Here is a 48,872-nt window from a genome sequence, read left to right on the forward strand (position 1 = left end):
GCGCTCGTGGTGGGGCGGCGTGCAGGATTTCGTGCTGTCGTTTATGTCGCCGGAGACTGCCGCCGGGCTGCGTATAGAGGACGCTAGCGCGCCGTATCAGGTCGGACACTCGCTAAATGCGATAAACAACGGCGAGTTTTTCGGGCAGGGACTTGGGCTGGGAAGCTTTAAGCTCGGCTATCTGAGCGAGGTGCATACCGACTTTGTGCTCGCAGGCATTGCCGAGGAGTGGGGATTTATCGGGATTTTGCTCATCGTGGCGCTATTTTATGCGATGCTCTTTCGCATCTTTCAGACCGCGAGTAAGTCGCCGAGTAACGTAAATTTCCTCTTTTGCCTGGGTATCGGCTTTATGTTTTTCTTTTCGTTCATTATCAACTCCTACGGCATCACGTCGATCTCGCCGGTTAAGGGTATCGCCGTGCCGTTTCTGAGCTACGGCGGCAGCCACCTGCTTGCGGCGTCGTTTGCGGTGGGGCTCGTTTTGATGGCGTCGAAAAGAGCTAAATTTTAAGGCTTTTGCGGGCTTTGGAGCGAGTGCGATTTAAATTTAGGCGTAAATTTAGAGCCGAATTTGCGCTTAAAATTCTACGCCGAAGCGCGCCGAGGCCCAAATTTAAGCGCGAAATTTTATAAATTTAAAGGAAAAGTATGGTTATAGCAATCAGCGGCGGCGGCACCGGCGGGCATCTGATAATCGCTAAAAATTTAGCCGCCCATCTTGCGAAGCAGGGCATCAGAGCGATCTTCATCGGCTCAAATCGCGGGCAGGATCGCGCGTGGTTTGAGGGCAACAAGCTTTTTGTGCGCACCTATTTTCTGCAAAGCTCGGGCGTCGTCGATAAAAAGGGCTTTGCCAAGCTAGCCTCGCTGCTAAATATCCTGCGCCTCTCGCTTGCGGCGCGTAAAATTTTAAAGCAAAACGGCGTGCGTGCGCTCATCAGCGTGGGCGGATACAGCTCTGCGCCCGCATCCATAGCGGCGATCCTTTCTCGCGTACCGTTTTTTATCCACGAGCAAAACGCCGTTTGCGGGAGGCTCAACCGCCTGCTAAGGCCCTTTGCGCGCGCGTTTTACAGCTCCTATGAAAAGCCCGCGTTTGCTTATCCGATCGCGGATATTTTTTTCGAGACGGCGCGGCCGCGCACGACGCTTAATACGGTCATCTTTTTGGGCGGCTCGCAGGGAGCAAGCTTTATCAACTCGCTTGCCGTGGAGCTTGCGCCTAAGCTTTTGGGCCTCGGCTACGGCGTTATCCATCAGTGCGGCGAGCGCGAGTTTGAGCGCATCTCGCAGATCTACGCACAGCAGGGTCTGGATGTACAGCTCGTGGGCTTTTGCAAAAATATGCACGAGCTCATCGCGAGCGCCGATCTTTGCGTCGGGCGCAGCGGCGCTAGTACGCTGTGGGAGCTCTGCGCAAATGGCCTGCCCACGATATTCGTACCGTTTCCATTCGCGGCGGCGGATCATCAGTTTTATAACGCGAAATTTCTTAAAGAGCGCGGACTTTGCGAAATCGTGCGTCAGCAGGACGCAAGCGGCGAGCGGATCTTGGGCTTGATTGAGAGCTTCGACGTGGCACGAGCGAGCAAAGGGCTGCTTGAACTTGCGGATCGAAACGGCGCGCAAGTGATAATCGACGACGTGATGAGTAAAATTTAAAAGGGCGCAGGCGCGCTTGCGTAAATTTGAGACGATCTCTTCGCGAGGTCGGTTTTAAATTTATTAAACTGATTAAATTTGACTTTTGCGTTTGCGTAAATTTTACGCGGCGCTTCGGTTTGAGTAAAAATTTTAAATTTGCATGCTTGCAGGTGACGGACGTTTTTTTTGATTTGCGCAAATTTAAGCGCGCAAACAAAGTGCGCAAAAGTGCATTGAGCCGTAAAATTATCTGCGCCTAAAGCTGATTATCGCATCGTCGTTTTCTTGTTGATATTTTTCAAATAGAGCCTGATATCTTTGCGATTTCGCCGGATCATTTGAATAAATTCCCACTAAAAAATAGCACGCCTCCGCAAATCGTAACTCACACGATCGCTCAAAGTATCGCGTACCCGCTTCTTTGTCATCGTCGTCAAAATACGCGACGTAACCGAACATAAAGCAGCCCTCGCCGTTACCGAGCTTGCATGCTTTTTTATACAGTTTTCTGCCCTCTTGCGAATCTCTATCCTCGTAGCCTGCGAGTCTCGTGCAGCTTTCGCCGCCGTTAAGCTCGTAGCAGCCTTTTTTAAGCAGATCTTTGGCGCCATCTTGCGAAATTTCGCCATTTAATAGCATCAGGCTCGAAAGTACGGCGCAGGCATCGCCGTCTCCGCCGTCGCAATCTTCGCGAAATCTTACGGGGTTTTTCATTTTTAAAGTGCCGTCTTTGGTGCGAATAGAAATTTCTTTAGGATTTTTGTCTGCGGCTTCGTTTGCTTGATTGATGGGAATTCGGGTTTCATTTAAAATTTCCGTGCGAGAAGATGCTTTTATCGCTATAAAGACCGCGACTATACATACGATGATGATCGGTCGGTTCTCGCTGTATAATCCGCAGTCGGGTTTAGATTTTATACACTTTGGACGTGCATAAATTTCCAAAACTTGATAGTATTCATATCAAGTTTATTTATTCTACTCTTGACAAGATTAGCACTCCATGATATAATCTGCCAAAATTTTCAAAAAGGACCGCATAATGGCAAAGAAAAAATTTAAGACCGAAGTGAATGATCTGCTAAATTTGATGATCCATTCGCTTTATTCGAACAAGGAGATTTTCCTGCGCGAGCTCATCTCAAACGCAAGCGACGCACTGGATAAATTAAACTATCTAAGCCTTACGAACGACGATTACAAGGCGCTTTCGTATGTGCCGCGCATCGATATAAAGATCGACAAAGAGGCCAAAACGCTAAGCATCGGCGACAACGGCATCGGCATGGACGAGGCCGAGCTCGAGAGCAATCTCGGCACTATCGCACGCAGCGGCACGAAGGGCTTTATGGCGAGCCTTAGCGGCGATGCGGCGAAGGACAGCAACCTCATCGGGCAGTTCGGCGTCGGGTTTTATTCGGCGTTTATGGTTGCAGATCGTATCGAGGTAATCAGCCGCAAGCCGCTCTCGCAGGACGCCTTTAAATGGAGCAGCGATGCCAGCAACTACATGGTCGAAAAGGCGGAGAAAGAGGACTTCGGCACGACGATAATCCTGCATATGAAAGATGAGGAGTTTTTGGACGAATATAGGCTCGAAGGCATCATCAAAAAATACTCCAACCACATTCCCTATCCGATCTTTATGGATAAAGAAGAATACGTACCCGCGCAAAAAGAGGGCGAGCAGGGGCATAGCGAGGTTAAAAACGTCCAGATCAACCGCGCGAGCGCGCTTTGGCAGCTGCCAAAAAGTAGCCTAAAGCCGAGCGATTATAATGAATTTTACAAGCAGATCAGCCACGATAGCGGCGATCCGCTGTTTTACATCCACACCAAGGCCGAGGGCACGCACGAATACACGACGCTTTTTTACGTGCCGAGCAGCGAGCCCTTCGATCTATACCGCGTCGATTATCAAAGCGGCGTGAAGCTCTACGTCAAGCGCGTTTTCATCACCGACGACGCCAAAGAGCTGCTGCCTAGCTACCTGCGTTTCGTGCGCGGCATAATGGACGTCGAGGATCTGCCGCTAAACGTAAGTCGCGAAATTTTGCAAGAAAATCGAATTCTAGCCTACGTCCGCGAACAGAGCGTCAAAAAAATTCTATCCGAGCTGCAGAAGCTTTTGCAAAGCGATCGCGAAAAATACATAAAATTTTACGAATTATTCGGCAAGGTTTTGAAAGAGGGACTTTACGGCTTCGGCGCAAACAAAGAGGAAATTTTAAAGCTCTGTCTTTTCAAATCAAACCTGCGAGACGGCCTTATCACACTTGGTGAGTATAAGGAAAAAATGGGCGCGGAGCAAAAAGAGATCTATTATATCGCGGGAAATAGCGCCGCGATGCTTAAAAGCTCGCCTCTGATAGAGAAATTTAACGCCGAGGGCACGGAGGTGCTGCTTTGCGACGATGAGATCGATACGATTGTGATGCCTGGCATTTTTGAGTTTGACAAAACGCCGGTTAAAAACGCGACTTCGATCAAGCAGGAGGCTTCGGAGGGCGATGCCGCGACGCCGCAAGCCAAAGAGATCGCTGCAAAGATCAAAGAAATTTTAGGCGAACGCGTCAAGGATGTTAAAATTTCATCGCGTCTAAGCGGCTCGCTTTCCTGCCTTATTTTTGACGAGAATGATCCCGATTTTGCGACGCAGCAGCTGCTTAAGCAGATGGGAGGCCGCAATCTGCCGCCGGTAAAGCCGATTTTGGAGATCAATGCGGATCACGAGATCATCAAAAAGCTGCAGGCCGATAGGCTGATGCTGCCGCAAGTAGCCGAGATAATCTACGATCTGGCGCGCCTTAGCGAGGGGCAGGAGCTGGAAAATCCGAGCGAGTTTATTAAAAACGTAAACGAGCTGATCGCAAAGGCTCTATAGATTATCTAAATTTAGAGCTTCGATCCGCTATCTAAATTCCGCGCGGCTACATAGGCTGTATAAATCTATGTAGCCGCGTTTTAAATTTAAAGAGAAATTTCAGCGGGCAAGCTTCGCCGCGCTTTCTAAATTTTAAAATTTAAAAGCGGCGGAATTTCACTCTTTGATTTCGGTAAAAATTTTATTTGGCGGCTCGGTTTGGCGTTTTGAAAATTTTGAGGTTTTGATCGCTTTTATTCGCGAGTCGAGGTTGGGGCGCAAGCCAAAAATATTCATAAAGGCGGGCGAGCCGTTCTTTGACATAATGCCCTCGAAAAACTCCTTCGCACCGCCCGCGTGCCCGTAAGCGCACTCTAAAATTTTAAGCGCCTCGGCGTCTGCTGCGGTCTCTTGCGAGCGCGAGAACTTGCTGTTTGCCGCAACCGAGACTTATAATGAAATTTTATCGTCGGAATATCAGCGAGACCGCGAGCGCGCTGCCTATGCTTTTGGCGCAGTCACGGTGCTTGAAGTGCGATAGCTCGTGCGGCGCGGTATGTATGAGGTCGGCAACAACCCCGACGGAGGCACCGCCTACAAGCTCATCCATACCGCAGTAGTGCCTCTAGCGGTCAAGACCGGTACCGCACAGGTCGTGGGCATCTCTCAGACCGCCAAAAAGCGAATGAAAGAGGTCGATATGGACTACTTCCACCGCTCGCACGCTTGGATGACTAGCTTCGGGCCGTACGACAAGCCGCAATACGCCGTAACCGTGCTCGTAGAACACGGCGGAGGAGGCGGAAGCGCGGCAGGTCCAGTGATAATGCAAATCTACGAAAAGCTCGCCCAGATGGGCTATATCGACGCCAACGCAACGACTAGCAAAGATACTGTAAAGAAAACGAAGTAGGGCGGAATTTAAAATTATAAAATTTTAGAATTATATCCGTCCTTCGCGGACTTGGAATTTTATCTAGTCTCCATGGTTTTGAAATTTTAAAATTTATCCCACCTCCGTGAGCCTGAAATTTTAAAATTTCGTGCAGGCTAGAGGTATAGAATTTATCTTGTATTTAGGATTTAGAATTTTAAAATTTCATACAACCCATGCTTTATCTGCTCTAAATTTTAAAATTTAACGCAGCTCGGTAACGTTAAATTTCAAAATTCTACCTAGCAATGGGCTTGAATTTTTGACGTGCTAATTTAAATGCACCATAAGAATAAGGCGGTAGAATACGCCAAAATATCTTTTTATAAAAATGGGGAAATTCTATGCGAGATTACGATAAAGAGCCGATAGTGATAAAAAATGACTATTTGTTAAAAAGCGAATTAGCTATAAGAATTTTCTTTTTAATATTGGCATCAATCTTCGCTATTAGATGTATTTTTCCTATAGAAAGCCTTTTTAATAATGCCCTTAGAAAGAGCGAGCTAGCGCTTTGCATATGTGTATTTTTTGGTTCAATTTTTAAAGATTTGGCAATGGTAAGAGGTATGCTGGCAAATAACTTACAAATTAGAATTTTTAATAAAAGAATTGAATGCGATTATGTAGACTTTGCCGGTAATTGTAAAATTTTAGAATTTGGAGTTGATGAAAAAACAAAAATTACATACTCATATATGCCTAGGTTTGGCGAAAAAATTGGTAATAAGCCTAATATGAAAATATCAGAAAAAATAGCTGATACTTTAGTCTATATACCGGCTATGCTAATAAATATGTCTTTTGTTTTAATATTTCAAATTCTAAAGCTTTTTAAAATAGAAAGATATTATATATTAGACAATGGCAGCATGACCATATCGATCAGACAAAATCAAGAGATTATTGATAAATTTGGAGATGTTGCTTTCGACAAAGAGAGTTTGACTTTGAGCCTGATAAACCATAGCTCTAAAATTTTTAATACGTAAGGAAAGAGATGCAAGAATATGGCTTAAAAATTTTTAATATAGATAAGGGATTATTTGTATTGACTATGTTGATGAGTATAAGGACCCTGCAGGCTTGTTCCGAGAAGCATTTAGAGCGGATATTTCTTTTCGGTGCTTTTAAGAGAGGCGCTTGCCGATAAGCCGAATATTAAGTAGCCTTACGAGGAATATAAAATCTCAAATAGGGCAAAAATAATATATCACTATGTCGAATGCATACTTTGGTTTGTAGTAAATGCTTCTATTTGGGTGAGTGTCATAATTACGATTATAGGCTTAGTAATGTCGAAATTTTAGATTAGAGGTATAAATATGATATAATTCATTTCGAAAATATTGATACAAGATTAAAATTTCGATTTAAATTCTATTTTAATGAAAGGAGATTTCGAATGAAACTCATCAAACTAAGTTTGGCTGCGGCGGTTTGCGCATGTGCGGTATCCTCGCTAAGCGCGGCGGATAGCGTAGCCGAGGCGATCACTAACGGTAAGTTTGGCGGAACGGTAAAGACCACTTACGCCAATAAAACCGTAGATAATAGAGGCGAAGCCGCTACGGGCGACAACGACTACGAGGCATTCGGCGTGGGTCTTGAGCTCGGATATGTCACCGATCCTCTTTACGGCTTTAGAATAGGGCTTACCGGGCAAGGCTGGTTGATGCCGTATCACGTAGGCTCAAGCAATAAGACCGCCTACGATAAGGAGTGGTATACTAAAGGTGCGGTATTATCTGAATTATACCTGGGATACGGCATAGGCAATACCGATATAAAGGCGGGTAGACAATATGTCGTAACTCCGCTCGTTGCGGGCAACTATACGAGGGCGTTTAAAGAGGCTTTCGAGGGCGTAGCGATATCCAATAAAGATATCCCCGATACTACATTGTGGGGCGGATGGTTTTATAAATTCCAAGGCAGGAGCAAAACCGCTATGGGCGCTCCGGCTGGCGAAGGAAAGGCTCCTTTATTTAAAGATAGGGTGATTCTGGGTAATATGACGGGTCCGGTCGCCGTAAAATTTGAAAATATCTTCTCCGCATACGTTCAAAATAAATCCTTGCCTTATACTACTTTGACCGGCGCTTACGCAGCGGTAACGGACGTAAAACCCGCTAACGCATTAAAAGACGGCGACGTTAGCCTGTATCTTGCCGAGGTGAACGTAAAAGTGCCGGTAGGTGAGGTTTTAAAGCTAGGATTTGATCTTAACTACAAAGGCTCGCGCGTGGACGGAGGGCTGGAGCCAAGAAGGCTTGACGGCGATATGTTTGGCGCAAGAGTCTCGGTTAGTGAGTTTTTCGGATTCGGTCTATCGTATGCCTATACGACCGTTAGCGACGACGATGCCGTTATTTTGGGCGTCGGTAACGGCCCTGGATCATACACCGCTCTGCCTATTAGAGGTCCGTTTGTCTTTACAGGATATGCGGGTATGGATACGCATAAGGTCGTGCTTGATTACAACTTCGGCGCTATTGGCCTAGATGGCTTCAAAACCGCACTACACTACGTAAAAGGTGATCAAGACAGAGTAGGCGGCACGAATAATATCAATGCTAGTGGGGCTGCGGGTCAAAGGATCGGCACCAGCATGGACGTAGAGGGCTGGGCGGTAACGGCAAACTACGCTCCTAAGGCCATTAAGGGGCTAAGCTTGGGCGTAACCTACACTGCGCTTGAAAGAAGCGACCACTACGCTAGCGGCGTAAATAGAAAGTTCGACGAGAACGAGATATGGTTGCAGGCTGCGTATAAATTTGATCTAAGCGGCAACTAAAGCTTTAAAGAGTGGAGTATTTCCGCTCTTTCTCATCCGTATTATTTTGCCTCGTATATGACGCAAAAAGAGCGTTAAACCCGAAAAATTTATTCTTTCCCATCATGCATTATCAAGCGGGCTCGCGCTTGATAAATGTTTCATCCTAGCTCCTTAAATTTAAACATGCTCTTAAATTTTAAATGAAACGGAGGTAAAATTTATCTCTAAAATTTCGCCGCAGAGCTTGACGTACCGAAATTTAAATAAAGCTTGGGCGTTGAAATTTTGACGAGGATTTTGTTCTGCGCGCTTTATAGGAATTTTAAATTTATAAAAATTTTAAAAATTTCCTTACAATTACAAGAAATATACCTTTCTAGCGTTTTAAATCTTTTGATACGAAAGTTACTTGAATATTTTCTTTCGGGACAAATTTATTTAAACTTGCACCGCCCCTATACTCTTCTAATGCGTCTTTTAAAATTTTAACTATCTCATCCCTTGATATACCATAAGTATGGGTTTTTATAGACTTTAATTCATATAAGATTTTAAAAGGGTTGTCCGTAATTTTTGTGCTAGTATTTTTATTGTTTATATCTCTTAAATCAAGCTCAATATCTTGATCATCATAGTGTAAAACCCAGATCCGTTCTCCGCTCCATCCGTCTCTATGATCTGGCAAATGTAAATTAACGACAGATATTAGCCAAACGTCTCTTTGCCTATCAATCACCCAGTAGAGTTGATCAATTAAATAATCCGAGTATTCTTCTTCATTATACTTGCGGCAGCATGTATTTATAATGTTTATAATATCATATTTCTCCAAGTCCTCTTTTGAAATATATTCCGCTACAAACGCCATCGCTTCCTCCTAAAATTTTAATTCGATTATACTCTCGATAATTTATGCTAGCCTTATGCTCTCATGAATGTATCGTGAGTATGAAATTTTTTAAGTTCGCACTATAGCAAGGCTCATATAGATGCAAATTGTAAGGGTTTTTGTGGATACTTTTCGTTTACGAGCTGGCGAGTAAGAGGCACATAAACTTAAGTTGCGAGCGGTTGGTTTAATATAGTCTGATAGATGAAATTTTAAATCGAGAATTCGGGTAAATTTTAAATCTAAAAACCGATAAATTTAATAAACACTTCACAAAAATTTCGTCAAAATTTCAAAAATCCCGTCAAGGTCTCAGCTAAACCTCGGCGGAATTTTAAAATTTAGAAATTCTAGGATTTCAAGCGGCGTTATTTCTTCGCGCTAGAAGCGTCCATAAAGGCCTGCTCTTCGGCGCTCGGTTTGTATTCGTCGCCGAAAAATTCCTTCTTTGCCTTGATCTTTTCCTGCATCATCTTCTTTTCGTAAATTTTATACGTCGGTCGCCAGTACTCCAGGTAGTTGCGAAGCCCGATGCCATGCCCTGCGCTTACGTGGCAGCTCGCGCATTTAAGCTCCTTATCTGTTCCCAAGAGCTTTTTATAGTGCGCGTGCATGCGCTGCGCCTGCTCGGAGGTGATCTTGCTGTCGATCACGGTGGCGTGGCAGCTTGTGCAGCCGTTGTCAAACACATAGTGCTCACGGTTTTCGCGCCTTTTATTCCAGTCGTATTTTTCAGGCTCGTCAAAGAAGTGCGAGTAGCCCTCTAACACGCCGTTTTTGGCCTTTTGATAGACGTATTTTACGATATTGTCGTGCGGCAGGTGGCAGTCGACGCATTTGGCTTTGACGCCCGTTTTGCCCTTGCCCGAGTGGACGTCGTCTTGATAGGCGATCACCATCGGATCCATCTCGTGGCAGACGTCGCAAAATTTATCGGTGCTTGTTTTCTCAAGCGCGTAATGCACCGGCACGACGACGAAAAACCCTATAATACCGCTTATTAAGATGATAAGCGCTAGTAATTTTTTAGAAATTCTCATGGTGTCACCCCCATCCATTGCGGCACTTCGTGCTCGTGGCATTCGGTACACATATTCGTAGATGCCTTGTGCTCGTTGTGGCATTCGTCGCAGTATAGCGTAGGACCGTCGTGGACGGAGTTATGCGGATTAGCCTTGAGCGCATCCATAAATTTAAGCCTCAAAGCAAGCTGCTTTTTGTCGCCGTGACAGCTGATACAGCCCTTGTCGCCGATGCTTTTAAATTTAGACGGATCGCTTCCTTGATTTACGTGGCAATCGACGCAGTCGAACGACAAATGCTCGTGATGAGGTTTGATTTTGTATTTTGCCCGAAGCTCATCTGAAACGACTATGTTCGTGGCGTTGGCGTCATTAGCGCTCGGCGCGCCGAACAAAGTCGCGATGATACAGCACAAAATTAATGCCGTAAAACTGAAATTTTTCATTTGCAACCTTTTAGAAAACTGCCTTGCGGGTCCGCTTTCGCTAACCCGGCAAGGCTTAAGAGAGCCTACGCTCCGACTAAATTAGGCGATCTGCTCGCCCGCGATCATTCCGAAAACTATGCAGTCTGTGATCGCTACGGTGCCTAAGCGGCTCGCGCCGTGAGTTCCGCCGGTGATCTCGCCTGCAGCCCAAAGGCCTGGGATCGGCTTATTGGTTTTAGATGATAAGACCTCGGCTTTGGTGTTGATCTTTAGACCGCCCATCGTGTGGTGAGGCTTCGGCGAGAGGCGGATGACGTAGAAAGGTCCTACTTCGTTGATCTCGCTAAGCGCGCTTTCTTGCTTGCCGAACTCATCTTTTTTAGCTTTAACGCCTTCGTTGTATTTTTTGACGCTCTCTTTTAAGGCATCTGCAGGTACGCCGTATTTTTTGGCGATATCGTCGAGCGTAGCGCATTCGCCTACTAGCTTGCCGCTTGCCATGCCCTTGGAAATAACCTCTTCACTTAGGTCTTTAAACGCCATTTTGGTATCGGCGAAGGTTATCGGATAGGCTTTCGGATCCTCGCGTAAAATTTTAAACTCCGCGTCCGCGCGGGTCTTGCGGTCTGCAAGCTCGTTCATAAAGCGCTTGCCGTTGCGAACGTCCACGGCGATACCGTATTTAAAGGTACCTTGCTGAGTTAGGATAGGAGCGGTACCGAAGCCCTTCTCATCTGGGCTCGCCCACGGACCGAACTGGATCCAATCGACCTGCACCGGATACGCGCCGATCTCAAAGGCTTTTAGTAGCACGCCCGCGGTAGCTCCCGCGTGATTTGTGCTATCGACGTCATCAGGGATGCGCGGGTCTTGAAGCTTGCGGAAAATTTTATCTCGGCAAAATCCGCCCGCTGCGAGCACTACGCCCTTGTTTGCCTTTAGCGTTTTTTTCGTGCCGCTCGTGTTTTCAAGATCGTCGCTATAAAGATTCGGATCAAATTTATACTCCTCGCGGATTACGACACCCGCTACGCGATCACCGTCCATTACGAAATCGTCAAATTTCGCGCGGCGGCGAAGCTCGCAGCCCTTATCTTTTAGCGCTTCAAATTTTTCAAGCATCGGCTGGATGTAGCCAGAGCCGCTATCGTTTGTAGTTAACATCGAGCGCGCGACGCTGTGTCCGCCGAAGTGCGCGCAGTGATCCATTTTAAACTGCACGCCGCTATCGACGAGGAATTTAAACGCGTCCAAGCCGCGGTCTGCTAGCGTGCTTAAAAGCTCAGGGTGGTTGATGCCAAGGCCCGCCTTTAGGCAGTCGTTCATAAATAGCTCTTTGCTGTCTTTAACGCCCGTTTTTTCCTGCACCGGGTTCATCGGTACGCTCATACCGCCGCCGTTGATGACGGAGTTTCCGCCGATACGACCCATCTTTTCTAGAATCAAGACTTTGTTGCCTTTCTCGGCTGCTTTTAAGCCCGCCGCAAGCCCCGCAAAGCCGCTACCGATGATGATTACATCCCACTCCTCGTCAAATTTGACGTCCTTTGCGTCCACAGCACTTGCTTGTGCATTTACCGCGCTAAGTGCGAGTGCACCGGCTCCTACCATACCCATTTTCAGTATGTCGCGTCTCTGCATATTTTCCCCTTTACTTAGAGATTTTTTAATCTTAAAGATTAATGTCGTAATTTTATATTAAATCTTTATGTAAGTCAAATGTTATTTAGTATATAATTTAATAGCTAAAGGCTATAAAATTTCAACCGAAGGGGCAAAAAATGAGCCTGCGACATATGGAATTTGCGGTAAAAATTTCGGAGCTTAAAAGCTTTACAAAAGCGGCGAACGAACTTGGAATAGCGCAGCCGTCGCTTTCAAAGAGCATTATGCTTTTAGAAAAGGAGCTCGGGATCGAAATTTTCGATAGAAAAAACGGCCTTGAGCTTACATACGCGGGCGAAATTTACATCGCCAGAGCGAAAAATATGCTTAGGCTCAATAAGGAGCTAAATAACGAAATCCGCGGGCTTTCGTCGATCAAGACGGGCAAGCTCGTAATCGGCGCAACCTCGACCAGCTTTAAATTTATCGAAAAGATCATCGCGATGTTTTACAGTAGGTTTTCCAAAGCCGACATCAGGGTCGTGCACGCTCACTCCGAACCCGCGCTCATCGAGATGCTAAAAAGCGGCGAGCTTGATATCGTCTATGCCGCGCACTTCGGCAAGCTTTCTGCGGAGGGGCTTGAGTGTGAGTTTATAAAAAAGCGCAGGCTGCTTCTAAGCGTCTGCTCCTCTCATCCGGCCGTTTCGCGAGCGAGTATAAATTCTACCGAGAAATACCCTAAAATCGCACTTAGCGAGTTCAAATCCGATAAATTTGCAATCAGCAGTAAAATTTTAAAAAGCGAATCGAACTTTAAAAAGATCTTTGAAAACGCGGGCTTTACGCCTCAAATTTTCTGCGACACCTCCTATCTGTACGTGGCTAACGCGATGGTCGCGGCGGGGCTTTGCGTGAGTTTCAGCTTCGCGCGGTATATTTTTGAGACGCAAAAGGACTACATCACGCTCTTTGACGTCGCGGATGAGTCGCTTTTGGACGTGTCGTTTTCGGTCGTGTATAAAAAACCCTCCAAGCTCGCAAAGGAATTTATAAAGATGATAAAAGCGGGCAAAAGCAGCGAGTAGGGCGCGCGGGTTCAAATTTAATAGCTTAATAGCGCGCCGCGAGGCGCTGCAGCCAAAAGGCTTTTAAAATTTCATCTTGCAATCTTGCTCTTTAAATTTAAGTTCTCAACCTACTCGGTCAAAATTTTATCTAAAATTTTATTTCGCGCTAGTCGGTTAAATTTTATCTTGCGCCACGCCAGGCTAAATTTTATCTCGCGGCGAGTTAGATTAAATTTCATCCGCTGCGGCTGCGTAAATTTACGGCGCGCTCTTTTATAAATTTTATCTGCAAGCGGGCAAAGAGCGCCTATTTAGTTTCTTCCGACCCTGGCTCCCTTGATTAGTTTTTCTTGCTCGCCGCCAAAACTTGCGCCAAGATCGCCGCTAGCGCGATATTTAGGCTGACGCAGAGCCCAAACAGCGCCACGGCTTTAGTGGAGCTAAAAGCGAGCGTAAAAAAAGAGATTATGCTGGTTAAAGACGCGAGCGTGATGCCAAAAATTTTATCGCTAAGCGCCATTTTATCATTGTTTGCAAAGATCATATAGTCTATCCCCACGGCTCCTGATAGGATCAGTGCAAAGATCGCAAAAATATTCACGCTCACGCCGAATGCGCTAAGTAGGGCAAGCACGGCTAAATTTGTCGCAAAAACGCAGATGACGATCAGCCACGCCGTCCGCGCGCCGAAAAACGCCCACAGCAGTGCGAGCGCGAGCGCGTATGCGGCGCATTTTAGATACAAGGCGTTGATTTTGATCTGCGAAAACGCCTCGCTTATGGCGCTTCGCATGTTTAGATGCAGCGCGCCCATCTGCGCGGCAAGCTCGCTTACGGCTGCTTTATCGCGCACGCCGCGCAAAAAAGCGATGTGCGGATCGATGCTCGGCATCGCGGCAAAAAGAACGGAGCTTCTCGCCTGCTCGTAGCTTAAAATAGGCGCATCTGCGATCTTAGCAAAGTTTGCGTCCACGAGCTCGCGGCTAAGCCCGAGACGCAAAAACGCGCTTCTATCGTAGTTTGCAAAGGCCTGCTTGATAAAGCTCTGCGTAGCGGGATCCAAAATCGGCGCGCCGGTGTATGAGTCCGCAAGACCGCGCGCCACGACCTCTTTGGCTACCGCGCTTGCATCGTTGCCCACGATCAGATCGAAGCTGGAGCCTCCGATGCTTGCGAGCTTTGCGCTCATCGCGATCAGGTTTTTATCCAGGCTCGCGTATTCGCTGACATCGTCCTTAAGCTCCATTTTAAAATACAAAAACGCAAGCAGTGCCGCGCAAACGATGGCGAGCGCTTTTAGGCTTAGGTTTATCTTGCAAAGAGCCTTCGCGTAGAGTTCAAGAGCTTTTGCAAAGAGCGGGGCGGGGCAAAATTCCGCTCCTTCAAGAAGCAGCGGCAGGGCGAAGTAGCTAAAGCAAAATGCCCCCGCAAGCGCGACTATGGCAAAGATCGCGATCTCTTTGAGCAGAAAAAACGGGCTGAATAAAAATACGAAGTAGCCTCCCGCGGTGATGAAAAACCCTAGAAGCAGGATGTTTCGCATGCTTTTTATCGAGCGAGCTTCGATACGGCGCGAGATGTTTGCGCCGAGCCAGTGCACCGCGTAATCCAGCATCAGCCCGATTAGGCTCGTCGAAACCACGGCGCTTAGGATGTGGATCGAGCCGCGGATCGCCATCGTAGCCGCTACGCCGCAGGCAAGCCCGAAAAATGCGGGCAGCAGCAAACAGAAGATCCGTGCGCGCGAAAATGCCGCCAGCAGCAGCGCCGCGCACAGGCTAAGCGATACGGCGCCCGCGACGGAGCTTTCACGCACGCCCGCACTTTTGCCCAAAGCGCTAAAAAGGGCGGTGCCGGAGATTAAAATTTCGCTTTTTTGCGCCTCGCGCACAAGAGCGCTAAGCGCGTCGTCGTTTGCTTTCAGAGTGAGTCTAGCCGTAGCGAGGTAGTGCGGCGCGCCGTCAATGATCGTAATAAAGCGGTTTTGTGCAGGATCGAGTCTGATCGCGCCGTGAGTGCCGAGGCGCGAGTGAAGGCTGAGCGAGAAAAAATCCTGCGAGAGGCTAAGCGGGCGAAATTTTGAGTAAAGCTCACGCGCGCTACGCTCAAAAAAGGCCTGCGGATCGCTTTTTAAAAGCTCCACGCTCGCATCATCGAGCATCGCGGGCGCAAAGCGCGCAAGCTCGCTCTGATACACGCTCGCGTCTTTGACCTCGTAAATTATGCTCTCAAAAAGCCCGCTTTTTTGCATATACGCAATGAATGCGTCAAAGCTCGCTTTCTCCGCGCTTGCGACGATGATTTGTCGCGCGATCTCGCGGTTGAAATCCTCGACGCTCTGTTTCTGCTCGCCCGAAATTTCGATGCCGCTTAGCTCGTAAAAATCGGAATTTACGCGGTTTAAATTTAACGCTATATAGGCGCAAAGCGCGATAAAAACCGCGCCGAATACCGTTAGGATCGCGCTCTTACTCATCTAAGCTCACGACGCCCGAAAATACGTTTTCGCTCACGTCGCCGTTAGCGCTGCTGATCCGCAGCACCCTGACGTAGGCGCCGCCCTCGATCACGATATTTTTAAAGATATTTTGCAGCATCCCCTTAGGGCTTAGTTCGGCGCGCCACGCATCTTTGCTGCCGCTTAGCGCGATCGAGAAATTTTTGCTAAGTCGCGCTATGTCCAGGCGCGAGATCGCCAAAAAGGTGTCCTTATCAAAAAGCGAGTCCGCGCTTTTGACCCACGCTTCGCCGCTACGCTCAAAAACGCCGTCCGCGCCGATTTTTAGCTCGCTTCGCACCGGCTCTAGCGTCGTCCAAAACAGCTCGCCGCCTTTGATTTTAAACTCGCCGCTGCTTCGCACGGGCTCGGCAAAGCCCTCGATACTGAGCGTTTCGCTAAATTTGCCGCCGATATTGTCGGTCTTAAGTGCCAGATCGCTCACTTCAAGCGCGCCCGCAAGCCCTAAAATCGCTAAAAATAAAGCTAAAATTTTCATCGTAGTCCTTTAAATTTTATGCTCGCTAAAATTTCACTGCTCGCTATCACTAGACAAAATTTCATTCGCCGCGGCGTTTTTATGGCGGTTTTGCTCGGGCACAGCTTTGCTTGCCGATGAAATTTTATCTGCCGCTGGAATTTTATCTGCCGCTGGAATTTTATCCGCCGCTGGAATTTTATCCGCGGGATTTTTCTTTGCTAAAATTTTATCCGCGCATGCCCTTAACTGAGGCGGTATCTCATACAGCGTCCTTTTGGAATCAAGCTCTACTGCGGCTTGCGACGTAGTAGCTTTGGCTAATAGCGCGCCTGATAGGCTTTTGATGCGGTAGGAAAATTTTATAATCGTGTCGCACTCGAGCAGCTCGATGCTCACCGTAACCTCGTCGTCAAAAAGTATCGGCGCGATAAATTTAAACTCCATTTTGATAATGGGATATATAAATCCATCATCTCTCATCTGCATATATGTGTAGCCCGCGTCGCGCCAAAACTCGCATCTAGCGTCCTCGCAGAGCTTTACGTAGTTGCCGTGCCACATCACGCCCATCGGATCGGCGTCGTAAAATCTGGCGCGAAATTTATACTCTCTCATTTTTCTCTCCGCTATGAAATTTTTCGTCTTGCGAGGCGGATTTTGCAGCGCTCAAATTTGAATTATCTAAATTTAGCGCGGTATCCGAGTCCGCCGTAATTTTTAAATTTGACGCAGCATTCGAACTTGCCGTGTCATTTAAATCCGCTGCGCCATTTAAATTTGACGCAGCGTTTGAACCCGTCTCGCCGAAATTTTGCGCGCCGTCGCGCTCCACATCGTTCGCGTCTTTTCCTTGTGCCCAAAAATCAAAGAAATTATACCATTGAGAAGGAAATTCTTTGACATAAAGCTCGAGCTGGTGTACGTAGCATTTAAGCGGCGGCGCGACCGATCGCGCCTTATCGCGGCTTTTTAGCGGCGCAGGTAGCGGCTGCAGCCGCAGCTCGTGGCCGCTGCGCCCCTCGTAGCACCATAGGCTAAATAGCGGCGCGTCCAAAATTTTGGCGAGCAGATAGCCGCCGATCGGGAAGTTCGCGCTGCGCCCTAAAAAATCCTCGCTTTGAAATTTATCCGAGCCCACCGGCATGCGATCGCCCATTACCGCGATGTGCTCGCCGTTTTGCAGCAGTTCTTTGATTTGCAGCATCTCGCCGATACCAAGCTCGCCGACATATAGAATTTTCACGCCGCCGCCCATTTTTTCGATAAATTTCATAAAATTTTCGCTGTGTTTGCGAAAGATCAGCACGTTGATTTTTATCCCCGCCGTGCTTGCCGAAAGGGCGCGCGCGATCTCGGTGTTGCCGAAGTGCGAAGTGATTAAAATTCTGCCCGTTCCGTCGCTCAAAAGCTCCTTCATACCGCTTTGCACGCGAATTTGATCCAGCGCGATCTTGGCGTTCCAAACCGCGATTTTTTCGCACAGGCTGAGGGAAAATTTATAAAAATTCGCGTAAATTTCGCGGGCCTTGGGCTCGCGATCAAGCGCGCGCCGCAAAAACTCCCTGATCGCGCGCCGTTCGTTTTTAAGCAGTGCAAAATAGATCGCCGAGATGCAAAGTGCGGTGCCTCGCATGCAAAAATCAGGCGTGTGAAGCGTGATGAAGCGGGCTAAATTTAAAAGCGCTGCGCTCGCCTTTTCGTTGTTTTCGCTCCAGTGTTTAGCCATCGCGCCCGTCCTTTGCGGCGGCATGTTGCGACGAGGCATTTACGAGCGAACTTTGCGCTGCGGCTTTGTCGCCGCATTTTTCGGTACCAGCTTTTTCGTTTGCGCCGCCGTCCATCTCCTCTTTCGCACCTTTGCAACTATCGCGCCGCGCGCCGCTGCAAAGGTTTTGCCCCGCTATCCCTTGCAAAATTTCGTCTGCGCTCTGCTCATCCCGCAAGCCGCACTTTTTAAATTTATCGCAAGCGCGCTTTAGCGCCCTTTTTGCAAGCCAAAGCGGAAGTCCGCAAAATAGCCTAGCGTGCATCAGCGAAATTCCGAAATTATCTCGAAACGGCGCGAAGTGGCTCACCCCGCCCGCTTCGTAGCGCACCGCCAGATCGAGCCATTTTATCTCTAGCCCCGCCCGCACGGCTAGGATTAAAATTTCGGCATCAAAGCCCATCCTGCGGCTTTTAGTGTGGGGAAGAAGCGGCACGATCCCCTTTAGCGGGTAAATTCTAAAGCCGCACATCGCATCTTTTATGCGGTGCGAGAGGGTATTTATCGCGCACCAAAAATTCATTATCTTGCGTCCATGCAGGCGGGATTTGGGTGCGCTTTCGTCATACGCGGGCGCGGCGCAGATCAGCGCGGCGGGCTGTCGCGCCGCAAGCGCCAAAAACTCCTCGCATCTGCTCACGTCGTGCTGAAAGTCCGCATCGATCTGAAATGCGTGCGTAAATCCAAGCTCCTTTGCCCACGCCAGCCCGTCGCACACGGCAGCGCCTTTGCCGCCGTTTTGCGCGCGGGCGTAAATTTGAGCCGCAAGCCCATTTAGCGCGCCTTTGCTCGCTTCGTCGCTGCCGTCGTCCACGATCAGCACGGGCGCGATGGGTGCCAGGGCGTGCACGAGCTCGGCGATGCGCGCGGGGTGGTTGAAGTAGGGCAGTAAAAACGCGGGCTTAAAGGCAGATTCTTCCACTGGCGCAGACCTTGTCGTTTGAAATTTCAAAGCGGAGTTTGCCGCTTGCCTCGGTGATTTTGATCGAAATTTCATCGCCCGGGCGGATGAAATTTTTAAATTTTAAATTTTCTATCTTTTGCGTGCCGTCCAGCTCGTAACCGAGGGCTTTCGCGCAGATCAATACGAAGCGAAGCTGCATAAACGCGGGCACTAGCGGAAATCGCGCAAAGTGTCCGTCGAAATAAAAGTCGCTTGCACGCACCTTTGCGCGAAACTCATTCTCTGCGTTACGCTTGAAAACCGGCACCTCGTAGCGCTGCAGGGCACTTAAAAACTCCTTTTTGCTTAGCTTGCCCTGCTCGTTAAAAGGCAGCTTACTCGCGATTTTGAAGTAGCGCAAAATCGCGCCGAATTCGGGCCTCAAAAAGGCCTTCAGCTCGTCCGTGACGCCCTTTTTACCGCCTGTGCGAAATGCCTGCTCGCCACGCTTGCTAAGCTTGATAAGAGCTACGGCGCGGTTGCGCTGCGAGTGCAGATCAATCCTGCATTCGCCGATAAATTCATGCGAGCGAAGCTTGGCTTCGAGCAGATCGAGGCTCACGCGGTTTTCGTTGATTTTGACGGTACGGTCGCCGCGCCCTAAAAGCGTGATCTCGTCTGCGCGCACATAGCCGAAATCGCGGCTTTCGAAGCGCTCGCACCAAGGCGAGCTGATCGTAAACTCGCCCGTTTGCGAAAAATTGTCGGCGGGCTGCTTTGCCCTAAATTTATCGCAAAGCTCGCTCTCTTGCGTAAATTTATCGTCGTGTTTTGTTGCGATGATCGGTGCGGGGCTGTTTTTCTGGCCGGCTGCGGTTTCATCATTAGGGCCTGCATTAAATTTAGACGCCTGCTCGCCCGAACGGCTTGTGTCTTGCCCGTCCGCATTTTGCTCGCCCGCACAGCGCGTTTTAGGCTCTGCCATAGAATTTTCGCCGCAAGAGCTTGCCGTAAGATCGGTAGGATCGAAAGGCTTGTTCTCGCGTTTTGCCGCGCCGCTATCAATATCCGTGCGGACCTGCACGCTTACGGGAGCAAATTTCTTAAGTCCCGCGCCCTCGTTGCAAGCGATCACGCCAGTTTCGCTGGAGCCGTAAATATCGATGATGCGGGCATTGCTAAGCGCGCGCAACCCATCTCGGATCGCAGGACTTAGCGGCGCACCTGCGCTAAAAATGGTGCCCAAAGGCGCTATATTTGCGGCGTCTGCGTACTCGCACAGCGCGCCGAGCACCGTGGGCGAGCTGATCAGCACGGCGCCCGCAAGATCGGCTGCGAGGATGATTTCAGGGTAGTTTAGACCGCCTTTTTGCGTGTGCGAGCCGCAAAGCAGCGGCACGAAGATGCTAAATGTGAGCCCGAACATATTTTGGTGTGAGACGCCCGATAAAAATCGATCGCTTGCGCGAAGACCGAATCTTTCTACCAAAAATTCCGCCTCTAAAACCATATCGCGCAGGCTTTTTTCGATATTTTTCGCCTCGCCCGTAGAGCCCGAAGTTTTAATATAAAATTTTTGTTCCGCGCGCAGTAGGTGCAAAGAGATAGCCTCTTGCTCGCAGGGCGCGTGATTTTGCGGCGCGTTTTTAGATGAAATTTTAAGCGGAGATTTTCCCGTGCCCGGAGGCGAAATTTTTTCTAAATCATGCGGGCTGCGTTCATTTGGGCTTTGTGCTGCGGCGAGATTTGGAATTTTCACGTCGCCGCCGAGATGAAATTCGCCGCTAAATTTGGGCTCTCGTAGCAATACGGGCGCAAAGCCCGCAATCAGCGCGCCGAAAAAAAACGCAATGAACTCCGCCGCGTCCTCGCCGTAAATTTCGATCATCGACGCGTTTTTTTGCTCTTGCGTCTGCGCTAGTTGCAGGATACGCGCGGTATCTGCGCCGCCGATAGAATTTTCCGCGCCTTTTAAATTTACGCTTGCCGCGCTGCTTTGGAGTTTGTCCGCGCCTTTTAAGTTTACCGCTTCGCTCCGCTTGCATCCTGTTTTTGCCAAATCGCGCGCAAGAGCCGCCGCAGCAAGGATTTCGCGCTCGTAAGGCTTCAAAGAATTAATCAAATTTTTTAACATAAAATTTCCTAAAAATCATCTCGCCGCCGATCAGCGCGCCGATGAGGACGTATGAGATCGCGCCGCAATAAACGCTCCAATAAATTTTATCTCGCGGTAGCAGCAGCGCCGCGCTAAGCACGCCGTTTAGCACGAAAAATCCGAGCCAAACCTCGGTTAGCTTGCGCGTGTAGACGCGGCCGTGCTCGTTGAGACCTGGCTGCTTCAAAAGCGCCAGGCGCGTGATCGCGGGCGTCGATCTTAGGCTGAACGCAAAAAGCGCCGCGAGCGAGAAATTTATTATGAGCGGATACAGATACGCGAGCGCTCCGCCGCCAAATATGGCGCACAGCGCAAAAAATGCCGCGCACGCGCCCTTAATAGCGCGATCTTTACTTTCAAAAACAGCTCGCGCTCCCCATAGCGCGCTCATCGCCGCGAGCAAGCAGACCCGCGCGCCGCCGTGCAAAAAATAGAGGCCGAAAGGGTAGAACACGCTTAAAATTATGGTAGCTGTTTTTAAAAATATCGTTCGTCGCAATCTCTGTAATCCTTAAATTTAGCCGCAAGGGCTTGGTTTTTTTACCGCGGCAGCTTTAGCTTCGTCACAGCGGTTTTTAGCTTTACCGCGGCTGGCTAGGCTTTTGCTGCTGCGATTTTGGTTTTGCCGTGGCGGTTTTTGGTTTTGCTGCTAGTAGCGCAATCGGCGCGATTTATGCCGCGCCGAGATACTTTAATTTAACCTCGGCGTCACGGTTTTGTGCGCCATGCTTTTAAAATTTTAATTCGGCCGCGCCTGCCGCCTTCAAATTCTAGCCGCATCTTAAAATTTAGCTGCGCTTTAATTTAGCTCGCGGCACTGCGCCCGCGATCAGATCCGCTAAATTAAATTCAGCCGAAATTTTAAAATTTTGAAATTTTATGAAAACGACGGTCGCAAAAGAAACAACATCTTTTAAAATTTCAAAATTTCATTCAAGCTCGCGGATAAAAATTTTAGCTCGTAAAGCGCTTTACATACTAGCCTAAAAGCGGCAGACAAGCGGGCTTTAAGCCGCGCCGCTAAGCGCTAAGCCCGTAAAAGCCGTTCACCGCACACCTTTGATAATATGTGCCGCACGTTATCAAACCGCCGCGCGCCGTCAAACAAACGACGCCGTATGTTTATCCGCTCGCCCGCTGCCCCGTGCCGCCGCAAAGTAAACTACCAAACCGCAACACCCGCGATCTTGCCGCGACGCACGGCAAAATTTAACTCTCGCCGCCCGTAGTCTCCACGCTCGCGCCCTGATCGAGCTTCGCTGCTACGGCATCCACGATGTCGCCAAGGGTTTGGATGTTTTTAAAATCATCGGGCATCAGCTTATAGCCCGTGTTTTTCTTGACGTAATCGACCAGATCGATCGCGTCGATGCTGTCGATCTGCAGATCCTCGTAAATTTTAGCCTCAGGCACGACCTTGCTCTCGTCGATCTCGAAAAGCTCCACAAGCGCCTTTTTTAAAATTTCAAAAATTTCATCTTTACTCATTTTTACTCCTATTTTCGGCGATGTATTGCGCCAAAGACGCGACGGATGAGAAAATTTGCTTTAAATTTTGGGTTTTTGAGTTAAGCACGATGCCGTATTTTTTCTGCACCAAAAGCCCTAGCTCCAGCGCATCGACCGAATCGAGCCCGAGCCCGTCGCCAAAAAGCGGTTCATCGTCATTTATGTCGCCGGGCGCTACGTCTTCGAGATTCAGCCCCGAAATGATCAGCTCCTTAAGTTCCAAAATTTCTTCGTTCACAGATTCTCCTTTTCATATAGATTTGATATTTTTTCGTAGAGTTTGCGCACTCGGATCGGGTTTGGGCGATCCGGCTCAAAGCCCGTTAGATCCAGCGCGCACAGCTCGTAGAGGCTGTACTTCATCCGAACCTCGGGCGTATCGTACCATACTTGTCCTTTTTTTAGGCTTTTAGGATCCATTTTTATCGCGACGCAATTCATATTTTTTGCGAAATTTATCGCGATGTAAAATGCCGCTTTGTGCATGGCGATGCGATCCGCGGTGCGCGTGCCCTCGGGGAAGATGATTAGGCTTTCTCCTTGCGCAAGGGCGCTGCGGCACGCATCTATCATCGCTTCCGAGCCGGTGTTTGGGATGTAGCCCGCGGCTGCGATGGCGGCGGAGAGGAAGGGATTTTTGCACAGACTTTCCTTGACTACGCAATTTGCGCGCCGCACGTGAGCTAAAAAGATCACCACGTCAAGCAAGCTAGGGTGGTTTGCGATGATGAGAGTACCGCTAGGCGGGAGTTTGCAGCGCCAGCTCACGCCGATGCTGCCGTAAAGTCGCGCTAGCAGCAAAAATATGCGCCACGAGATCATTATGAAATCGCGCACGAAATTTCGCACGACCTCTATGCGGTTTAGCCGCAGCAGCGCTACGGGGAGGAATAGTAGGTTGCCCATCATACACAGCGCGCCGAAGCTTGCGAAGCACAGCGCGATGCCGATCTGTTTAAGCTTGCGCCTTAGCGGATCTGTCTGCTTCATCGCGCGGCGCCTCTTTCGGCGGGGATTTTATGCCTCTCGATGAGGATTTTACAGCTTTCGGCGATGATTTTGTGGTTCTCGGCGGGGATTTGATGGCTCGTCATGCGCGCGATCTCGATAAAATTTCTACGGCTTGCCGCTCGCTGCATCGTAGCGAAATTTTTGCGGTTTTCTGCGCGCGATATTTCGGCTTGCGGCGTGTGCCGAAGTAATAGAGCTTTTATGGTCTGAGCGGAGGCGACCTCGGTGCCGTGTATGTGTCGAAGCAATAGAATTTCTGCGGCGCGCGGTAAACTGCGATTTTGTAGAATTCTCGCCGTTTGCCGTGCGCATTGCCTCGGTGAAATTTCCTCAGCTTGCCGCACGCTTCGTCGTGCGTGCCATTGCGATGGAATTTTTATCTTTTGCCGCGCGTATCGTTGCAGTAGAATTTCGGCGGTTTGCCACGCGCGCCATTGCGACGGAATTTTTGCGAAGCGCCATATACGCTGTTTTGGCGCTATTGTATGACGCATCGTCTGATTAAATTTATAGCTCGCGGCGCCGCAAAATTTAAAATTCATCGCAACGCCTTGTCGTGTACATCCTGTGTGAACGGCTACTCTATTCATCGCGCGGCTAAATTTAAACTCGCAGCCCAAGCTTTGCTCTGCTAAATTTATGAAATTTGCAGCTCGCTGCGCGTACCGTTTCGGCTCGCCGCATCTGTCTTTATAGCGGAATTTTACGGTGTCTTCCAGGCACTGCTGCGGTAAAATTTTTATAGCCCGCAGCTCGCACCGTTTAGGCGGATTTTTTTGAGTTCGTTGCGTATGCCTCGGCGGCGTATTTTCGCAGCGCGCCTCATTGCAACGCGATTTGGCGGCGCACAGCACGCGCCCTTTCGGCGTGTTTTTAAGATGCGCCGTTTGGGAGAGCTCGTGTTTGATAGTGCGGCTAAATTTAAAACCTTCATTATATCTGCGTTTGGCGGAGCGGCTAAATTTAAAGCTCGTCGTTCGCGCCTTTGCGGCTCCGCGTGGTCTGGGATTTTGATCAAATTTGCTCATCCCGCCGCGCTTGCTCATGCGATGAAATTTTACTATTTTAGCGCTCACGATCTTGCCTTAAAAAAGCTGCGATTTTGGCGGGATCTTTGACGTGCCAAAGATAGTCCAAAACCCCGTCGCTGCTGTGCCATTCGCGCTTGCCGGAGAGGATTTTAGCCAAAAATTCCACCGCGGTATCTAGCGGGATCTCGCCGCCCTCTTTAAAGCTTCGTAAAATTTCATTCTCGGCTCGCGGTTTTGGATTTTGTGTCTCTATGCTCTGTGTCGTCGCGTCCGCAATGTGCGGCGAAATTTCGATCTGCACGTCATCTCCGCGCTGAAGCACCAGAAGTAGGGCGCAGGCGAAGTCGCAGCGCTTCAGATAGTCGTTGTTTGCCTCCTCAAAATAGCAGAGCAGGGCGATTTTATCGTTATCCGACTTGCATTCGCCGTCCTCGCCTGCTTCGTTCGCGTCCTGCGCGGAGCCGAACTCCCCCGCGCTTTCTTTCAGCCTTGCAGCGGCGATTATTGCGCCGTTTTCGAGCGCGCACGCTGCTGAGATCGTCGAAATTTCGGCATGGTTTTGCGTAAAAATCGCATTTTGCGCCGCGATCGCGTTGAGTACGCTGACGCAGAAGCTCGAAGGCGAGACGCTTTCGTCCATCGAGCCGAGCAGGCTAAAACAGCGGTTGATCTCGCCCAGGCGCGAGCAAAAAACGAGCGGCATCCCTTCGCGCTGCGTCGCGGAGCTTTGCATCGCATGATCGCAGGTTTCCGAGCGTTCGTTCGTTTTGAAATTTTGCCTTGTCGAATTTAAAGAATTTTCATTTGTGAAATCTTGCTGCGCCGACGGGTTTTGTGCGGCGGCACGGCTTTTGCTTGCATCTAAATTTTGAGGTGCGAGATTTAAGGAGCTTTCCTCAGCTAAACTTTCCGGCGTATTTTGCGAAATTTCGCCTAAAAGCGAGATGCAAAGTTTTGCCCCGAGCCCCAAGCGGCGGCGCTGTAACGGCGGAATGTGCTCAAGAGCCGGCTGCTTCTTCTTCAAAGGCTCTAAGGTTAAAATTTCCTCTTTTAAGCGAGCGTGGGTAGAAATTTCTGAATTTTCTCCGGAGTTTTTTTGTAAAACCCCATTTTCGCACGCTGCAAAATTTGAGGGATTTATAGAATTCTGCTTGAAGCCTGGAATATTTGTAAAATCTTGCGTAGAATTTAACGCGAAATCATACGTAAAATTTTGATTTGCATCGCAAGCGAGATCGGAATCTCCGCCTAAGTTTACTTCGGAAATTCCGCTCGAGCAAGCGGCGAAATTTTTATAAAGCTCCGCCGGCTCGCCCGAAATTATCGCGCTTGCGTACGCTACGCCGAAGCTTAGTTTATTTTGCAATATAGCCTCTTAGCGTGACGCCGTTCATTATCGAGCCTACGCCGCATTCAAACTCTTTGTCGCTCACGAAAACGTTTTTATAATAGTAGCTCGTGATGTTGACGACCTTGTTGCCGCCCTCTTTTTTGGCGCGGTCTTGAAAGCTAAGCAGTGCCGATAAAAACGCGCGGTTGCATGCGGCTTGATCGGTCTTGTTGACGCTATTTGTTTTTTTGTTCGAGCTTAGCTGCTGCGTGATCTTTCTGCCTGCGGATTTGTTGCCGAAGTAGAATTTTATGTTCGGATCAAGCTTGGCTTTGGCGTCGGGCTCTGCGAGTGCCGCGGCGATCGGGAAGCGCACGATATCGTTCTTGGCATAAGCCGCATTAGCGACGAAAAGCGCCGCAACTGCGAAAAATAGAAATTTTTTCATTTTCTCTCCTTTAGTCGATAAATTTTTTAAAAATCAAAGAGGTGTTCACGCCGCCGAAAGCGAAGTTGTTATTCATAACGTAGTCCGTCTTTATCTCCTGCGGCTTCGTGAGGTACCTAAGTGGCGCGCACTGCGGATCGATATCTCGTAAATTTAGATTCGGATAGAATAGCCCCTCGTTCATCATCATCACCGAGATGAAGCTCTCTAGCGCTCCGCACGCGCCCAAAGTATGACCCAAATAGCCTTTATAAGAGCTCACTGGCGTTTGCGAGCCGAAAATTTCATGAGTCGCTATAGATTCTGCGACGTCGCCTTGTCTAGTCGCCGTAGCGTGGGCGTTTACGTGCCCGATGAGATCCGGCGAGATGGCGGCGTCTTTGAGCGCCAGCTGCATCGCCGCGCGCATAGTCTCGCTCTGCGGGCGGGTGATATGCGTGCCGTCGCAGGTCGTGCCGAAGCCCACTATCTCGGCGTAAATTTTAGCGCCGCGCGCAAGTGCGCTTCTGAGGCTTTCTAGCACGAATATGGCGCCGCCTTCGCCCAAAACCAGCCCGTCGCGCGCTATATCAAAAGGCGCGGGGCTGAGAGTAGGGGTGTCGTTTTTACAGCTTGTCGCGTAGAGCTTATCAAATACGAATGCCTGGCTTGGGTGCAGCTCGTCCGCGCCGCCTGCTAGCATCATATCCGCAAGGCCAAATTTTATCGCTTCGTAGGAGTAGCCGATCGCTTGAGACGCGCTCGTGCACGCAGAGCTCGTGGGGATGAGCCTACCTTTTAGTCCGTAGTAGATCGCGATATTTGCAGCGACGGTGTGAGGCATCATCTTTACGTATGAGTTGGCGTTGAAGGTGCTATCCTTGCCATGCAAAATATCTATGACTTCGCCAGTAGCCTTTGCATCACCGCTACAGCTACCCGCTGCGACGCCCATACGACCGTCCTTTATACGCTCATCTTCCAAAAGCCCCGCATCCGCCAGAGCTTCACCCGCGGCATCTACGCCAAACATCGCTACCTTACCCATCGAGCGGGTATCTTTGCGGCTCCAGTGCGCAGGCGGCGCATAGTTCGGTATCGGCGCGCCTAGCCTGGTGTTTAGCTCCTCGCCGAAGATATCCCATTCGCTCATATAAACTACGGCGCTTTTTTGCTGCGCCAAATTTTGCTTTATGCTCGCCCAGTTCCGCCCGAATGCACAGACATTGCCAAAACCCGTAATAACTACTCTATTTAACATAATCCACCGTCTATTTTAATAACCTCTTTTGTGATGTATGCGGAATTTTCGCTTAGCAAAAACTCCACCAAATGCGCCACCTCGCTCGGCTCGCCGATGCGGCCTAACGGGATTGCGCTTAAAATTTGCTCGCTTGCAGCTTCGTTTATGCTCTCGCTCATCGCCGTTTTGATGAGCCCGGGAGCCACGACGTTTACCGTGATCTTGCGGCTTGCAAGTTCTATCGCTAGCGATTTTGCCGCGGCGATTAAGCCTCCTTTGCTAGCGGCGTAGTTACTTTGACCGCGGTTGCCGGCAATTCCGCTAACCGAGCTCATCACGACGATACGCCCGCCCTTTTTGGCGCGGATCATAGGCATCAGCGCGGGCTTTAGGACGTTATAAAACCCGCCTAAATTCGTATCTATCACGCTTTGCCAATCCTCGCGCTCGAACCACACGAAGGAGTTATCCCGCGTGATGCCCGCGTTTAGCACGATGCCCCAGTATGCGCCGTTTGCCTCTATGTCTGCTTCGATCCGCTCCTGCGCCGCGGCAGTGTCTGCGACATCAAATTTTAAAATTTGAACTTCCGCCGCGCCCGCGTCCAAACAGCGTTTCGCTACGTCATTAAGCTTTGCTTCGTTGCGCCCGTTTAACGCCAAGCCGTAGCCCTTTTGCGCTAAATTTAACGCGCACGCCTCACCGATACCGCCGCTTGCTCCGGTAATTAAAATTCTCTTAGCCATTTATACTCTTTATCATTTCGTCGCTCGCGCGCATTACGCTTAGCGTGGCGCTTGCGATATGTTCGCCGCCGCAGCGGATCTCGCAGTCGAAGATATATAGCCCCTCGCCGTCGCTCACGCTCTGCCTCGCCGTCGTAATTACGCGCTCGCCCACCTTCAGGCTTGCGCGCGAAATATCGAGGTTTCGCACGCCCAGTAAAAACCCAAGCCTCGCCTCGCCGTCGTTTCGGTAGCCCGAATAGGCGCCTATGCACTGCGCCATTATCTCCATATACGCGTAGCTGCCGAGCTTACCGTTTTCGGTAAACGGCGAGTCCTCTTTAACGCTAAACGCGCAGCTCGCATACCCGTCGCTAACCTCTAAAATTTCATCCGCGAAGACCATATATCCGCTCTGCGGTAGGATGCTAGAGGCTTTCATACGCGTCCTATTATGGTTACGGCGTTGTCGCCGCCGAAAGCAAAATTTAGATTCATCGCGGTATCTACGCGCGCTTTTTTGGCTTCGCACGCGAGATTAAATTTAGACAGCGCAGCCTGAATTTCGCTCGTTTGCGAAGCTTGATCCGCAACGTCTTTTAAAATTTTATCGTCCGCGCCATGCAAATTATCTCCCGTGCCAAGCAAAGCTTTAGACGCAGCCAAAATTTCATCCGCGCTGCTTTTTGAAATTTCACCCTGCGCGTTTTGCAGAATTTCACCTCCCGAGCTGCATGAAATTTGATCGCTTTCGCTGTTTAAAATTTTATGGTTTTGCTCGCTGTGCCGTGCCTGCACGCCGCGAAAAATTTCAGCCTCCGAGCCGCCCAAAATTTTATCATTCGTAAAATTCGGCGGGATCACGCCCTGTTTGATCGCCTCGTAGCAGACGGCAAGCTCGATCGCCCCTGCTGCGCCAAGAGTGTGTCCGGTCGCCCATTTGGACGAGCTTGCGGGCGCTAAGGGTAGGGCGGTGCTCATAGCTAAGGCCTCCATCGCGTCGTTAGCCGCAGTGCCGGTGCCGTGCAGATTTACGTAGTCCACGCTTTGCAGCTGCGCCGATTTTAGCGCGGTTTTGATCGCCGTAATCTGCATGCGCGCGCCTGGATCGGGCTTGGTGATGTGGTAGGCGTCGGAGTTTGCGGCGTGAGCCAAAAGCGCAACGTCGCTTATGCGCTCACGCGAAAGCACGAATGCGCAGGCTCCCTCGCCCAGATTTGTGCCTGTCCGCGCCTCTGAAAACGGCTTGAGCGGATGCTCGCTTAAAATCTCAAGCGCGCTAAATCCCTGCAGCGTGAGCTCATCTAATGCGTCGGCGCCGCCGAATACGACCGCGTCGCAAAGTCCGCAAGAAATGAGGCGCGAGGCTTCGATGAGAGCTTTGTTTCCGCTGGTGCAAGCGCTTGAAACCCCGATCGCGATGGATTTTAGCCCGAAGCGTTCGCGGATAAAATTTGCGGGGTTTGCGTGGGAGTTGCGCTCAAAGCAGAAGTTTTTAAATTTATCGTTTGCGGCTTTTGAAATTTTGGCGAAATTTTCGCTGTTTGCAGTAGAAATTTCACTGCGCGGCGCGGAGTTTTCGCCGTCTTGCGAGATAAAATTTCCCGCGTCTTTACCGCAAGCGAAAAATTCCGCATAGTTTTCTTGCACGCCGGTATTGGTGGTCGCAAACACTACGCCTACGCGGTGCGCGCCGAATTTTTGCACGGCTTGCTCGATCTGTCTGTGCATGCCGAGGCAAGCGTAAAGCGCCAGAGCGTTCGTGCGCGTAGCGTAGGCGCGATCTTTGATCTGCGGCAGCGGCGTATCCACGCGTCCGAAGATGAAATTTTTGCCGCAGACGCTAAGCTTTCGCAGCGCGGATCTTTTCTCGCACAGCGCGCTAAAAAGCTCTGCGGCGCTGTTTGCGCCCGCGCAGATGAGACCAGGGCTACTTAGATACTGCGTCATATCGGCGCCCCTTTGCGTTTATGGCGAAATTCGGTTTATCCGCATTCTCAAGCAGGGCTAAAAATACTCGCTCGCTTTGCGAATCGGGCGGCAGGAAGCCGTCGTTGCGAAATTTCGCCTCGCCGCCTGCGATCGATAAAATTTTACGTGCGATCGGCGCGCCTAGCATATCGAGCCAGACGAGCTTGTAGCGGCTCTCCTCGCTGCTTGCGGGCGAAATTTTTGAGATTAGGGCTCTGCTTTTCACGCCGAGCTCGTTCGTTAGGATGAACTGCTTTTGGCTAAATTCCGCTATCCGCTCGGGCGCCTTGTGCGCGCATCCGCCTATAAAAAACGCGGCGCAAAGCAGAATGAAAGCCGTTTTAGAAATAGCGTAAAAACGATAAACAGGTCTCAAAAATTCTCCCTAAAAACTAGCGAAATCAAAATCTCGCCCTCCAAAATATAGCTCTTGTGTGACCACTCTCTGCCGCGCTCATCAAGCGCCAAAGCCTCTCCATCTGCGCCGCGCGCCAGCCCCACGCGAGCAAGCGCGTAAAAACCTAGGCTTCGCGCCTTAATCAGCGCCTCTTTGATCGTGTAAATTTTATAAAAAATGAGCGTCTTTTCGCTCTCGTCCGCCGCAGCCAAAAGCTCGCGCTCAAAGGCGTTGAAACAAAACTCGCTCGCCGCGGCAAAATTCCGCGGTTTTAAAATTTCAAGATCGAGCCCGAATTTTTGCCTCGCTAGAGCCACGGCGACGATCGTTTTGCCATCCGCGCTTTTGTGCGAGATGCAAAATTTACCGCGTTTTTTAAAGCGCGCCTTAAGCGCCCGTGAAACGCGAAACTCGCGCAGATGGGCTCTCGCGCGCGCCAGCTTTTTATCGCGCCTGCTCAAAAGCCGCCGCGGAGCGCACAGATCCTCGTCGGTGATTAAAATTTTTATCTCGCTCATAAAGCCCCGATTTTACTAAAATAGTCTTTATAAAAATATAAAATAGCGCGGCGGCGTTGAAATTTCGTTTAAAATTTATTTGATGCGATTGGGCCCAAAGGTGTATTAAAACATAAAATTTATCGCGTTTGCGTCAAGGCTTCGGGCGCGGTAAAATTTTAAAATTTATCGCGCTTGCGATCTGCGCCGTGCGCTTTTTGGTTCGACATATTCTGCTTTGCGGCGTCGGTTGTGTTCGTTACGCTCGTCTTGTTCGTCGTATTTTGTGCGATCGTCGTGTTTGGTTAAATTTTTAGCGTGGCTGTATCAAGAGGCAGGCAGCGCAGGTTTTGAAAACATCGGCGCGGAATTTTAAATCGCGAGCAGTGCGTGTCGCAACAGACGCCGTAACATAACAGCGCAAAATTGGCCGCATTTGAATAAAACGGCATAAAATTTAAGCGCTCCTGAATACGGCAGCTTGAAATTTAATTAAAGCGGCACGAAATTTAATCGCACTTGGCTAACGCAATCGCATTAACTCCCGAGCTACGCCGTGCCACACTAAATTTGCCGCCAAGCCGCATTAAATTTTATGTAAAAATTTCGCTGCTAAGCTACGACAAATTTAGATTCAAATTTCGCTAGCGTGCCTATATGTGGTAATTTTTTACGAATTTTTCTATGCGCTCAAAGCCGCGTTTTAGATTTTCCATAGAGCACGCAAAGCTTACGCGGAAGTGCCCATCCATACCAAATCCGCTTCCTGGCACCGTGGCTACGAGCCCTTTATCTAACAGTTGCATGCAGAATTTCATACTATCAGGTTCTACCTGAGAGCAATCTATGAAGAAATAAAATGCGCCGTCAGGTTTTACAACACTAAGCCCTGGGATCGCGCCTATCGCGTCCGTGCCAAAATCGCGCCTGTGCTCGTATTCGCGCCTCATCTCCTCGATATAATCGTCCGCCTCGCCGCGCAGCACTGGCATAGCGCCTGCCTGGACGATGCTTGCTACGTTGCTGACACTTTGACTTTGTAAGTTTATCATCGCCTTATTTAGCTCATCGATCGCACAAGCGGTGTAGCCGAAGCGCCAGCCGGGCATCGCGCCGCATTTGCTTAGCCCGTTAATCGTCACGGTGCGCCCGAACATATCCTCACTGATGCTTGCTGCGGCTATGAAGCTCTTGCCGAAGACGATTTTTTCGTAAATTTCATCGGCAATTACTAAAATATCCGTGTCCTTTAGCACTTCCGCAAGCTCTTGCAGCTCCTGCCGCGAATATACGGCACCTGCGGGGTTACTCGGGTTGAAAAGGCACAGCACCTTCGTGCGCGGCGTGATCGCGGCTTTGAGCTGTAAGGCGGTGATTTTGTATCGGTTTTCCGCCTTGGTGTCTACGATGACGGGCTTGCTGCCGCAGAATTTTACAATTTCGGGGTAAGTGACCCAATAAGGCGCCGGTATTATGACCTCATCGCCTTCGTTTAAGATGCAGTTAAAGGCGTTAAATAGTGAGTGTTTGGCGCCTACGTTGGTGATGATCTGATCAGGCCTGTAGTTTAGGCCGTTGTCGCGCTTTAGCTTCTGCGCGATTAAATTTAAAATTTCAGGCGTGCCGGCAACCGGCGTATATTTTCCGCAGCCCTTAGCCATAGCCTCTATGACAGCCCTTTTGGCGACTTCTGCGGTATCGAAATCAGGCTCGCCTGCGCTTAGGATCACGACGTCTTGCCCCTGGGCTTTCATTTGTTTGGCTTTAGTGCTGATTGCGATCGTTAGGCTTTCACCGAGCTTGCTTACGCGACTTGAAAGTGTTAATTTCATTGATGCTCCTTGGATTGGTTTAGACAATTTAAAATTTGATTTTTGACGCTAAAAGCTCTGCCGCCGCTTGGGTCTTGGTCGTAGATATCGTCGATTTTATAATCGCCTCCGCTACGGACGAGTTTGTAGATTATCGTTTGCGTGCCGTAGGGGCAGGTCTGCGTCACTACGACAGTATCGCGCTGCCCTAGCTCAAAATCATATTTCGCGTCGTCGCAGACATCTTGACCGCCGATTATCGGATCGTAGTCCAAGCAGCCTACCTCACCTTCGCCAGCAGATGCTTCATCCTGCATAAGCGCAGATTTGAAAGAAGCCGATAAGACATTTTTGTGATCGCCGAAATAGGTATCCTTGATGTATAGACTTTTTACTAGGCTTATTCTGGCGTCGTCCGCGGAATTTTTCGCGCTATTAGCATCGCTGCCGCTTGCTGATAAAATCGCACAAATTATAAAAAATAGAGCTTTTTTCACTTTAACCCTCTTATTTTAATGATTTCAGATACTCTTCGTAGAATTTGTTTAGATCCTCATCCATTGCGGAGATATCTTTTCTGCCGTTGCAGATGCAATCTTCCAAAATTTCGATACGCTTGATGAGATATTTGATAAGCTCCTGGCTGATATCGGGAATTTTATTATGCGCCAAAGGATCGCTCTCGCAGCTTCCTAAAATTCTAGCGGGCACGCCCACGGCGGTGCAGTTTGGCGCGACATCCTTTACGACGACGGAATTTGCGCCGATTTTGGAATTTTCGCCGATGGTGATGTTGCCTAGCACTTTGGCTCCCGCGCCTACTACGACGCCGTTTTGCAGCGTCGGATGGCGCTTGCCGTGCTCTAAGCTCACGCCGCCGAGAGTGACGCCCTGATAGATCAGACAGTTATCGCCGATGATCGCCGTTTCTCCGATGACAAGCCCCGTGGCGTGGTCGAAAAACACGCCCGAGCCGATACGTGCGCCCGGGTTTATATCTACGGCGGTGATTATACGAGTAAGTCCGCTGATCGCGCGAGCTATAAGCTTAAAACCTCGCTCGTAGAAAAAGTGTGCGAAGCGGTAATTTATCAGCGCCCAGACGCCGGGATAGCAGAAAAATATCTCAAATACGCTGTTGCATGCGGGGTCTTGGCGCAAGGGCTCGGTGAAGTCCCGTTTTAAAATTTGCCAAAAACTCATTTGATCGTCTTTAGATAGCTGTTGTCGTTTAAAAACAGATATAGCTCGCCCAGGATATGCTTTTTCTCTTTTGCGTCTATGAGGTCAGATTTTTCAATCCGCTCGTTTAGGCTTTCGCGGATATCTACTACGTCGTAGTCCATATCCTCCAAGATGTCGATGACCGATTGCGATTCGATGAAATCCTTGATCTCAAAACCGCCGTCATCGCGTAAGATCACGGTTGCTTCGGTGGGGTGCGCAAAGAGGTTGTGGCTCATGCCAAGCACCTCCTGATAGGCTCCGACAAGAAAAAAGCCCAAAAAATACTCCTCTTTTTCAGGATCAAAATCGTGCAGAAAGAGCGGATTTTTTTGACTGTCGAATTCTATCTCTCCGTCGCTATCGCAGGTGATATCCCAGATCGACGCCGATAGCGTGGCGCGCTCGTCCAGCCTCTCTAGCGGCATGATTGGGAAGTGCTGCTTGATGCCCCAAAAATCGGGCAGGCTTTGAAAGATAGAGAAATTTACCAAATAGCGTTCTTGGGCGTTGCCTAGGGAGTTTAAGAAATTGCTATACTCTTGTTTGTTGCCTAAAATTCCATACGCCTTTCGCATTATTAGATGAACCAAAATTTCGCCGTTTGAGCGGTCGATCAGATCGACGTATCCTAGATCAAAAAGGGTAAGCACGCTCTCCATATGTGACATGGCATCGTGCAGATACTCTAACGCGTTGGACGGCTTTAGAGTTTTATACAGATCGTATAGCTCGGCGACTACCGGCGGATTATCCTTTTTTAGGGCGAGTTTTTCTTCGGCGTATTCTTGGGTAAAAAGCTCCAAAATCGGCGCTACGAGCACCGCATGGCTGGCGGCTACGTATCTGCCGCTCTCGATAAAAATATCGGGCTCAGCCTCTTTTTTATCCTGCGCGATCGATTTTAGCAAAAAAACCACGTCGTTGGCGTATTCTTTTAGCGTATAGTTGCGGCTGGAGCTTTCTTTGGCTTGGGAGTATTCGATAGCAAGCCCTCCGCCTAAATTTATAGATTTTAAATTTTTCGCGCCCATTTTGCGAAGCTCGGTATAGATGTTGCCCGCCTCGATGAGGGCCTTTTTGAGCGGATGGATCTCTGTAATCTGTGAGCCGATATGAAAATGAATCATCGTAAACTGCTCGATGAGGTCGTTTTTCTTGAGTAAGTTTATCGCCTCTATAAGCTCGGTCGAGGTAAGGCCGAATTTAGAATTTATCCCGCCGCTTTTCGCCCACATACCGCTTCCGGAGTTGTGCAGCCTGATGCGAAGCCCGATAAAAGGCTTTGGCGCGAATCGCTCCTTAGCCGTTTCGATGATGGTTTCAAGCTCGTTTAGCCCCTCGATCGTAAGCGTTACGTTATGCCCCATCTCTGCAGCGATGAAGCCGATATTTATAAGCTCCTTATCTTTAAAACCGTTTACGGTAATTGGCGCACCGTAGTTATTATACGCCATCGCTAGTAGCAGTTCGGGCTTGCTGCCGGCTTCGAGTCCGTATCCGTAAGGCTCGCCGATATCGACTAAATTTTTAACGAAGCCGGGGAATTGATTTACCTTAAGCGGATAGACGGCGTGGAATTTTCCCTTGTAATCAAACTCCTTAATGGCGCGGTTAAAATTTGAGTAAATTTCGACGATCTGCTTTTTGATGAGGTGCGGGAAGCGCAGCAGTATCGGGCCTCGCACGCCGTCTGCGCGGATCTCTTTTATGATATCCACCAAAGGCTGCTTGAAATCGGAGTTTAGGCATAGCTTGCCGCCGTCTATCGTGAAGTTGGAATTCCCCCAAATATTTAGTCCGTAATCGTTCATGCTCTATCCTTAAAAAACGCTTCGACCTCTTTAAATTTAATCGCAAAGGTGGTTTGATCATCTAAATTTTTACACCACACTTCGGCGCGATCAAACTCGTCCTGCCCGATGCAAAGGCAAAATTTCGCCTCCGCCCCGTCGGCTGCTTTTAAATGCTTGGCTAAGCTCTTGGGCTCGTATGAAATTTGAGTTTTACAAAACTTTCGCAGTTTTAACGCAAACGAAAACGCCGTGCTAACAAACGCCTCGTCCAGCGCGCCGATATAAATCCCCTCGCGCTCTTGAGGGGCTTCGCGCGTTTTTAAAATTTCGGCTATTCGCTCGATGCCGATCGCAAAGCCCACGCCCGCCGTCTTTCTGCCGCCTAAAAACTCCACGAGTCTGTCGTAGCGCCCGCCGCCGCCTACGGCGCTTTGCGCGCCAAGCTCGCTTGAGACGAACTCAAAGGCGGTTTTGCAGTAGTAATCAAGCCCGCGCACGAGTTTAGGATCGATCTCAAATTTTTGTCCGTTTTGGGTTAAAATTCTTTGCAGCTGCGCAAATTCCGCGGCGCAGGCGTCGTTTAAATTTTCCGTTATAAGAGGCGCGGCGGCTAAAATTTTCTGGCAGCTTTCGTTTTTGCAGTCCAGCACGCGGATCGGATTGGTGTCGATGCGCCTTTGGCAGTCCTCGCAGAGCCTATCTTTGCGCTCTTGTAAGAAATTTACGAGCTTGGTTTTATACGCAGGCATGCACTCCTCATCGCCTAAAGAGTTGATTTTAAGCGTTGCGGCGACATTTAGCTCGCGTAAAATTTGAGCTAGCATCAAGATCACGCTCGCATCCTCATAAACGCTATTTTCGCCGAAACACTCGACGCCGAATTGATGAAACTCGCGCAGACGCCCCTTTTGCGGGCGCTCGTAGCGAAACATCGAGCCTTGATAATAAAATTTATGCACGCCGCCGCTGCGGTCTAGCTTTTTTTCGATAAAGGCGCGCACGACGCCCGCGGTGCCTTCTGGGCGCAGACAGACGCTATCGCCGCTTTTGTCGCTAAACTCATACATCTCTTTGCCGACGATGTCGCTGCTCTCGCCTACGCTGCGGCGAAATAGCGCGGTCTGCTCGAGCTTGGGAGTTTCGATGAGGCAAAAGCCGTAATTGCGCGCCACGCGCTCGCACACGCTTAAAATTTGCGAGTAGATGCGCGCCTGCTCGCCTGAAATATCGTTCATACCGCGAAGTGCCTTGATCATCGATAAAATCCTTTGTTAAATTTTAAAATTTTCAAATTTTTGCGGCGATTATAGTTAAATTTTCCTAAATTTTAAGCCCTGCCGCTCGCAGCAACGTATCGGTTCTGCTTATTTTCATCACGCGCCGTTTCGGCTTAGGCGCCTATTTTAAACAGGCTAAGCTCGGCGGTAAAATTTCTACTTCGCCGCCTTGAAGCTCAAGAATTCCTCGTAGTGGCGGTCGATGATCTCTTTGATCTCGGCGTAATTCTGCGGCGAGTTTTCTATGTAAAAATAGGCGTTGTCGAAGTTTTTATCGCCGAATTTGCGCGCGACAAAATCGTCATAATCTTGCAAATACCAGCCGTGCGTTTTGGCAAATTTCGTGCGGTCCGTGGTGTAGTAGGCCTTCGCAAAGGCCTTGCCTGCGGTGTTTAGCTCGTCACTGCTCAGCACGCCGTCCATATCGTGAAAGAAAAATCCGCGGTAGTCAAAGCTCTCGTCCATCCGCGCAAAATCCGCCTCGAAATCCGTCGCAAACTCCTTGGAATAAAGCTTGCGCTCCATGCACCAGCGGAAGAAAAACGCGATGTGCGTCGCGCCATTTTCCTGCGGGATATCCGTCGGCGCAGTTTCCGCGCCCCAGTGCCATTTTGCCTTGTCGTAGGTTACGTAAGCCATTTTGCTCTCCTTTAGAAATCGGCGTATTTTACTAAATTTAGCTTTGCTTTAGCGTAAAGACGCGCTTGCCGCGGACAAATTTAGCTCTTTATTATCACAACTAAAAAGGATATAATGCCGCCTCTATTTCAAAGGAGAAAAATGAGCGAGAAAAATTTACAAATTTTAGGCTGGATAGGCACGTGCCTATCGGTCATTATGTATATTTCCTACATCCCGCAGATAATGGGCAACCTTGAAGGCAACAAGACGCCTTTTATCCAGCCTCTAGCCGCAGCGATAAACTGCACGATCTGGACTAGCTACGGCTTGCTAAAAGCTAAAAGAGACTACCCGCTAGCGGCTGCGAATTTGCCCGGCATCATCTTTGGACTTTTGGCGACGATAACGGCGTTTTAAAGGACAAAAACCGCTAAATTTACCGATACGGCGAAGTTAAATTTGGTATTTTTAACGCGAGTTTCGGCGGCTCAAATTTACAAATTTGACGTCAAATTTGAATGTAAATTTTCTGCACTGTTTTATAGCTACAAGTGCTAACGAAGTAAAAAGTTCTTTAATGGATCTTTCTTTGGAAGAGGAAGGGGGTTCTACTTACGGTCTGCTTGCAGCTACGAGCAAAGCGAAGTAGAGCGTCGCCCCTTCCTCTCCCAAGCCCTCTCTAACCCCACTGCACGTGAGCGGTTGCTGCACTGCGTGCAGGTTTATCTGGCGCTGTCGCGCCGAAAATGTAAATTTGACATTTTCAAGATACGGGTCTCGGTGGATAAAATTTTGAGGCTGAATTTTTAAATTTGAGCGCAAAAAGTTAAGGCGAAGTATCGCGAGATGGATTTAAGGGTTGCGACGTAAAAATTTAGCGAAGATAAGACACGTAGTCTATCGAGCTAAATTTTTACTAGCTCCATTAAAGACGCTCGCGAGACAAGCCGCCAAATTTTAAAGATCGCGAGGGTCGGCGATCTTGCCTGCGACCGCACTAGCCGCAGCTACGGCAGAGTTTGCCAGATACACCTCGCTCGTGCGATCTCCCATGCGGCCGACGAAGTTTCTGTTTGTCGTACTCACGCAGCGTTCACCCACGCCCAAAATTCCCATATATCCGCCCAGGCACGCGCCGCAGGTTGGGTTGCTCACGACCGCGCCAGCCTCGGCAAATATATCCATCAGCCCCTCTTTTTGCGCTTGAAGGGCGATCTTTTGCGTTGCAGGGGTGATGATGAGGCGGGTTTTGCGCGCTACTTTGCGGCCTTTTAGGATTTCAGCCGCGATGCGTAGATCCGAGAGCCTGCCGTTCGTGCAGCTACCGATAAAGGCCTGATCGATAGCGATATCGTCTCTGACGGCCTCGCGCACGCTCTTGCCGTTACTAGGCAGGAACGGATAGGCGATCACGGGATCGAGATTAGTGACGTCGATCTCTAAAATTTGCTCGTAGTTCGCGCCCTCGTCGGAGTAGTGCAGCTTCGGCTCGGCGCGTAAGCTTTTGCCTTTTAAAAACTCTTTCGTGGTTTCGTCGACTGCGATGATGCCGCTTTTTCCGCCCGCTTCGATCGCCATGTTGCACATGCTAAAACGCCCGTCCATATCGAGGCTCTCTATCGTCTCGCCCGTAAACTCCAGCGCCTTATACAGCGCGCCGTCCACGCCGATGCGGCGGATGATCTCTAGGATGAGGTCCTTGCCGTAGACGTGGCGGTCAAGTTTGCCGCGAAAGATTACTTTTATAGTCGGCGGCACCTTAAACCAGTTTTTGCCCGTTATCATCGCGTAGGCTAGATCGGTGCTACCCATGCCCGTGGCAAACGCTCCCAGCGCGCCGTGCGTACAGGTGTGGCTATCGGCGCCGATGATGACGTCGCCCGGCACTACGAGGCCTTTTTCCGGCAAAAGCGCGTGCTCGATGCCCATGTCCTTTTCGTCGAAATAGTTTTTCAAATCATGCTTATACGCAAAATCGCGGCTGATTTTGGCTTGGTTGGCGCTTAGGATGTCTTTGGCGGGGATGTAGTGGTCCATCACGACGCTAAAGCCGTCCGGATTGGCGAGCTTCGTCGCGCCGCTTCGCTCAAACTGCTTGATGGAGATCGGAGTCGTGATGTCGTTGCCGATGACCATATCGATGTCGCTCTCGATAATCTCACCCGCGAAAACCTCGCGCCCTACGTGCTCGCTGAAAATCTTTTCGGTGATGGTTTGTTTTGAGTTTTGCATAAATTTCCTTTTTGCGGATGCCGCTCGTTTTTAAAATTTAGCGATTTTAGCGAAAATTTATAAAATTTTTCATTATGTCGCAGCGATGGCGCCCAGTATTGACAATGCTTATCAAGACGTAGGATGTCTCCAAGCGTTTTTAGACTAAAATTTGCAGACATTTTTTAAAGGAGAATGGATGGAAAATTTGGTTATTTTGGAAAATAGCGCGAATTTTGACTCGCGAGACATCGACGAGATTCAGCTAAGCATAGGCTGGACGGAACAAAAATACGTCAATGCCGCGCCGCTTTGGAGCCACTACGATACGTTTCGAAATTTCGACTATGTCGCCATCGCCAAAATCGGCGAAAAAACTGTCGGCATTTTAGACGCATTTAGCGATAGAGACGGCTTTGCGACCACTTATCTTTACTCCGTTATGGTGCACAAAGATTATCAACAAAAAGGGATCGGCACGGCCCTGATGGAGGCGTTTAATAAAAAATTCGCTCATACCACGACGTGGGCCATCACGCCGATCGGCAAAAACAAAGGCGCAGTGTCGTTTTTAGAAAAATTCGGTTTTAACCAAAATATGGAAAATTTTACCGTTTGCTGGCGAAAACGCAAGAAAGGCGAGTGAAATTTTTTAGCATTGTCGAGATGCAGGTTTCGGCGAGTCAAATTTGAAGCCGAAATTTACTAATTTAACCAAATTTGACTTCAAATTTGAACGTAAAAAGTTAAGGCGAAGTATTTTTGCGTTTAGACGAGGCAGATTTAAATTTTACGACGGGAGCTACCTAGTCGGTAGTGACCGAGTAAAATTTAAATCCAACGACGTATAAACCAAAAAGACGAACCACTAAATTTTAAAATTTAACGCTAGCAGTCAGCATAAACTGCCTCGCATACCCCGGCTGTATCGGGATAATATTAGCCTGCGTGCCGGTCGATGAGGACGTATAATAGAGCTTATCGGTCAAATTTTTGACGTTAAACGAGAAATTCGTCTCGTAACCCGCGATCTTGGTGTCGTAGCTGATAAATGCGTCGTAAACGACCGCGTCGTCCATCTTAAAGCCCGTTCCCGCAGGCACGGCCGGTAGATTCGTCCTCATGTAGTAGGTGTACCATGAGCCAAAGTACCTCGCACCGCCGCCGATCCTTAGGCCTTTTGCGCCTAGGTGGCTAAAGTCGTAGTTGGCAAAGAGGCTGGCTTGGTGCTTAGGCGTGGCTTCTAGCGGTTTGCCCACTAGCACGGCAAACGCGCCGCTATCCTTGCGCACCTCGGTTTTAGTGTATGCGTAGCTAGCGCCTACGCTTAGCCCTTGCGTCACGCGGCCGTTAAAGTCAAACTCAAAGCCTCTCGAGCGCGCCTCGCCCACGGGAGCGCTAACGCTATTTACTGTGCGCATGATATTTTTCTTATCGATGTTAAAGACCGCCGCGCTAGCCGTTATGCTGTCGTTTTGAAATTTAGTTCCCAGCTCTATGTTTTTGCCTTCTTCAGGCTTTATGTCGCCGATGTCGTCGCCGCTGATCGCCATTTGCGGATTAAAGCTTTGCGCGTAGTTGGCGTAAACCGACCACTCGGGCGTTAGCAGGTATAAAAGCCCCGTCTGCCACGTAAATTTGCCGTCTTGCTGATCGGTTGTGTTTGGTCCGCTAGTCGTGCCGCGCGCGACTTGGTCGTAGTACTCGTATCTAACGCCTAAAGAATAGATCAAATTTTCGGTCAAATTTATACTATCTTGCGCGTAAAATCCGATCGTTCTTAGCTTTTGATACTGGATACCTGGCTCCCTTACCGTCGGCAACCCGACTCTGCCGTAGATTGGATTATAGATATTGATATTTAGGTGGGCGCCCGTGTCTCTTAGACCGCCCGGTCGGTAGCGGTAATACTCCTTTGCGTCGATACCAAAGAGCAAGTTGTGCTCTATCTCGCCCGTTTGCACATAACCGTTTAAATTTAACGACCCCGCATGCGTGCGGTGGATAAATCCGTCATACGCCTCGTTTCGTCTAGCTGCAACGCCCGTGTTTAAATTTACGTTCATTAGCCTGATGTGACCGTATTCGTGCTTTGAGCGGGAAAACGCGTAAGCGCCGCGCAGTAGCCAGTCCTCGCCGATATTTTTTTCAAAATTTACGTCCACCGTGTCGAGTCTGGTTTTTAGCCTGTTAAACGGCTCGTCAAGGCGTCTTTTCTTATCTATCGGCAGTAGTTTGCCCGTGCTTGGAATGAGATACATACCGCGGTCGATCGGATCGGTCGAGCGCGTGTGCGTATAGGCTAAATTTATGCGGTAATCATCGCCTTTATAAGAAAGAGAGGGCGCAAAGAGGACGTTTTTATATTCGCCAAACTCTCTCCAGTAGTCTTTTTGCATCACGTCGAATATAAATCTATACGCAAAGCCGCTATCAGCGATCGGTCCCGTGGTGTCAAAGCCCGCGTTCCAGTAGTTGCGGTTGCCGATACCGGCCCAAATTTCGTTTGAGAAGTCGTATTTTGGCTTTTTAGTGACCATATTTATGATGCCGCCGGGCTCTTGCGCGCCGTAGAGTAGGCTAGCCGGGCCTTTTAGCACCTCGACGCTTTCTACGGTTTTATTAAAGCTATGCATGACGCTAGCGGGTACGCCGTTTCGCATGATCGAGCCGTCGCGTCCGCCGCCAAATCCTCTCTTTATGATCGAGTCAAAGATACCGCCCGTGGTGTTTCCGTAGCTAACTCCGCTCACGTTTTGAAGGCTCTCGGCTAGGGTCTCTGGTTTTTTATCTTTTAGTTGCTGCTGGGTTACGATGTTTACCGTTTGCGGGATCTCTAAGATAGGCGTATTATTTTTGCCTACTTCGCTGGTTTTAGCGCGGTATCCATCATCCGCGCTCTCGCTAATTTCGACGCCTTGTAGCGCAACGTCGGCGGCGAAAATTTGGGTTAAAAGCAGCGACGAGGCCGCTAAACTTAGGCTAAATTTGTTCATTTATTTTTCTCCGTTTTAAAATACATTATCATTATATTATTCTTGCGCTTAAAATTCGGCCCGATTTTAGGCTATAATCTCGGCTATGAAATACGCAAATTTAAAACAAATACAATCTTTTCTAGGCAAATTTAAAAAAATAACCGCAATCAGACGCGCGGGCGATATGGCGATATTTATCGAATTTGACGGCGAGCTAGGGCTATTTTTCGACCTTAGCAAAGCCGACTCCGCGATCTACGCAAATCCTGATTTTCTAAACGTAAAAGAGTATAAAGCGCCCTTTGACGTCGCGCTTAAAAAGAGGTTCTGGGGGGCTAGAATTTTAAATTTGAGCGTGCCCGAGGGAAATAGAATTTTAAAGCTAGAGTGCGAATTTCAAGGTTCGTATAAGAGCCTAGCTTCGAGCCTGTTTTTGGAGTTTACGGGGCGATTTACCAACGCGATCATCACGGACGAAAAGGGCGTCATCGTCGAGGCTTTGCGCCATATAGATAATAATTTTCGCGTGATAAAACCCGGCCGCGAGCTGCTTGAGCTGCCGCCGGCTGCGATAAAAGAGCGAGAGACGCCGCCGATAACCGATTTTGCGCGCTATTTTAGCGAGGAATTTGAGCGCGTAAATAACGCAAAGCTAGAAAATCTGCGCGCCGTAAAATCGGCCGCGATAGAGCGAAAAATGCAAAATTTAAGCGAAATTTTATCGGGCCTTGAAAACGAAGCGGATCTAAATGCGCAGAGCGAAATTTTAAGCAAAAATGCAGGGCTGATCCTATCAAATTTACACGCGTTAAGAGACTATGAGCGCGAGGTAACGCTAAATGATTTCGAGCGAGGTGAGGTGAGGCTAGTGCTAGATGATAGCCCTAAAATCGCCGCAAACACGATGTTTGCCAAGGCAAAAAGGCTAAAGCAAAAGGCGGCCGGGCTAATCATTGAGCGGCAAAATTTGACCGAAAAACTGGAGTTTTTATCAAATTTAAAAACACTCGTAAATGAAGCAAAAAGCGCCGAAGAGCTAGAGATCCTAGCGCCTAAAAAAGCCCGCGCCGTAAAGCAAAAAGAGCAAAATCAAAACGTCGAGGATTTTTATATCGAAGGCTATAAAATCAGCATCGGACGCAACGAAAAGGGCAACGTCTGGCTGCTAAAAAACTCGAAAAAAGACGACGTCTGGATGCATCTAAAAGACCTACCGTCCGCGCACGTCATCATCAAAACCGCAAAAAGCGCTCCAAGCGAGGAAATTTTGAGATTCGCGGCGAAAATTTGCGTAAATTTTAGCGTCAAAGGCGGCGGGACGTACGAGGTTGATTTTACCAAACGTAACAACGTCAAAATTACGAGCGGCGCAAATGTAAACTATATTAATTTTAAGACGATATTAGTAACAAAGCACGACTAAAACAGGAGGCGAAAATGGCTGTAACACCCATTGGCAATACGATTTTTATCAATCAAAACGTAAATATGGTCTCAAACAAGGTCGCCGACGTCCAAAATAGATTTGACCTGCAAAATCTCGCCGCCGCGTCGCTAGCAAGCGACGAAAAACAAGAGGTCTCCGAGGTGCGACCGACCGAGGAAACCTACAAAATCGACCCCAAAAACGAGCACGAAAAGCAAAAGGGCAGGCAGGAGCAAGGCGAGCTCGCCTCGGAGCAAAAGGACGAAAACTCCGACTCTGACGGCGATGAAAATGCAGAGGAGCACATCGCGGCTAACGACTTCCCGCAGGCGTCGCCCGTATTTCAGCATCTCGATCTTAAAATTTAAGCTTTCTCGCTCAAATTTGACTGAATATGTTGATGCTCGGCGGTCAAATTTGGCTTTAAATTTGATCCGCTTTCGGCCTAAATTTAAGCTTTCATCTTTTTAATATCGCGAACGTAAAATTTAAAGCGTAATAAATTGGCTCGTTTCGGTCGTAAATTTAGCGTCTGAGGATAGCCGCCGCGGGAAAGCGGTGCATAGCAGCCAAATATGCCAAACGCGCCGAGCAAATTTTACTTGCTTTTAATTTGATAGATCATTTTGGGCGAGAGTAAAATTTGGCACAGGTTGTCAAATTTATGCCAAGTTTGCCGCCGCGCTCGATAAAATTTGGCAAAAATCGTCAAATTTGCCACCCCGTTTCAATCAAAAATAAATTATCAAATTTAACCGCCGTATAAAACAAGCCAGCAAACGCAAATTTGCCTCAAATTTCGGCGCTTTTAAGCGAAAATTTTATACAATTATTACTCAAAAAAGGAAAAATCATGAAAACGCGTATAATCACCGGCGTCGCGCTATTTGCGGCGGTTTTGGTCATCTTTTTTGTTGATAGCTATCTGTTAAATTTTGCCATTTTGGGCTTCGTGCTTTACACGGCCTTTAGCGAAGCGCAGAAGCTCTACGGCCTGCAGGGCGGCTCTCTTGCGCTTATAGCGGTTATTTTTTATCTGCTTACTCCATTTTCAAACCCCGTATTTATCGCTATTTTAGCGGTTTTGCTCGTTGTTAGTTTTCTCGCGCATTTTAAGAGCGAAAATCTAACGCCCGCACTGCCATTTTTGTATCCGATGACGCCGATTTTTCTCATCTGGATGCTTTATTCGCAGTACGGCGTGGGCTACTTGGCGTGGCTGATTTTAACGGTCGTGGCGTGCGATAGCGGGGCGTTTTTTGTTGGCAAATTTTGCGGTAAACACGCCTTTAGCGAGACCTCGCCGAACAAAACTTGGGAGGGCGTAGCAGGCGGTATCGCCGTGGCTACGGTCTTTGGCGCGGGCTTTGGCTGGGTGCTGACCGATAGCTTTTGGCATAGCCTCATCACGGCGTTTTTGGTTGCGGTTTTTGGCGTTTGGGGCGATCTTTTCGAGAGCTACTTAAAGCGCCGCGTGGGCGTCAAGGATAGTGGCACGCTACTGCCGGGCCACGGCGGGATGCTTGACCGCGTCGACGGCTATCTGTTTGGCGTCGCGGCGATGCTCTGGACGCTATCGTGGTAGTGCTGGGCTCGACGGGCTCGATCGGGACGAACACCCTAAATCTAGCCCGCAAATTCGGCCTTAGCGTCGAGGCGCTGAGTTGCGCGTCAAACTACGAGCTTTTAAACGAGCAAATCGCCGAATTTAAGCCCAAATTCGTCTGTATCGCCGAACCAAAATTTGCTAAATTGGTAAAACACAAACACGTTTTTGCCGGCGCGCAGGGCATCTGCGATATGCTAAAAGAGTGCGAGAGCGAGCGCGTCGTAAATTCTCTAGTGGGCTTTGCCGGGCTGGCTCCGAGCTTAGCCGCGCAAAAGCTAGGCAAAAAGCTAGCGCTTGCAAATAAAGAAAGCCTCGTCGCGGGCGGCAAATTTTTAGACAGGGGCGCGATAGATCCGATAGATAGCGAGCATTTTGGGTTAAAATTCTTGCTCGCAAACAAAACCCCTGTAGCTAGGCTCGTCATCACGGCCTCGGGCGGCGCCTTTTACAAAACCCCGATAAAAGCCCTAAAAGACGCCCGCGCCGCAGACGCGCTAAAGCACCCCAACTGGAGCATGGGCGCAAAGATCACGATCGACAGCGCGACGATGGCGAACAAGCTTTTTGAGGTGCTGGAGGCTTTTTGGCTTTACGGCGTGCGGGATATCGAGGCGCTTATCGAGCGCACGTCCACGGTGCACGCGATAGTGGAGTTTGCCGACGGCTCGACTACGGCGCACCTATCTAAAACCGATATGATTTTAGCCATCGCGCATGCGATTTTGGGCGAGGATGGGGCGCTAAATTTGAGCGCCGCCGATGTGCAAATCGTGCCGAATTTGGATCTAAAAACTCTAAAAAACATAAAATTCGGCGAAATAAATTTAAAAAAATATCCTATCTTTTCGCTAAAAGACCAAGCTTTGCAAAACCCCGATCTTGGCGTCGCTATCAACGCTGCAAACGAGGTCGCCGTGTATAAATTTTTGCGCGGCGAGTGCGGATTTTTAGATATCTCGCGAACGGTTTTAGCCGCAGCAAAGAGGTTTGAAAACGAGAAAATAGAGAGCGAGGGCAGGATCTTTGAAGTAGATTTAGAAGTGAGAGCGTGGGCGGAAAAGTCGCTGAAATAGCGGCTTGTCTTTTGAGCGTCTTTGAATGAGCTAGAAATTTGCTCCCTCGATGAACTAAATGTTCTATCTTCGGTCGAAAATTTCTTCGCAACATTCAAATCCATCTCAAAATACTTCGCCTTGATTTTTTACGCTCAAATTTGAAGTCAAATTTGGTTAAATTTTCAAAATTTTACCCACCGAGACCCGCATCTTAAAAACGTCAAATTTGAATCATATTTGCGACGCTTTGCGGTAGCAAAGCAGCGTCGCCACCCTTAACTTCGCTTCACTCGTTACGAGACGGCAACAAGTTGCCTCTACGAAGAAAAGCGTCGTAGGGGGAGGGGGCTCCTTTGCTTCGCTACGCTCGCAACTGCAAAGCAGAGCGCAATTCAAGCCCCTTCCCCCTTAACAAGAAAGATTAATTTGCACAAAAACTATAATTTAAAACGCTAAATTTAACCAAACCAAATTTAGCATTTTCAGGGTGTGGGTCTGGGCGCGTAAATTTAAAATTTGCTCAAAATATTTGCTTAAAACGACACATTTTCGTCGCCGTAATCGTCGCCGATATGTTATAATTTCACGAATTTTTAAATCGCGCCGGCTTTAAATTCGGTCGCAAAAAAAGACAAATGCTGCAAATTTCAAGAGTCAAAAAAATAAGTCGTAAAACAAAAAGAGGAAAATATGGAAAAATACGAAGGCTATAATCTTAGGTTTAAAGACGCTCTGGTTGGCGTTCAGTTTTTATTCGTCGCGTTTGGTGCGCTCGTGCTGGTACCGATCTTAACGGGGCTTGATACGTCCGTGGCGCTATTTACGGCGGGCATCGGCACGCTGCTGTTTCAGCTCGTCACGCGCAAAAACGTCCCGCCGATCTTTCTCGCGTCTAGTTTCGCATTCATCGCGCCGCTTAGCTTTGGCGTGAAAGAATGGGGCATCGCCGCGACGATGGGCGGAGTGATCGCGGCGGGGCTTTTTTACGTGGTTTTGAGCCTGCTTATTAGGCTCAAAGGCGAGGGGTTTTTGCATAAAATTTTACCGCCCGTGGTCGTGGGTCCCGTCATCATGACGATCGGCCTCATCCTCTCGCCCGCGGCCGTAAATATGGTCATGGGCAAGGGCAAAGAGGCGCTTTACACGCAGGGGCAGTCGCTTACCATCGCGCTCATCTCGCTCTCGGCGGTTATCGTCGTGATGATGTTTGGTCGCGGCATGCTGCGTCTCGTGCCGATACTTTGCGGCATCGCGGCGGGATACTGTGCGTCGCTGTTTGTCGGGATCGTGGATTTTACGCCGATTCTAAACGCGCCGTGGTTTGCGCTGCCGAATTTTACCGCGCCGGTTTTTAAACTCGAAGCCGTGATCTACATGGTGCCTATCGCGATTGCGCCCGCAATCGAACACATCGGCGATATGCTCGCGATCAGCAACGTCACGAAGGAAAATTTTCTCAAAAACCCGGGTCTTAAAAGCACGCTGCTAGGCGACGGTCTTGCGACGTCGCTAGCAGGCTGCTTCGGTGGGCCGCCGAACACCACCTACTCGGAGGTCACGGGCGCGGTCAGCATCACGAAGGCCTACAATCCAGCCATCATGACCTTTGCCGCGCTTGCGGCGATACTGCTAGCCTTCGTGGGCAAGCTTGGCGCCGCGCTCTCTACAATCCCCGCTCCCGTCATCGGCGGCATCATGCTGCTGC

At 49.2% G+C, this 48,872-nt stretch carries 45 protein-coding genes and 1 pseudogene (1 of these 46 only partly in view); 14 read left to right on the forward strand and 32 right to left on the reverse strand.

Translation table 11 applies throughout. The annotated features are described in order from the left end of the window. Together Q0224_RS10560 and murG are read left to right on the forward strand one after the other, a co-directional pair. Positions 1–514, forward strand: partial view of an FtsW/RodA/SpoVE family cell cycle protein gene (locus tag Q0224_RS10560; protein ID WP_297904610.1) — the final stretch only. The gene continues 647 nt to the left of window position 1, outside the view; 514 of the gene's 1,161 nt are visible here — the last part of the coding sequence; the start codon falls outside the window, past its left edge; it ends in the stop codon at positions 512–514. A gap of 137 nt (positions 515–651) precedes the next feature. Continuing rightward, positions 652–1,665: an undecaprenyldiphospho-muramoylpentapeptide beta-N-acetylglucosaminyltransferase gene (murG, locus tag Q0224_RS10565; protein WP_297951170.1), complete on the forward strand. Its 1,014-nt coding sequence runs from the start codon at positions 652–654 to the stop codon at positions 1,663–1,665. A gap of 228 nt (positions 1,666–1,893) precedes the next feature. Here murG and Q0224_RS10570 read toward each other — a convergent pair whose 3' ends face one another. Next, positions 1,894–2,592: a hypothetical protein gene (locus tag Q0224_RS10570; RefSeq protein ID WP_297951172.1), complete on the reverse strand. Its 699-nt coding sequence runs from the start codon at positions 2,590–2,592 to the stop codon at positions 1,894–1,896. A 97-nt stretch (positions 2,593–2,689) separates the two neighbouring features. Between Q0224_RS10570 and htpG the strand changes: the two genes are divergently transcribed. The 4 genes and pseudogenes from htpG to Q0224_RS10590 all read left to right on the forward strand — a co-directional run bounded on the left by htpG (position 2,690) and on the right by Q0224_RS10590 (position 8,241). After that, entirely contained in the window at positions 2,690–4,531 is a 1,842-nt protein-coding gene (htpG, locus tag Q0224_RS10575; protein WP_297951174.1) for a molecular chaperone HtpG, read from the forward strand. A gap of 523 nt (positions 4,532–5,054) precedes the next feature. Then, positions 5,055–5,423, forward strand: a pseudogene (locus tag Q0224_RS10580) (penicillin-binding transpeptidase domain-containing protein); the annotation flags it as partial. Positions 5,424–5,815: 392 nt separating this feature from the next. Beyond that, on the forward strand, positions 5,816–6,436 hold the full coding sequence (locus Q0224_RS10585; protein ID WP_297951176.1) for a hypothetical protein: 621 nt from the start codon (positions 5,816–5,818) through the stop codon (positions 6,434–6,436). Between the two features lie 413 nt (positions 6,437–6,849). Next, the gene (locus tag Q0224_RS10590) at positions 6,850–8,241 is read left to right on the forward strand and encodes an OprD family outer membrane porin (RefSeq protein WP_297951178.1); all 1,392 of its coding nucleotides are present in this window, start codon (positions 6,850–6,852) and stop codon (positions 8,239–8,241) included. A gap of 358 nt (positions 8,242–8,599) precedes the next feature. Here the strand turns inward: Q0224_RS10590 and Q0224_RS10595 are convergent, their stop codons facing one another. From Q0224_RS10595 to Q0224_RS10610, 4 genes are all read right to left on the reverse strand, one after another. Next, on the reverse strand, positions 8,600–9,091 hold the full coding sequence (locus Q0224_RS10595; protein ID WP_297951180.1) for a hypothetical protein: 492 nt from the start codon (positions 9,089–9,091) through the stop codon (positions 8,600–8,602). A 389-nt stretch (positions 9,092–9,480) separates the two neighbouring features. Then, entirely contained in the window at positions 9,481–10,152 is a 672-nt protein-coding gene (locus Q0224_RS10600; RefSeq protein ID WP_297942341.1) for a NapC/NirT family cytochrome c, read from the reverse strand. Further along, on the reverse strand, positions 10,149–10,580 hold the full coding sequence (locus tag Q0224_RS10605; protein ID WP_297951182.1) for a cytochrome c3 family protein: 432 nt from the start codon (positions 10,578–10,580) through the stop codon (positions 10,149–10,151). Before Q0224_RS10605 ends, Q0224_RS10600 begins: the two co-directional genes overlap by 4 nt. Before the next feature lie 81 nt (positions 10,581–10,661). Continuing rightward, on the reverse strand, positions 10,662–12,203 hold the full coding sequence (locus tag Q0224_RS10610) for a flavocytochrome c (protein WP_297951183.1): 1,542 nt from the start codon (positions 12,201–12,203) through the stop codon (positions 10,662–10,664). 140 nt (positions 12,204–12,343) lie between these two features. Between Q0224_RS10610 and Q0224_RS10615 the strand changes: the two genes are divergently transcribed. After that, a complete protein-coding gene (locus tag Q0224_RS10615) occupies positions 12,344–13,255 on the forward strand; it encodes a LysR family transcriptional regulator (protein WP_297951184.1) in 912 nt (303 codons plus the stop codon). Positions 13,256–13,577: 322 nt separating this feature from the next. Here the strand turns inward: Q0224_RS10615 and Q0224_RS10620 are convergent, their stop codons facing one another. From Q0224_RS10620 to Q0224_RS10740, 25 genes are all read right to left on the reverse strand, one after another. After that, positions 13,578–15,713, reverse strand: a complete 2,136-nt coding sequence (locus Q0224_RS10620) for a hypothetical protein (protein ID WP_297951185.1) — start codon at positions 15,711–15,713, stop codon at positions 13,578–13,580. After that, positions 15,706–16,233 carry an outer membrane lipoprotein carrier protein LolA gene (locus tag Q0224_RS10625; RefSeq protein ID WP_297951186.1) on the reverse strand — a complete coding sequence of 176 codons (528 nt, stop codon included), beginning with the start codon at positions 16,231–16,233 and terminating at the stop codon, positions 15,706–15,708. Before Q0224_RS10625 ends, Q0224_RS10620 begins: the two co-directional genes overlap by 8 nt. 33 nt (positions 16,234–16,266) lie before the next feature. Continuing rightward, entirely contained in the window at positions 16,267–16,830 is a 564-nt protein-coding gene (locus Q0224_RS10630) for a thioesterase family protein (RefSeq protein ID WP_297951187.1), read from the reverse strand. Then, positions 16,817–17,941: a hypothetical protein gene (locus Q0224_RS10635; protein ID WP_297951188.1), complete on the reverse strand. Its 1,125-nt coding sequence runs from the start codon at positions 17,939–17,941 to the stop codon at positions 16,817–16,819. Before Q0224_RS10635 ends, Q0224_RS10630 begins: the two co-directional genes overlap by 14 nt. Beyond that, the gene (locus Q0224_RS10640; RefSeq protein WP_297951189.1) at positions 17,934–18,902 is read right to left on the reverse strand and encodes a glycosyltransferase family 2 protein; all 969 of its coding nucleotides are present in this window, start codon (positions 18,900–18,902) and stop codon (positions 17,934–17,936) included. Before Q0224_RS10640 ends, Q0224_RS10635 begins: the two co-directional genes overlap by 8 nt. Continuing rightward, positions 18,883–20,997: an AMP-binding protein gene (locus Q0224_RS10645; RefSeq protein ID WP_297951190.1), complete on the reverse strand. Its 2,115-nt coding sequence runs from the start codon at positions 20,995–20,997 to the stop codon at positions 18,883–18,885. The genes Q0224_RS10640 and Q0224_RS10645 overlap by 20 nt, the downstream gene beginning before the upstream one ends. Then, positions 20,978–21,517 (reverse strand): DNA gyrase subunit B, encoded by a 540-nt coding sequence (locus Q0224_RS10650; protein WP_297951191.1) that lies wholly within the window; start codon positions 21,515–21,517, stop codon positions 20,978–20,980. Before Q0224_RS10650 ends, Q0224_RS10645 begins: the two co-directional genes overlap by 20 nt. A gap of 710 nt (positions 21,518–22,227) precedes the next feature. Next, positions 22,228–22,506: an acyl carrier protein gene (locus tag Q0224_RS10655; protein WP_295152246.1), complete on the reverse strand. Its 279-nt coding sequence runs from the start codon at positions 22,504–22,506 to the stop codon at positions 22,228–22,230. Next, positions 22,499–22,765 (reverse strand): phosphopantetheine-binding protein, encoded by a 267-nt coding sequence (locus tag Q0224_RS10660; protein ID WP_177388711.1) that lies wholly within the window; start codon positions 22,763–22,765, stop codon positions 22,499–22,501. Before Q0224_RS10660 ends, Q0224_RS10655 begins: the two co-directional genes overlap by 8 nt. Continuing rightward, entirely contained in the window at positions 22,762–23,517 is a 756-nt protein-coding gene (locus tag Q0224_RS10665; protein ID WP_297951192.1) for a 1-acyl-sn-glycerol-3-phosphate acyltransferase, read from the reverse strand. The genes Q0224_RS10660 and Q0224_RS10665 overlap by 4 nt, the downstream gene beginning before the upstream one ends. After that, complete coding sequence (locus Q0224_RS10670; RefSeq protein ID WP_297951193.1) at positions 23,514–24,614, reverse strand: hypothetical protein; 1,101 nt, start codon at positions 24,612–24,614, stop codon at positions 23,514–23,516. Before Q0224_RS10670 ends, Q0224_RS10665 begins: the two co-directional genes overlap by 4 nt. Further along, positions 24,604–25,935 (reverse strand): beta-ketoacyl synthase chain length factor, encoded by a 1,332-nt coding sequence (locus Q0224_RS10675; protein WP_297951194.1) that lies wholly within the window; start codon positions 25,933–25,935, stop codon positions 24,604–24,606. The genes Q0224_RS10670 and Q0224_RS10675 overlap by 11 nt, the downstream gene beginning before the upstream one ends. Then, positions 25,925–26,347, reverse strand: a complete 423-nt coding sequence (locus Q0224_RS10680; RefSeq protein WP_297951195.1) for an excinuclease ABC subunit A — start codon at positions 26,345–26,347, stop codon at positions 25,925–25,927. Before Q0224_RS10680 ends, Q0224_RS10675 begins: the two co-directional genes overlap by 11 nt. A gap of 10 nt (positions 26,348–26,357) precedes the next feature. After that, positions 26,358–27,587: a beta-ketoacyl-ACP synthase gene (locus Q0224_RS10685; protein WP_297951196.1), complete on the reverse strand. Its 1,230-nt coding sequence runs from the start codon at positions 27,585–27,587 to the stop codon at positions 26,358–26,360. Continuing rightward, entirely contained in the window at positions 27,581–28,315 is a 735-nt protein-coding gene (gene fabG, locus Q0224_RS10690) for a 3-oxoacyl-ACP reductase FabG (RefSeq protein ID WP_297951197.1), read from the reverse strand. The genes Q0224_RS10685 and fabG overlap by 7 nt, the downstream gene beginning before the upstream one ends. After that, entirely contained in the window at positions 28,308–28,736 is a 429-nt protein-coding gene (locus Q0224_RS10695) for a hypothetical protein (RefSeq protein ID WP_297951198.1), read from the reverse strand. The genes fabG and Q0224_RS10695 overlap by 8 nt, the downstream gene beginning before the upstream one ends. After that, the gene (locus Q0224_RS10700) at positions 28,733–30,244 is read right to left on the reverse strand and encodes a beta-ketoacyl synthase N-terminal-like domain-containing protein (RefSeq protein WP_297951201.1); all 1,512 of its coding nucleotides are present in this window, start codon (positions 30,242–30,244) and stop codon (positions 28,733–28,735) included. Before Q0224_RS10700 ends, Q0224_RS10695 begins: the two co-directional genes overlap by 4 nt. Next, positions 30,225–30,641, reverse strand: coding sequence for a hypothetical protein (locus tag Q0224_RS10705; protein WP_297951203.1), 417 nt, complete (start codon positions 30,639–30,641; stop codon positions 30,225–30,227). The genes Q0224_RS10700 and Q0224_RS10705 overlap by 20 nt, the downstream gene beginning before the upstream one ends. After that, on the reverse strand, positions 30,638–31,180 hold the full coding sequence (locus Q0224_RS10710; RefSeq protein WP_297951205.1) for a 4'-phosphopantetheinyl transferase superfamily protein: 543 nt from the start codon (positions 31,178–31,180) through the stop codon (positions 30,638–30,640). Before Q0224_RS10710 ends, Q0224_RS10705 begins: the two co-directional genes overlap by 4 nt. A gap of 632 nt (positions 31,181–31,812) precedes the next feature. Next, entirely contained in the window at positions 31,813–32,991 is a 1,179-nt protein-coding gene (locus tag Q0224_RS10715; RefSeq protein ID WP_297951207.1) for a pyridoxal phosphate-dependent aminotransferase, read from the reverse strand. Further along, complete coding sequence (locus Q0224_RS10720) at positions 32,988–33,467, reverse strand: hypothetical protein (RefSeq protein WP_297951208.1); 480 nt, start codon at positions 33,465–33,467, stop codon at positions 32,988–32,990. The genes Q0224_RS10715 and Q0224_RS10720 overlap by 4 nt, the downstream gene beginning before the upstream one ends. A 10-nt stretch (positions 33,468–33,477) precedes the next feature. After that, positions 33,478–34,173: a serine O-acetyltransferase gene (cysE, locus tag Q0224_RS10725; protein ID WP_297951209.1), complete on the reverse strand. Its 696-nt coding sequence runs from the start codon at positions 34,171–34,173 to the stop codon at positions 33,478–33,480. Continuing rightward, positions 34,170–36,008, reverse strand: coding sequence for a biosynthetic arginine decarboxylase (speA, locus tag Q0224_RS10730; RefSeq protein ID WP_297951210.1), 1,839 nt, complete (start codon positions 36,006–36,008; stop codon positions 34,170–34,172). The genes cysE and speA overlap by 4 nt, the downstream gene beginning before the upstream one ends. Next, positions 36,005–37,246: a histidine--tRNA ligase gene (hisS, locus tag Q0224_RS10735; protein WP_297951212.1), complete on the reverse strand. Its 1,242-nt coding sequence runs from the start codon at positions 37,244–37,246 to the stop codon at positions 36,005–36,007. Before hisS ends, speA begins: the two co-directional genes overlap by 4 nt. 177 nt (positions 37,247–37,423) lie before the next feature. Then, positions 37,424–37,906 (reverse strand): hypothetical protein, encoded by a 483-nt coding sequence (locus tag Q0224_RS10740; protein WP_297951213.1) that lies wholly within the window; start codon positions 37,904–37,906, stop codon positions 37,424–37,426. A 141-nt stretch (positions 37,907–38,047) separates the two neighbouring features. On the opposite strand from Q0224_RS10740, the gene Q0224_RS10745 reads away from it, so the two are divergent. Continuing rightward, the gene (locus tag Q0224_RS10745) at positions 38,048–38,305 is read left to right on the forward strand and encodes a SemiSWEET family transporter (protein WP_002951935.1); all 258 of its coding nucleotides are present in this window, start codon (positions 38,048–38,050) and stop codon (positions 38,303–38,305) included. A gap of 540 nt (positions 38,306–38,845) precedes the next feature. Here Q0224_RS10745 and leuC read toward each other — a convergent pair. Then, positions 38,846–40,120, reverse strand: coding sequence for a 3-isopropylmalate dehydratase large subunit (leuC, locus tag Q0224_RS10750; RefSeq protein ID WP_297951215.1), 1,275 nt, complete (start codon positions 40,118–40,120; stop codon positions 38,846–38,848). Positions 40,121–40,298: 178 nt separating this feature from the next. Here leuC and Q0224_RS10755 point away from each other — a divergent pair, with 178 nt between their 5' ends. Then, positions 40,299–40,745, forward strand: a complete 447-nt coding sequence (locus Q0224_RS10755; RefSeq protein WP_297951217.1) for a GNAT family N-acetyltransferase — start codon at positions 40,299–40,301, stop codon at positions 40,743–40,745. A gap of 229 nt (positions 40,746–40,974) precedes the next feature. Here the strand turns inward: Q0224_RS10755 and Q0224_RS10760 are convergent, their stop codons facing one another. After that, complete coding sequence (locus Q0224_RS10760; RefSeq protein ID WP_297951218.1) at positions 40,975–43,095, reverse strand: TonB-dependent receptor; 2,121 nt, start codon at positions 43,093–43,095, stop codon at positions 40,975–40,977. An 85-nt stretch (positions 43,096–43,180) separates the two neighbouring features. Here Q0224_RS10760 and Q0224_RS10765 point away from each other — a divergent pair, with 85 nt between their 5' ends. The 5 genes from Q0224_RS10765 to Q0224_RS10785 form a co-directional block, all read left to right on the forward strand. Beyond that, positions 43,181–44,500, forward strand: coding sequence for an NFACT RNA binding domain-containing protein (locus Q0224_RS10765; protein ID WP_366939514.1), 1,320 nt, complete (start codon positions 43,181–43,183; stop codon positions 44,498–44,500). A 14-nt stretch (positions 44,501–44,514) separates the two neighbouring features. Further along, positions 44,515–44,871: a hypothetical protein gene (locus Q0224_RS10770; protein ID WP_297951220.1), complete on the forward strand. Its 357-nt coding sequence runs from the start codon at positions 44,515–44,517 to the stop codon at positions 44,869–44,871. Positions 44,872–45,356: 485 nt separating this feature from the next. Continuing rightward, positions 45,357–46,088 carry a phosphatidate cytidylyltransferase gene (locus Q0224_RS10775; protein ID WP_297951221.1) on the forward strand — a complete coding sequence of 244 codons (732 nt, stop codon included), beginning with the start codon at positions 45,357–45,359 and terminating at the stop codon, positions 46,086–46,088. Further along, positions 46,082–47,185 (forward strand): 1-deoxy-D-xylulose-5-phosphate reductoisomerase, encoded by a 1,104-nt coding sequence (gene dxr, locus Q0224_RS10780; protein WP_297951223.1) that lies wholly within the window; start codon positions 46,082–46,084, stop codon positions 47,183–47,185. The genes Q0224_RS10775 and dxr overlap by 7 nt, the downstream gene beginning before the upstream one ends. A gap of 672 nt (positions 47,186–47,857) precedes the next feature. Then, positions 47,858–48,872 (forward strand): solute carrier family 23 protein (locus tag Q0224_RS10785; RefSeq protein ID WP_297951225.1); only part of this gene is annotated, 1,015 nt, incomplete at its 3' end.

The organism is uncultured Campylobacter sp., assembly GCF_938002845.1.
Lineage (GTDB): Bacteria > Campylobacterota > Campylobacteria > Campylobacterales > Campylobacteraceae > Campylobacter_B.

Bases quoted from the DNA above. Each gene is read 5' to 3' on its own strand.
- murG (WP_297951170.1), top strand. From the start codon at position 652: ATGGTTATAGCAATCAGCGGCGGCGGCACCGGCGGGCATCTGATAATC.
- htpG (WP_297951174.1), top strand. From the start codon at position 2,690: ATGGCAAAGAAAAAATTTAAGACCGAAGTGAATGATCTGCTAAATTTG.
- Q0224_RS10590 (WP_297951178.1), top strand. From the start codon at position 6,850: ATGAAACTCATCAAACTAAGTTTGGCTGCGGCGGTTTGCGCATGTGCG.
- Q0224_RS10595 (WP_297951180.1), bottom strand. From the start codon at position 9,091: ATGGCGTTTGTAGCGGAATATATTTCAAAAGAGGACTTGGAGAAATAT.
- Q0224_RS10600 (WP_297942341.1), bottom strand. From the start codon at position 10,152: ATGAGAATTTCTAAAAAATTACTAGCGCTTATCATCTTAATAAGCGGT.
- Q0224_RS10605 (WP_297951182.1), bottom strand. From the start codon at position 10,580: ATGAAAAATTTCAGTTTTACGGCATTAATTTTGTGCTGTATCATCGCG.
- Q0224_RS10610 (WP_297951183.1), bottom strand. From the start codon at position 12,203: ATGCAGAGACGCGACATACTGAAAATGGGTATGGTAGGAGCCGGTGCA.
- Q0224_RS10615 (WP_297951184.1), top strand. From the start codon at position 12,344: ATGAGCCTGCGACATATGGAATTTGCGGTAAAAATTTCGGAGCTTAAA.
- Q0224_RS10620 (WP_297951185.1), bottom strand. From the start codon at position 15,713: ATGAGTAAGAGCGCGATCCTAACGGTATTCGGCGCGGTTTTTATCGCG.
- Q0224_RS10625 (WP_297951186.1), bottom strand. From the start codon at position 16,233: ATGAAAATTTTAGCTTTATTTTTAGCGATTTTAGGGCTTGCGGGCGCG.
- Q0224_RS10630 (WP_297951187.1), bottom strand. From the start codon at position 16,830: ATGAGAGAGTATAAATTTCGCGCCAGATTTTACGACGCCGATCCGATG.
- Q0224_RS10635 (WP_297951188.1), bottom strand. From the start codon at position 17,941: ATGGCTAAACACTGGAGCGAAAACAACGAAAAGGCGAGCGCAGCGCTT.
- Q0224_RS10645 (WP_297951190.1), bottom strand. From the start codon at position 20,997: ATGTTAAAAAATTTGATTAATTCTTTGAAGCCTTACGAGCGCGAAATC.
- Q0224_RS10655 (WP_295152246.1), bottom strand. From the start codon at position 22,506: ATGAGTAAAGATGAAATTTTTGAAATTTTAAAAAAGGCGCTTGTGGAG.
- Q0224_RS10665 (WP_297951192.1), bottom strand. From the start codon at position 23,517: ATGAAGCAGACAGATCCGCTAAGGCGCAAGCTTAAACAGATCGGCATC.
- Q0224_RS10680 (WP_297951195.1), bottom strand. From the start codon at position 26,347: ATGAAAAAATTTCTATTTTTCGCAGTTGCGGCGCTTTTCGTCGCTAAT.
- Q0224_RS10685 (WP_297951196.1), bottom strand. From the start codon at position 27,587: ATGTTAAATAGAGTAGTTATTACGGGTTTTGGCAATGTCTGTGCATTC.
- fabG (WP_297951197.1), bottom strand. From the start codon at position 28,315: ATGGCTAAGAGAATTTTAATTACCGGAGCAAGCGGCGGTATCGGTGAG.
- Q0224_RS10695 (WP_297951198.1), bottom strand. From the start codon at position 28,736: ATGAAAGCCTCTAGCATCCTACCGCAGAGCGGATATATGGTCTTCGCG.
- Q0224_RS10700 (WP_297951201.1), bottom strand. From the start codon at position 30,244: ATGACGCAGTATCTAAGTAGCCCTGGTCTCATCTGCGCGGGCGCAAAC.
- Q0224_RS10710 (WP_297951205.1), bottom strand. From the start codon at position 31,180: ATGAGCGAGATAAAAATTTTAATCACCGACGAGGATCTGTGCGCTCCG.
- Q0224_RS10715 (WP_297951207.1), bottom strand. From the start codon at position 32,991: ATGAAATTAACACTTTCAAGTCGCGTAAGCAAGCTCGGTGAAAGCCTA.
- cysE (WP_297951209.1), bottom strand. From the start codon at position 34,173: ATGAGTTTTTGGCAAATTTTAAAACGGGACTTCACCGAGCCCTTGCGC.
- speA (WP_297951210.1), bottom strand. From the start codon at position 36,008: ATGAACGATTACGGACTAAATATTTGGGGGAATTCCAACTTCACGATA.
- hisS (WP_297951212.1), bottom strand. From the start codon at position 37,246: ATGATCAAGGCACTTCGCGGTATGAACGATATTTCAGGCGAGCAGGCG.
- Q0224_RS10740 (WP_297951213.1), bottom strand. From the start codon at position 37,906: ATGGCTTACGTAACCTACGACAAGGCAAAATGGCACTGGGGCGCGGAA.
- Q0224_RS10745 (WP_002951935.1), top strand. From the start codon at position 38,048: ATGAGCGAGAAAAATTTACAAATTTTAGGCTGGATAGGCACGTGCCTA.
- leuC (WP_297951215.1), bottom strand. From the start codon at position 40,120: ATGCAAAACTCAAAACAAACCATCACCGAAAAGATTTTCAGCGAGCAC.
- Q0224_RS10755 (WP_297951217.1), top strand. From the start codon at position 40,299: ATGGAAAATTTGGTTATTTTGGAAAATAGCGCGAATTTTGACTCGCGA.
- Q0224_RS10760 (WP_297951218.1), bottom strand. From the start codon at position 43,095: ATGAACAAATTTAGCCTAAGTTTAGCGGCCTCGTCGCTGCTTTTAACC.
- Q0224_RS10765 (WP_366939514.1), top strand. From the start codon at position 43,181: ATGAAATACGCAAATTTAAAACAAATACAATCTTTTCTAGGCAAATTT.
- Q0224_RS10770 (WP_297951220.1), top strand. From the start codon at position 44,515: ATGGCTGTAACACCCATTGGCAATACGATTTTTATCAATCAAAACGTA.
- Q0224_RS10775 (WP_297951221.1), top strand. From the start codon at position 45,357: ATGAAAACGCGTATAATCACCGGCGTCGCGCTATTTGCGGCGGTTTTG.